58 protein-coding genes (1 of these 58 cut by a window edge) are annotated in these 56,251 nt (G+C 75.8%); 14 read left to right on the forward strand and 44 right to left on the reverse strand.

Annotated elements, in window-relative coordinates:
- Positions 1-107: 107 nt before the first annotated feature.
- The gene (gene rpsB, locus ACI79E_RS16920) at positions 108-1,034 is read right to left on the reverse strand and encodes a 30S ribosomal protein S2 (protein ID WP_456933733.1); all 927 of its coding nucleotides are present in this window, start codon (positions 1,032-1,034) and stop codon (positions 108-110) included.
- A gap of 306 nt (positions 1,035-1,340) precedes the next feature.
- On the opposite strand from rpsB, the gene ACI79E_RS16925 reads away from it, so the two are divergent.
- Entirely contained in the window at positions 1,341-1,835 is a 495-nt protein-coding gene (locus tag ACI79E_RS16925; RefSeq protein WP_456933734.1) for a M23 family metallopeptidase, read from the forward strand.
- A gap of 12 nt (positions 1,836-1,847) precedes the next feature.
- On the opposite strand, the gene whiG is transcribed toward ACI79E_RS16925, so the two are convergent.
- From whiG to ACI79E_RS17005, 16 genes are all read right to left on the reverse strand, one after another.
- Positions 1,848-2,648, reverse strand: coding sequence for an RNA polymerase sigma factor WhiG (gene whiG / locus ACI79E_RS16930; RefSeq protein WP_456933735.1), 801 nt, complete (start codon positions 2,646-2,648; stop codon positions 1,848-1,850).
- Between the two features lie 117 nt (positions 2,649-2,765).
- The gene (locus tag ACI79E_RS16935; protein WP_456933736.1) at positions 2,766-3,701 is read right to left on the reverse strand and encodes a tyrosine recombinase XerC; all 936 of its coding nucleotides are present in this window, start codon (positions 3,699-3,701) and stop codon (positions 2,766-2,768) included.
- Between the two features lie 76 nt (positions 3,702-3,777).
- Positions 3,778-5,037, reverse strand: a complete 1,260-nt coding sequence (dprA, locus tag ACI79E_RS16940; protein ID WP_456933737.1) for a DNA-processing protein DprA — start codon at positions 5,035-5,037, stop codon at positions 3,778-3,780.
- The gene (locus ACI79E_RS16945; RefSeq protein ID WP_456933738.1) at positions 5,034-6,554 is read right to left on the reverse strand and encodes a YifB family Mg chelatase-like AAA ATPase; all 1,521 of its coding nucleotides are present in this window, start codon (positions 6,552-6,554) and stop codon (positions 5,034-5,036) included. The genes dprA and ACI79E_RS16945 overlap by 4 nt, the downstream gene beginning before the upstream one ends.
- A complete protein-coding gene (locus ACI79E_RS16950) occupies positions 6,551-6,910 on the reverse strand; it encodes a YraN family protein (RefSeq protein ID WP_456933739.1) in 360 nt (119 codons plus the stop codon). The genes ACI79E_RS16945 and ACI79E_RS16950 overlap by 4 nt, the downstream gene beginning before the upstream one ends.
- Before the next feature lie 122 nt (positions 6,911-7,032).
- Positions 7,033-7,353, reverse strand: a complete 321-nt coding sequence (locus tag ACI79E_RS16955; protein ID WP_097208899.1) for a DUF2469 domain-containing protein — start codon at positions 7,351-7,353, stop codon at positions 7,033-7,035.
- Positions 7,350-8,117 (reverse strand): ribonuclease HII, encoded by a 768-nt coding sequence (locus ACI79E_RS16960; protein ID WP_456933740.1) that lies wholly within the window; start codon positions 8,115-8,117, stop codon positions 7,350-7,352. Before ACI79E_RS16960 ends, ACI79E_RS16955 begins: the two co-directional genes overlap by 4 nt.
- Before the next feature lie 380 nt (positions 8,118-8,497).
- Entirely contained in the window at positions 8,498-9,211 is a 714-nt protein-coding gene (locus ACI79E_RS16965) for a LuxR C-terminal-related transcriptional regulator (RefSeq protein ID WP_456933741.1), read from the reverse strand.
- Positions 9,212-9,511: 300 nt separating this feature from the next.
- Positions 9,512-10,489, reverse strand: coding sequence for a signal peptidase I (lepB, locus tag ACI79E_RS16970; RefSeq protein ID WP_456933742.1), 978 nt, complete (start codon positions 10,487-10,489; stop codon positions 9,512-9,514).
- 63 nt (positions 10,490-10,552) lie between these two features.
- On the reverse strand, positions 10,553-10,909 hold the full coding sequence (gene rplS / locus ACI79E_RS16975) for a 50S ribosomal protein L19 (RefSeq protein WP_456933743.1): 357 nt from the start codon (positions 10,907-10,909) through the stop codon (positions 10,553-10,555).
- A 145-nt stretch (positions 10,910-11,054) separates the two neighbouring features.
- A complete protein-coding gene (locus ACI79E_RS16980) occupies positions 11,055-11,555 on the reverse strand; it encodes an NUDIX hydrolase (RefSeq protein WP_456933744.1) in 501 nt (166 codons plus the stop codon).
- Positions 11,552-12,298 (reverse strand): tRNA (guanosine(37)-N1)-methyltransferase TrmD, encoded by a 747-nt coding sequence (gene trmD, locus ACI79E_RS16985; protein WP_456933745.1) that lies wholly within the window; start codon positions 12,296-12,298, stop codon positions 11,552-11,554. The genes ACI79E_RS16980 and trmD overlap by 4 nt, the downstream gene beginning before the upstream one ends.
- The gene (rimM, locus tag ACI79E_RS16990) at positions 12,295-12,843 is read right to left on the reverse strand and encodes a ribosome maturation factor RimM (RefSeq protein WP_456933746.1); all 549 of its coding nucleotides are present in this window, start codon (positions 12,841-12,843) and stop codon (positions 12,295-12,297) included. The genes trmD and rimM overlap by 4 nt, the downstream gene beginning before the upstream one ends.
- A gap of 37 nt (positions 12,844-12,880) precedes the next feature.
- A complete protein-coding gene (locus ACI79E_RS16995; RefSeq protein WP_012949998.1) occupies positions 12,881-13,117 on the reverse strand; it encodes an RNA-binding protein in 237 nt (78 codons plus the stop codon).
- A gap of 3 nt (positions 13,118-13,120) precedes the next feature.
- On the reverse strand, positions 13,121-13,555 hold the full coding sequence (rpsP, locus tag ACI79E_RS17000; RefSeq protein WP_456933747.1) for a 30S ribosomal protein S16: 435 nt from the start codon (positions 13,553-13,555) through the stop codon (positions 13,121-13,123).
- Between the two features lie 132 nt (positions 13,556-13,687).
- Positions 13,688-15,862 carry a molybdopterin-containing oxidoreductase family protein gene (locus ACI79E_RS17005; protein WP_456933748.1) on the reverse strand — a complete coding sequence of 725 codons (2,175 nt, stop codon included), beginning with the start codon at positions 15,860-15,862 and terminating at the stop codon, positions 13,688-13,690.
- Between the two features lie 233 nt (positions 15,863-16,095).
- Here ACI79E_RS17005 and ACI79E_RS17010 point away from each other — a divergent pair, with 233 nt between their 5' ends.
- Entirely contained in the window at positions 16,096-17,040 is a 945-nt protein-coding gene (locus ACI79E_RS17010; protein ID WP_456933749.1) for a helix-turn-helix domain-containing protein, read from the forward strand.
- Between the two features lie 4 nt (positions 17,041-17,044).
- Here the strand turns inward: ACI79E_RS17010 and ACI79E_RS17015 are convergent, their stop codons facing one another.
- Positions 17,045-18,793 (reverse strand): proline--tRNA ligase, encoded by a 1,749-nt coding sequence (locus ACI79E_RS17015; RefSeq protein ID WP_456933750.1) that lies wholly within the window; start codon positions 18,791-18,793, stop codon positions 17,045-17,047.
- A 277-nt stretch (positions 18,794-19,070) separates the two neighbouring features.
- A complete protein-coding gene (locus ACI79E_RS17020; RefSeq protein ID WP_456933751.1) occupies positions 19,071-19,679 on the reverse strand; it encodes a hypothetical protein in 609 nt (202 codons plus the stop codon).
- Between the two features lie 123 nt (positions 19,680-19,802).
- Here ACI79E_RS17020 and ACI79E_RS17025 point away from each other — a divergent pair, with 123 nt between their 5' ends.
- Complete coding sequence (locus ACI79E_RS17025) at positions 19,803-20,489, forward strand: response regulator transcription factor (RefSeq protein ID WP_456933752.1); 687 nt, start codon at positions 19,803-19,805, stop codon at positions 20,487-20,489.
- Complete coding sequence (locus ACI79E_RS17030; protein ID WP_456933753.1) at positions 20,486-21,739, forward strand: HAMP domain-containing sensor histidine kinase; 1,254 nt, start codon at positions 20,486-20,488, stop codon at positions 21,737-21,739. The genes ACI79E_RS17025 and ACI79E_RS17030 overlap by 4 nt, the downstream gene beginning before the upstream one ends.
- A gap of 25 nt (positions 21,740-21,764) precedes the next feature.
- On the opposite strand, the gene ACI79E_RS17035 is transcribed toward ACI79E_RS17030, so the two are convergent.
- The 6 genes from ACI79E_RS17035 to ACI79E_RS17060 form a co-directional block, all read right to left on the reverse strand.
- On the reverse strand, positions 21,765-22,847 hold the full coding sequence (locus ACI79E_RS17035) for an amidohydrolase family protein (protein WP_456933754.1): 1,083 nt from the start codon (positions 22,845-22,847) through the stop codon (positions 21,765-21,767).
- Between the two features lie 10 nt (positions 22,848-22,857).
- On the reverse strand, positions 22,858-24,444 hold the full coding sequence (gene ffh / locus ACI79E_RS17040) for a signal recognition particle protein (RefSeq protein ID WP_456933755.1): 1,587 nt from the start codon (positions 24,442-24,444) through the stop codon (positions 22,858-22,860).
- A 217-nt stretch (positions 24,445-24,661) separates the two neighbouring features.
- Complete coding sequence (locus tag ACI79E_RS17045; protein WP_456933756.1) at positions 24,662-24,880, reverse strand: hypothetical protein; 219 nt, start codon at positions 24,878-24,880, stop codon at positions 24,662-24,664.
- An 84-nt stretch (positions 24,881-24,964) separates the two neighbouring features.
- Positions 24,965-27,346 (reverse strand): [protein-PII] uridylyltransferase, encoded by a 2,382-nt coding sequence (locus tag ACI79E_RS17050; RefSeq protein ID WP_456933757.1) that lies wholly within the window; start codon positions 27,344-27,346, stop codon positions 24,965-24,967.
- A 95-nt stretch (positions 27,347-27,441) separates the two neighbouring features.
- Positions 27,442-27,780, reverse strand: coding sequence for a P-II family nitrogen regulator (locus tag ACI79E_RS17055; protein ID WP_097208882.1), 339 nt, complete (start codon positions 27,778-27,780; stop codon positions 27,442-27,444).
- Positions 27,777-29,111, reverse strand: coding sequence for an ammonium transporter (locus ACI79E_RS17060; RefSeq protein WP_456933758.1), 1,335 nt, complete (start codon positions 29,109-29,111; stop codon positions 27,777-27,779). The genes ACI79E_RS17055 and ACI79E_RS17060 overlap by 4 nt, the downstream gene beginning before the upstream one ends.
- 351 nt (positions 29,112-29,462) lie before the next feature.
- Between ACI79E_RS17060 and ACI79E_RS17065 the strand changes: the two genes are divergently transcribed.
- From ACI79E_RS17065 to ACI79E_RS17080, 4 genes are read left to right on the forward strand one after another with little or no spacing between them, the layout of a single operon-like run.
- Positions 29,463-30,164: an energy-coupling factor ABC transporter permease gene (locus tag ACI79E_RS17065; protein WP_456933759.1), complete on the forward strand. Its 702-nt coding sequence runs from the start codon at positions 29,463-29,465 to the stop codon at positions 30,162-30,164.
- Complete coding sequence (locus ACI79E_RS17070) at positions 30,161-30,487, forward strand: PDGLE domain-containing protein (protein ID WP_456933760.1); 327 nt, start codon at positions 30,161-30,163, stop codon at positions 30,485-30,487. Before ACI79E_RS17065 ends, ACI79E_RS17070 begins: the two co-directional genes overlap by 4 nt.
- A 1-nt stretch (position 30,488) precedes the next feature.
- A complete protein-coding gene (gene cbiQ, locus ACI79E_RS17075) occupies positions 30,489-31,271 on the forward strand; it encodes a cobalt ECF transporter T component CbiQ (protein WP_456933761.1) in 783 nt (260 codons plus the stop codon).
- Positions 31,268-32,044 carry an energy-coupling factor ABC transporter ATP-binding protein gene (locus ACI79E_RS17080; protein WP_456933762.1) on the forward strand — a complete coding sequence of 259 codons (777 nt, stop codon included), beginning with the start codon at positions 31,268-31,270 and terminating at the stop codon, positions 32,042-32,044. The genes cbiQ and ACI79E_RS17080 overlap by 4 nt, the downstream gene beginning before the upstream one ends.
- On the opposite strand, the gene ftsY is transcribed toward ACI79E_RS17080, so the two are convergent.
- Positions 32,045-33,256, reverse strand: coding sequence for a signal recognition particle-docking protein FtsY (ftsY, locus tag ACI79E_RS17085; protein ID WP_456933763.1), 1,212 nt, complete (start codon positions 33,254-33,256; stop codon positions 32,045-32,047).
- A gap of 71 nt (positions 33,257-33,327) precedes the next feature.
- Between ftsY and ACI79E_RS17090 the strand changes: the two genes are divergently transcribed.
- Together ACI79E_RS17090 and ACI79E_RS17095 are read left to right on the forward strand one after the other, a co-directional pair.
- The gene (locus ACI79E_RS17090; protein ID WP_456933764.1) at positions 33,328-35,007 is read left to right on the forward strand and encodes an alkaline phosphatase D family protein; all 1,680 of its coding nucleotides are present in this window, start codon (positions 33,328-33,330) and stop codon (positions 35,005-35,007) included.
- A 4-nt stretch (positions 35,008-35,011) separates the two neighbouring features.
- On the forward strand, positions 35,012-35,827 hold the full coding sequence (locus tag ACI79E_RS17095; RefSeq protein ID WP_456933765.1) for an endonuclease/exonuclease/phosphatase family protein: 816 nt from the start codon (positions 35,012-35,014) through the stop codon (positions 35,825-35,827).
- Between the two features lie 16 nt (positions 35,828-35,843).
- Here the strand turns inward: ACI79E_RS17095 and smc are convergent, their stop codons facing one another.
- From smc to ACI79E_RS17155, 12 genes are all read right to left on the reverse strand, one after another.
- Positions 35,844-39,410 (reverse strand): chromosome segregation protein SMC, encoded by a 3,567-nt coding sequence (gene smc, locus ACI79E_RS17100; RefSeq protein ID WP_456933766.1) that lies wholly within the window; start codon positions 39,408-39,410, stop codon positions 35,844-35,846.
- A 74-nt stretch (positions 39,411-39,484) separates the two neighbouring features.
- Entirely contained in the window at positions 39,485-39,676 is a 192-nt protein-coding gene (locus ACI79E_RS17105) for a hypothetical protein (RefSeq protein WP_456933767.1), read from the reverse strand.
- 149 nt (positions 39,677-39,825) lie between these two features.
- Positions 39,826-40,095: an acylphosphatase gene (locus ACI79E_RS17110; RefSeq protein ID WP_456933768.1), complete on the reverse strand. Its 270-nt coding sequence runs from the start codon at positions 40,093-40,095 to the stop codon at positions 39,826-39,828.
- The gene (gene mutM / locus ACI79E_RS17115) at positions 40,092-40,985 is read right to left on the reverse strand and encodes a bifunctional DNA-formamidopyrimidine glycosylase/DNA-(apurinic or apyrimidinic site) lyase (protein ID WP_456933769.1); all 894 of its coding nucleotides are present in this window, start codon (positions 40,983-40,985) and stop codon (positions 40,092-40,094) included. The genes ACI79E_RS17110 and mutM overlap by 4 nt, the downstream gene beginning before the upstream one ends.
- A gap of 5 nt (positions 40,986-40,990) precedes the next feature.
- Entirely contained in the window at positions 40,991-41,791 is an 801-nt protein-coding gene (gene rnc, locus ACI79E_RS17120) for a ribonuclease III (RefSeq protein ID WP_456933770.1), read from the reverse strand.
- 18 nt (positions 41,792-41,809) lie between these two features.
- A complete protein-coding gene (gene rpmF / locus ACI79E_RS17125) occupies positions 41,810-41,989 on the reverse strand; it encodes a 50S ribosomal protein L32 (RefSeq protein ID WP_456922146.1) in 180 nt (59 codons plus the stop codon).
- Positions 41,990-41,991: 2 nt separating this feature from the next.
- Positions 41,992-42,564: a YceD family protein gene (locus ACI79E_RS17130; RefSeq protein WP_456933771.1), complete on the reverse strand. Its 573-nt coding sequence runs from the start codon at positions 42,562-42,564 to the stop codon at positions 41,992-41,994.
- Positions 42,565-42,813: 249 nt separating this feature from the next.
- A complete protein-coding gene (locus tag ACI79E_RS17135) occupies positions 42,814-43,506 on the reverse strand; it encodes a hypothetical protein (RefSeq protein WP_456933772.1) in 693 nt (230 codons plus the stop codon).
- Positions 43,507-43,579: 73 nt separating this feature from the next.
- Positions 43,580-44,062, reverse strand: a complete 483-nt coding sequence (gene coaD, locus ACI79E_RS17140) for a pantetheine-phosphate adenylyltransferase (RefSeq protein WP_456933773.1) — start codon at positions 44,060-44,062, stop codon at positions 43,580-43,582.
- On the reverse strand, positions 44,059-44,613 hold the full coding sequence (gene rsmD, locus ACI79E_RS17145) for a 16S rRNA (guanine(966)-N(2))-methyltransferase RsmD (protein ID WP_456933774.1): 555 nt from the start codon (positions 44,611-44,613) through the stop codon (positions 44,059-44,061). The genes coaD and rsmD overlap by 4 nt, the downstream gene beginning before the upstream one ends.
- Positions 44,610-46,790, reverse strand: a complete 2,181-nt coding sequence (gene recG / locus ACI79E_RS17150; protein ID WP_456933775.1) for an ATP-dependent DNA helicase RecG — start codon at positions 46,788-46,790, stop codon at positions 44,610-44,612. Before recG ends, rsmD begins: the two co-directional genes overlap by 4 nt.
- Positions 46,790-48,391: a DAK2 domain-containing protein gene (locus ACI79E_RS17155; RefSeq protein WP_456933776.1), complete on the reverse strand. Its 1,602-nt coding sequence runs from the start codon at positions 48,389-48,391 to the stop codon at positions 46,790-46,792. Before ACI79E_RS17155 ends, recG begins: the two co-directional genes overlap by 1 nt.
- A gap of 195 nt (positions 48,392-48,586) precedes the next feature.
- Between ACI79E_RS17155 and rpmB the strand changes: the two genes are divergently transcribed.
- Positions 48,587-48,769 carry a 50S ribosomal protein L28 gene (gene rpmB, locus ACI79E_RS17160; RefSeq protein ID WP_425283681.1) on the forward strand — a complete coding sequence of 61 codons (183 nt, stop codon included), beginning with the start codon at positions 48,587-48,589 and terminating at the stop codon, positions 48,767-48,769.
- Between the two features lie 251 nt (positions 48,770-49,020).
- Here the strand turns inward: rpmB and ACI79E_RS17165 are convergent, their stop codons facing one another.
- Genes ACI79E_RS17165 through ACI79E_RS17175 form a run of 3 tightly spaced genes read right to left on the reverse strand, consistent with a single transcriptional unit; the run spans position 49,021 to position 51,171 of the window.
- The gene (locus ACI79E_RS17165) at positions 49,021-49,656 is read right to left on the reverse strand and encodes a cytidylate kinase-like family protein (RefSeq protein WP_456933777.1); all 636 of its coding nucleotides are present in this window, start codon (positions 49,654-49,656) and stop codon (positions 49,021-49,023) included.
- Entirely contained in the window at positions 49,629-50,147 is a 519-nt protein-coding gene (locus tag ACI79E_RS17170) for a GNAT family N-acetyltransferase (RefSeq protein WP_456933778.1), read from the reverse strand. The genes ACI79E_RS17165 and ACI79E_RS17170 overlap by 28 nt, the downstream gene beginning before the upstream one ends.
- Entirely contained in the window at positions 50,131-51,171 is a 1,041-nt protein-coding gene (locus ACI79E_RS17175; RefSeq protein WP_456933779.1) for a thiamine-phosphate kinase, read from the reverse strand. The genes ACI79E_RS17170 and ACI79E_RS17175 overlap by 17 nt, the downstream gene beginning before the upstream one ends.
- A 92-nt stretch (positions 51,172-51,263) precedes the next feature.
- Here ACI79E_RS17175 and ACI79E_RS17180 point away from each other — a divergent pair, with 92 nt between their 5' ends.
- Together ACI79E_RS17180 and ACI79E_RS17185 are read left to right on the forward strand one after the other, a co-directional pair.
- On the forward strand, positions 51,264-51,497 hold the full coding sequence (locus ACI79E_RS17180; protein WP_456850141.1) for an Lrp/AsnC ligand binding domain-containing protein: 234 nt from the start codon (positions 51,264-51,266) through the stop codon (positions 51,495-51,497).
- A 128-nt stretch (positions 51,498-51,625) separates the two neighbouring features.
- Entirely contained in the window at positions 51,626-52,135 is a 510-nt protein-coding gene (locus ACI79E_RS17185; protein ID WP_456933780.1) for a DUF3515 domain-containing protein, read from the forward strand.
- Positions 52,136-52,139: 4 nt separating this feature from the next.
- Here ACI79E_RS17185 and ACI79E_RS17190 read toward each other — a convergent pair whose 3' ends face one another.
- A complete protein-coding gene (locus ACI79E_RS17190) occupies positions 52,140-52,799 on the reverse strand; it encodes a hypothetical protein (protein WP_456933781.1) in 660 nt (219 codons plus the stop codon).
- Positions 52,796-53,944: a D-alanine--D-alanine ligase family protein gene (locus ACI79E_RS17195; protein WP_456933782.1), complete on the reverse strand. Its 1,149-nt coding sequence runs from the start codon at positions 53,942-53,944 to the stop codon at positions 52,796-52,798. The genes ACI79E_RS17190 and ACI79E_RS17195 overlap by 4 nt, the downstream gene beginning before the upstream one ends.
- A 103-nt stretch (positions 53,945-54,047) precedes the next feature.
- Between ACI79E_RS17195 and ACI79E_RS17200 the strand changes: the two genes are divergently transcribed.
- Complete coding sequence (locus tag ACI79E_RS17200) at positions 54,048-54,869, forward strand: CDP-alcohol phosphatidyltransferase family protein (protein WP_456933783.1); 822 nt, start codon at positions 54,048-54,050, stop codon at positions 54,867-54,869.
- Between the two features lies 1 nt (position 54,870).
- Here the strand turns inward: ACI79E_RS17200 and ACI79E_RS17205 are convergent, their stop codons facing one another.
- On the reverse strand, positions 54,871-56,251 hold the 3' portion of the coding sequence (locus ACI79E_RS17205; RefSeq protein WP_456933784.1) for a TIGR03767 family metallophosphoesterase. The gene runs 278 nt beyond the window's last position; 1,381 of the gene's 1,659 nt are visible here — the last part of the coding sequence; its start codon lies beyond the right edge, outside the window; its stop codon occupies positions 54,871-54,873.

A 56,251-nucleotide genomic window follows, 5' to 3' on the forward strand; every position in this document is an offset into this window, starting at 1 on the left:
GGGGGGGGGGGGGGGGGGGGGGGGGGGGGGGGGGGGGGGGGGGGGGGGGGGGGGGGGGGGGGGGGGGGGCCGGGGGGCGGGGGGGGGGGGCCCCCCCCCCCCGCGCCTCAGCCGTTCTGGGCGCCCTGGGTGCCGGTCGCGGTGTCGCCGGTGGCGGGGACGCCCTCGACCGGGGCGACCTCGTTCGCGGAGACCTGCGGCTGCTCGGCCGGGGTCTCCGGCAGCGGGGTGGCACCGGCGTCGGCCTGCTGGCCGGTGAGCAGCTCGCGCTCCCAGTCGGCCAGCGGCTCGTCGCCGCCGATGGCCGGCTGCTCGCCCTCCTCGCGGCCGGCGTTGGCCTGGGCGGCCGAGCGGGCCATGAGGCCCTCGGCGACCGCGTCGGCGATCACGCGGGTGAGCAGGGCGGCGCTGCGGATGGCGTCGTCGTTGCCCGGGATCTTGTAGTCGACCTCGTCGGGGTCGCAGTTGGTGTCGAGGATGGCGACGACCGGGATGCCCAGCTTGCGGGCCTCACCGACGGCGATGTGCTCCTTCTTGGTGTCCACGATCCAGACGGCGCTGGGCACCTTCTGCATGTCGCGGATGCCGCCGAGGCTGCGCTCGAGCTTGGCCTTCTCGCGGCTGAGGACCAGCTGCTCCTTCTTGGACAGGCTGACCAGCACGCCGGTCTGCTCCATGTCCTCGAGCTCCTTGAGCCGCTGGAGGCGCTTGTGCACGGTCTGGAAGTTGGTGAGCATGCCGCCCAGCCAGCGCTGGTTCACGTAGGGCATGCCGACCCGCTGCGCCTGCTCGGCGATGACCTCCTGCGCCTGGCGCTTGGTCCCGATGAACAGGATCGAGCCACCGTGGGCGACGGTCTGCTTGACGAACTCGTAGGCGTTGTCGATGTACCCGAGCGTCTGCTGCAGGTCGATGATGTAGATGCCGTTGCGCTCGGTGAAGATGAAGCGCTTCATCTTCGGGTTCCAGCGACGGGTCTGGTGCCCGAAGTGCACGCCGCTGTCGAGCAGCTGCTTCATGCTGACGACTGCCATGGCCGCAGCCTTCCTGTGTGCGCGCGGCCGCCGGGCGGCCGCGCTCCTCGGTTGTCGCGGGCACCGGGTGGTGCACCGCCCTGGCGTCCGGGCGCCACACCACCCCGCGGGAGGACCGTGGGGACCGAGGTGGCGACCGCCCCGCCGCCGTGCGGCAGGGATGAGGACGCGCGAAGTCGACCCGCACGAGACGGGTCGCACCGAGCAGCATACGCCCCGCCCGCGGAGGTCGTCCCGACGGCCGGGTCCGTCCACAGTCCCCGCGGATCGGGGCCGCCGGCTCCCCTCCCGGCGGAGGGTGGCCCGGTGCGCGCCCTCCCCGTCGTCCTGCTGGCCGCCGTCTGGCTGCTGGCGCCGGCACCCGCCGTCGCCGAACCCGTCGCGCCGGCCGCGGTCGCGCTGTGGGTGCGGCCGCTGGAGGGCGCGGTGACCCGGCCCTTCGACCCGCCACCGGACCGCTACGGCGCCGGGCACCGCGGCGTGGACCTGGCCGGCTCCCCCGGCGCGTCGGTGCTGGCCGCCGGGGACGGCGTCGTCGTCTTCGCCGGGATGGTGGCCGGGCGGCCGGTGGTGAGCGTCGACCACCCCGGCGGCCTGCGCACCACCTACGAACCGGTCACGCCGGGCGTCGGTGCCGGGCAGGTGGTGACACGTGGCTCCCCCATCGGCACGCTCGCCGATGGGCACGACGGCTGCCCGGTGGCGGCGTGCCTGCACTGGGGGCTGCGCCGCGGCGAGACCTACCTGGACCCGCTGACGCTGCTCCGCCCGCCGGAGGTGCGGCTGCTGCCGATGGGTTGAGGGGTCGGGCCCTCAGGCGATGTCGGCGAGCTTGGTACGCAGGTGCAGCACGGCCTTGGTGTGCAGCTGGCAGATCCGGCTCTCGGTCACGCCGAGGACGCGCCCGATGTCGGCGAGGGTGAGCCCCTCGAAGTAGTAGAGGCTCACGACGACCTTCTCCCGCTCGGGGAGCTGCTCCACCGCGCGGGCGAGGAGCTGGCGGGCCTCCCCGTGCTCGGCCATGGCCTGCGGGTCCAGCGCGCTGGTGTCCTGCAGGGTGTCCACCAGCCGGGGCGCGCCACCCTCGTCGTCGGATAGCAGCTCGTCGAGGGCGACCACGTTGACGAGGGACAGCTGACCGAGGAACTTGCGGACCTCCTCGACGTCCATGTCCATCTCCGCGGCCACCTCCTCGTCGGTGGGGCTGCGGCGCAGCCGGCTCTCGAGGGTCGCCACGGTCCGCTCGAACTGCCGGGCCTTCATCCGCACCGAGCGCGGGATCCAGTCGGTGCTGCGCAGCTCGTCGATGATCGCGCCACGGATGCGCGACATCGCGTAGCTCTCGAACTTCACCTCGCGTGAGGGCTGGTACCGGGTGATCGCGTCGATCAGCCCGAAGGTCCCGTAGGAGACGAGGTCGGCCTGCTCGACGTGCGCGGGCAGGCCGCTGCCCACCCGGCCGGCGACGTACTTCACCAGCGGGGCGTAGTGCAGGATCAGCCGGTCGCGGAGGCCGGGGTCGCGGCCGGCGACGTAGGTGGCCCACAGCTCGGCCAACGCTGCGTCGGCGTCGCCGTGGGTCTCGTCACGCCGGTGGATGGTGGCCTCGGGCACGGTCGCTCTCCCGACTGGTCGGAGGCCTGCCGTCGGCGGCCTCGGGGATGGGCACTGCGGTGTGGGGCGACTCGATCGAGCGCACTCCAACTGTGTCAGACGCGGGGAGCACTCCGCTCAGGCGCGCGGGTGCGCCTGGGCGTGCACGGCACGGAGGCGCTCAACCGTCACGTGCGTGTAGATCTGGGTGGTGGCCAGGCTCGCGTGGCCCAGCAGCTCCTGCACCGAGCGCAGGTCCGCCCCGCCCTCGAGCACATGCGTGGCGGCGGAGTGCCGCAGGCCGTGCGGCCCGATGTCGGGAGCGCCCGGTGCGGCGGCCACGGCGCTGTGCACGACCCGCCGCGCCTCGCGGGGGTCCAGCCGGCGGCCGCGACGCCCCAGCAGCAGGGCGGGACCGGAGTCGGGGGTGGCCAGGGCCGGCCGGCCCCGGGTGAGCCAGGCGTCGAGGGCGCGCTCGGCGGGGACGCCGTAGGGCACGCTGCGCTCCTTGCGGCCCTTGCCCAGCACCCGCAGCAGGCGGCGGCCCCGGTCGACGTCGTCCACGTCCAGCCCGACCAGCTCGCTGACCCGGATGCCGCTGGCGTAGAGCAGCTCGAGCACCAGGGCGTCGCGCAGCCCGACCGGCTCCTCGGCGTCCGCTGCGGACTCCAGCACGGTGCGCGCCTGGTCCGGTGCCAGCACGTCGGGCAGGGTGCGGTGGCTCTTGGGGCTGACCAGCCGCAGGCCGACGTCCTCGGGTGTCAGGCCCGCGCGCCGCAGCCAGCCGGTGAGGGACCGGGCGGCCGCGGCCCGCCGGGCGGTGGTGGCCCGGCCGGCGCCGCGGGTGCGCCCCTGGGCCAGCCAGCTGCGCAGCGTGGCCAGGTCGAGGTCGTCGACGCGGGTGCCGCCGCGGCGGGCGAGGTGGTCCAGCAGCCAGACGGCGTCACCGACGTAACCGCGGACGGTGTGCTCGGACAGGTCCCGCTGGGTGCGCAGGTGGTCCTCGTACCCCGACAGCGCCTCGCCGAGCGCCGGGGGCAGGGCGGCGCGCGCGTCGGCGGTCCGGGCGGTCACCCCGGAACCGTCCGTCGCCGCCCGCCGGGGGTCAAGCCGCCGCGCCGACCTCGTTCCCGCGCGCGGCACCCCCCGGTCACCGGCGCTCGCGGCCCTCCTCCGGTCGCGCGACGCGCCAGCCGGTGGCGGTCCGCTCCACCAGGTCGGCCAGCTCGAGGGCGGGCAGGACCCGGAGGACGTCGAGGACGTCGCACCCGGCCGTGGCGGCCAGGCGCTCCGGGCTGACGCCGTTGCGCACCGGGCAGGCGTCCAGGACCCGCACCGCGACGTCGGACAGCTCGTCGCGGGCGTCGGCCGGTCGCGGCGGGCGCTCGGCGAGGTCCTCCCCCAGCCGGCCGACCGCCTCGACGACGTGGGCGGCGTTGCCCACCAGCACCGCACCGAGCTCGGTGTCGCGCAGCAGCTCGTGGCACCCGACCGACATCGCCGACGTGACCGGCCCCGGCACCACCAGCACCGGCCGCCCCAGCCGGCCGGCCCGCCGCGCGGTGGCCTGCGCGCCCGACCGTGCGGCCGCCTCCACCACGACCGTGCCGCGGGTGAGCCCGGCGATGAGCCGGTTGCGGACCAGGAAGCGGTGCCGGTGCGGAGCCGCGCCCGGCGGCCACTCGCTGACCAGCAGCCCCTCCTCGGCGATGCGGTGGAGCAGGGCACCGTGCGCCGCGGGGTAGACGCGGTCGATCCCGCAGGCGAGGACGGCGATCGTCGGCGCTCCCGCGGCCAGCGCGCCCCGGTGCGCCGCCGCGTCGATGCCGAAGGCACCGCCGGAGACGACGGTCCATCCCCGCTCCCCCAGCTGGTGCCCGAGCTCCCCGGCCACGTGCTCGCCGTACGCGGTCGAGGCCCGGGACCCGACGACCGCCACCGAGCGCTCGGCCACCTGGTCGAGGCGGGCCGGCCCGCGGACCCACAGCGCCAGCGGCGGGACGGGCGCGGCGGTGCGCGGCGACTGGTGCCGGGCGTCGTCGGGCTCCTCGCTGGTCGCGACGGTGAGCGCGTGCAGCAGGAGGCCGGGCCACTCGTCGTCCTCGGGGACGACCAGCCGGGCTCCGCACCGGTCGGCCCGCAGCACGTCGGCCGCCGTGGCGTCCTGGTCCACCCGGGCGCCCACCAGCGCCCGGACGGCGTCGGGCGCGCGGCCGGCCCGCAGCCGCCGCACGGCCTCCACCGGTCCGGCGTCGTCGACGAACCGCCAGAAGCCGACGCTCCCCGGCTCGGCCGCCCGGCTGAGCCAGGCCCGTGCCCGGCGCACCGCCGGTGAGGCGCCCCCAGCGGGGCCCTCCGGCTCGACGAGCCCCTGTTCCATCTCCTCGTCCAGGCTCGGCAGCGCGCTCATGCCGCCACCCGCTGCAGCCGCATGCCCAGGGCCTCGGCGACGTCGTCGGGGCCGGGCACCGTGCGGCCACCCAGGTCGGCGAGGGTCCAGGCCACGCGCAGCACCCGGTCGTAGCCCCGGACCGACAGCGCGCCCCGTTCCAGGGCCCGCTCGACGAGGCGCAGCGCCGGCCGCGGCGGTGACCAGCGGTCGCGCAGCATCCGGCCGGGGACGGAGCTGTTGAGCGTCAGGCCGGTGCCGTCGAGCCGGGCCGCGGCCGCTGCCCGTGCCTCGTGCACCCGCCGGGCCACCACGGCGGTCGGCTCCGGCGCCGCGCCGGCCTCCAGCCAGGCCGCACGGGTGACCGCCGGGAGCTCCACGCGCAGGTCGATGCGGTCCAGCAGCGGACCCGACAGCCGGGACCGGTACCTCCGTCGCTCCAGGGCGCTGCACGTGCAGGCGGCGTCCCCGGCTGCGCTGGCGCACGGGCAGGGGTTGGCGGCCAGGACCAGCTGCGTACGGCACGGGAAGGTGGCCGCGCCGCCGGCCCGGGAGATGGTGACCTGCCCCCGCTCCAGGGGCTGGCGCAGCGTGTCGAGCACGGCTCTCGGGAACTCCGGCGCCTCGTCCAGGAAGAGGACGCCACGGTGGGCCCGGCACAGGGCGCCGGGACGGATCAGGCCGGAGCCGCCGCCCACCAGCGCGGCCATCGTCGCAGAGTGGTGCGGGGCCTCGAAGGGCGGACGCGTGACGAGCGGGGCGTCCGGCGGCAGCGTGACGGCCACCGAGTGGATCGCGGTGACCTCCAGGGCGGCCTGCTCGTCGAGCTCCGGCAGCAGACCGGGCAGCCGCTCGGCCAGCATCGTCTTCCCCGCGCCCGGTGGCCCGGTCAGGAACAGGTGGTGCCCGCCGGCCGCGGCCACCTCCACCGCGCGCCGCCCGACGGTCTGGCCGACGACGTCCCCCAGGTCCGCGCCCGGTGCAGGCGGGGGCAGGGGACGTCGGGCGTGCCGGGGCAGCGCGGCCACCCCCTTCGCGTGCGCGACGAGCTCGGCCAGCGTGCCGACCGCGAGCACGTCGACGCTGTCGACCAGGGCCGCCTCCTCGGCGTTGCCCGCCGGCACCACGACCGTCCGGTGGCCCGCCCGGGCGGCGGCGAGGACCGCCGGGAGGACGCCCCGGACCGCGCGCACCGAGCCGTCGAGGCCGAGCTCGCCGAGGAGGACCAGGCCACCCACCGACCCCGCCGGGACCGCGCCGTCCGCGGCGAGCAGGGCCATGGCCAGGGCGAGGTCGAAGCCGCTGCCCTGCTTGGGCATCGACGCCGGCGACAGCCCGATCGTGATGCGGCGCATCGGCCAGCGCCCTCCGGTGTTCACCACGGCGGCGCGCACGCGGTCGACCGACTGGCGCACCACGGCGTCGGGCAGGCCGACGAGGGCCACCCCGGGGACGCCGGCGGACATGTCGACCTCGACCTCGACCACGGCGCCGTGGACCCCGGCCAGCCCGACCGACCAGGTGCGGGCCAGCGTCACGAGAACGCCGCCCGCAGGTGGGTGACCTGGGCCGGCCCCGCAGGCCGGACGAGCACCCCGACGACGTCGAAACGCAGCTCGGGTGCGTGCTGGTCGTGGGCGGCCAGCCACCGCTGGGCGAGGGTCCGGAGCCGGCGTTGCTTGACCGGCCCCACCGCCTCCACGGGGTGACCGAAGCCCACCGCCCGGCGGGTCTTCACCTCGCAGAAGACGAGGGCGTCACCCTCGCGGGCGACGATGTCGAGCTCACCGTCCCGGCAGCGCCAGTTCCGGTCGAGGACGCGCAGCCCACGGTCGGTGAGGAAGGCGGCGGCGATGCGCTCGCCGTGGGCGCCGAGATCGGATGTCGTTCGCACCCGCCGACCGTCGGACGCGTGCGGGCCCCGCCGCCACCGACTCGGCCGACCTGTGGACGCCGCACACCCCTGTGGACACGCGGCGGCCCCCGGTCACCGGACTCGGGCAGCCTGCAGGGGTGTCAGGTGAGGCGGGGCCCCTCGGGCAGCTCGAGGTCGGGCTTGTCCAGTTCCTCGACGTTGACGTCCTTGAACGTCAGCACCCGCACGTTGCGCACGAACCGCGCCGGCCGGTACATGTCCCAGACCCAGGCGTCGGAGAGCTTCAGCTCGAAGTACACCTCGCCCCCCGCCTCCCGGACCTGGAGGTCGACGGCGTTGGCCAGGTAGAAGCGCCGCTCGGTCTCCACCACGTAGGTGAACTGCCGGACGATGTCCCGGTACTCGCGATAGAGCTGCAGCTCCATCTCGGTCTCGTACTTCTCCAGGTCCTCGGTGCTCATCGTGGCTCTCCGGACACATGGCGCATGGCCCCATCATCGACCATGGCGGCGGAGCCGGTCAGCTGGGATGCCCGTTCGGCGTGTGCGGCCCGGGCCCGGGCGACGTTGACGAAGCGCATGCGGTGCTCCGGGCAGGGGCCGTGACGGTCCAGGGCGGCGGTGTGCACGTCGGTGATGTAGCCCTTGTGGCCCGCGAAGTCGTACTCTGGCCAGCGCTCGTGCAGGTCGAGCATGATGCGGTCCCGGGTGACCTTCGCGAGCACCGAGGCCGCCGCCACACAGGCTGCCACCCGGTCGCCCTTCCAGACCGCGAGGGTGGGGCGGGCCAGCCCCGGGACAGGGAAGCCGTCGGTCAGCACGTAGTCCGCGCCCGGGTCGAGGTTCCACACGGCCCGCCGCAGCGCCTCGATGTTGGTGACGTGCATGCCCCGGGCGTCGAGGTCGGCGACCGGGATGACGACGACCGACCAGGCGACGGCCCGGTCCAGGATCTCGTCGTGCACCCGTTCCCGGGTGACCGGGGACAGCAGCTTGGAGTCGGCCAGTCCGGGCACGCGCCCGCGACGGCCGGGGGGCAGCACGCACGCGGCGGCCACGAGGGGCCCGGCACAGGCGCCGCGGCCGGCCTCGTCGGCCCCGGCGATGGCGGCGAAGCCGCGGCGGCGCAGCGACCGCTCCATCTCCCACAGGGCGTCGGGGCGGTCCTCGACCGGCGTCGCCTTCCGCGGGCGCGCGCCGGGAGCGGGGGTGGATCGCAGGACCATCGCGCTCCGACAGTACGACCCGGGGGCGACAGGACGGCGTCCTCCCCCGGCGGCGCCGGACGGGTCCGCCGGGCGGTACGGGCGGGGACGTCGGGCGGCGCCGGACGGGTCCGCCGGGCGGTACGGGCGGGGACGTCGGGCGGCGCCGGGCGGGTCCGCCGGGCGCTCGAGCGGCCGGGCGGCTCGGGGTCGCGGGCGGCCGGGCCGCGGTGGAGACGCCACGGGCCGGCCCCCGGGGTCAGAGGGGGCCGGCCCGTGGACCGTCGGGCCCGCAGGGCCCGGTCGTACCCGGCGGACCACCGAGGAGGCGGACGGTCCGGACGGGCGTCCCGGTGTCCCCACCGGCGGCGGCGCCGCCGGCGGGACCCGGAGTCGGGGGATCAGACCTCGGCGGGCGCGGCCGGCGCGAGGCTGTGGGCGCCGCAGGTGCAGCCGCCGTTGCGCGAGGAGAGCACCAGGGAGACCGCGTGCGCCCGGTCGCGGGCACCCAGCTTGCGCAGGATGGCCTTGACGTGGGACTTCACGGTGTCCTCGCTGATGAACAGGTTGCGGCCGATCTGCCGGTTCGACTGGCCCTGGATCAGCTCGTCGAGGACGTCGGACTCGCGACGGGTGAGCGGCACCTCCGGGGTGAACGGCTTGGCGGCCGGGGTGGCGGAGGGCTCGACGCGGCGGATCTGCGGGTCGACGACGGTGCGGCCGGCCCGCGCGGCCAGGATCGCCCACCCCAGCAGGGTCGGCGAGGTGTTGATCAGCAGGTAGCCGCGGACGCCGGCGGCCAGCGCCTCGTTCACCACGGCGGGGTCCTCGGAGGTGCCGACGGCGACGATCGTCACCCGCGGGTTCCGGCGGCGCAGGTCGCGGCAGGCGTTGAGCGTGGCGGCGCGACCGTGCCCGAGCTCGACGACGACGGCGTCCGGACGGGCGGTCTCGAAGAGGGTCAGCGCCCGGCGCAGCTCGCCCGGCGTCCCGACCGACTGCATGCCGGCGGTCTCGTTGATCATGCTCACCAGGCCCCGGCGCAGGACGGGGGCGTCGGCGAGGATGAGCACGCGGGTGACGCCGCGGGCGGTGCTACCCAGGGGTGCGGACACAACTGACTCCGTTTCACGCAATCGGGAACTCTCACAATGTCCATCGGACGGGTGAGACCGTTGCTTGAACGCTTTCCCAAGAATTCTCGGACGAATTATCGACGGCATCCGGGGAGGTCGATTCCCGTAGTCGTCGTCACACGGAAAACACCGGAAAGGTCATCGCCGAATGGATGTCGACATGACGACGCCATTCGTCCGTCCGCCATTGCCGGCCCGCCGGAGAGCACGAGACCCGCCCTCCCGGGACGGGAGGACGGGTCTCGGACGGGAGGACGGGTCTCGGACGGGGTGGACCGGTCAGGGTCGGCCGGCTCGCCGGCGGCGGCGACGTCGCCAGGCGGTCACCGGCACGGCGCCGACCAGGCCGAGCGCGTAGGGCGCGGCCAGCGCGGTCACACCGGACTCCGGCACGGCGCGCCCCGGAGCCGGCGCCGAGGCCTCCAGGCCCTGGATGTCGGGCGAGCCCAGGGTGTCGAAGCGCTCCAGGGGCCAGACGATGAGCGCGGCCTTGCCGATGACGTCGTCCACCCCGATCGTGCCGGCGTACTGGTCGCCCACGTGGACCCGGGAGTCCGCCGATGCCGACCGGTGGTCGCCCATGACCCACAGCCGGCCCTCGGGCACCGTGACGGGGCCGAACGCCCGGCTCTCCGGTGGGGAGTCCTGGTAGATGTAGGGCTCGTCCAAGGGCTCGCCGTCGACGGTCACCCGCCCCTCGGCGTCGCAGCACTGCACGGTCTGGCCCTCGGTGGCGATGACCCGCTTGACGAAGTCGTCCTCGCTCGGCGGGGCCACACCGATCGCCCGGCCGAGCCACAGCAGCGCACCGGAGAACCAGTTGCTCGGCTCGGCCACGTCGACCTCGGGCGACCAGGTGTCGGGCCCCTCGAAGACGACGATGTCACCGGGCTCGGGCTCGCCGAACCAGTAGGGCACCTTGTTGACCAGCACCCGGTCACCGGTGCACCCCGGACAGCCGTGCAGCGTCTGCTCCATCGACCCCGAGGGGATGAAGAAGGCCTGCACCAGGAAGGTCTTCACCAGCAGGGCGAGGACGAACGCCACGAGCAGCAGCACGGGCAGCTCCCGCAGCAGCGAGCCCTTCTTCTGCGTCTGCTGACGCTCCCGCCGTCGCTGCCGGCGCGAGACGGGGCCGACGGGCCCGGTGTCGTCGCCGACGGAGCCGCCACTGGCGGACTGGGCGGCTGCGGCCCCGCGGGGCTCCTCGCCCTCCGGAACGACGTCGGCGGGCCTCCCGGGCCGGTCACTGCTCATCGAGAGCCAGCGTACGGCCGCGGGAGACCCGCCGCGGTCAGGCCGGGTACGGCCCGGTGCGTGTCAGCGAGAGACGGTCTCGCGCTTCTCCTTGATCTTGGCGGCCTTGCCGCGCAGCTCGCGGAGGTAGTACAGCTTGGCGCGACGCACGTCACCGCGGGTGACGACCTCGAGCTTCTCGACGACCGGGGTGTGCACCGGGAAGGTGCGCTCCACGCCGACGCCGAAGCTGACCTTGCGGACGGTGAAGGTCTCGCGGATGCCACCGCCCTGACGGCGGATGACCACACCCTGGAAGACCTGGATGCGCGAGCGGTTGCCCTCGATGACGCGCACGTGCACCTTGACGGTGTCGCCCGGGCGGAACTCGGGGATGTCGTCGCGCAGCGAATCGGCGTCGAGTACGTCCAGGGTGTTCATCTCGGCAGTCCTGTCCTAGCGGTTGCGTCTTCTGCGGTGCGGACAGCGAGCGGCCCCGGCTGTCCGATCCGGGGAGCTGCGCTCCGTGAGGAGGCCGGAGTCGAGGGGCCGACGGTCCGCAGCAGCTCTCTACTGTGCCACATCTTCAGGCGACGAAGCGCGGCGGCCCCGTCCACGGGCCGGCGACGAGCTCCGGGAGCAGGGCGGCGAGCTCGCGCGGCGCGAACTCGGCGGCCTCGTCGGCGATCTCGGCCGCGCTCCACCACCGGTGCGGCTCCTCCCCCAGCAGCTCCAGCTCCGTGCGGCCGCGCGGGTCGACCTCGTGGACGACGTCCCGCAGGACGAAGAAGGTCTCCCGCGAGTCGATCTGCACACCGGCGAACGGCCCGACGTGTCGCCGGAACCACACCGGGCCCTCCAGGTCACCGGGTGCCACGACGAGCCCGATCTCCTCGGCCAGCTCCCGGACCGCGGCCTCGCGGACGCTCTCGCCGTCCTCCACACCGCCGCCGGGGGTGTACCAGAACAGCACGTCGCCGGGCGGGACGGCGGGGTCGGTCAGCCGGGCGCCGAGCAGGAGCACCCGCCCGGCGGGGTCGAGGACCACGACCCGCGCGGTCGGGCGCACCCACGGCCGGTCGGTCACAGCTCGTCCAGCACCGCCCGGTCGCCGGGCGCCAGGGCCTCCTCGGGCAGGGCGGCCAGCAGGTCGGGACGCCGGGCCGCGGTCCGGCGCAGGGACTCCGCCCGCCGCCACCGGGCGATCGCGGCGTGGTCCCCGGAGAGGAGGACCGGGGGGACGTCGTGCCCCCGCCAGGAGGCCGGGCGGGTGTAGGACGGCCCCTCCAGGAGGCCGTCGGCGTGCGAGTCGTACTCGACGGACTCCCGGTTGCCGACGACGCCGGGCAGCAGGCGGGTGACCGCCTCGACCATGACCAGCACGGCGGACTCACCGCCGGCGAGCACGTAGTCGCCGATCGAGACCTCCGACACGGGGCCGGCGTCGGCCGCCCAGTCGGCGACCCGCTGGTCGATGCCCTCGTAGCGACCGCAGGCGAACACCAGCCCCGGCTCGGTGGCCCACTGGGCCGCCGTGGCCTGGGTGAAGGGCCGCCCGGCGGGGGTCGGCACGACCAGGCGGGTGCCCGGCGGACGGACCGCCTCCAGCGCCCGGCCCCACGGCTCGGGGCGCATCACCATGCCGGGACCGCCGCCGTACGGCGAGTCGTCGACCGTGCGGTGGACGTCGTCGGTCCACTGCCGCAGGTCGTGCACGCCGATGCTGACCAGACCGCGCTCGGCGGCCTTGCCCAGCAGGGACTGGCGCAGCGGCGCCAGGTACTCGGGGAAGATCGTGACGACGTCGACGCGGAAGGGCTCCCGGGTCACAGGTCCAGCAGCCCCTCGGGTGGGTCGACGACGGCGACGCCACCGGCCAGGTCGACGGTGGGCACGATCGCCGTCACGAAGGGCACCAGCAGCTGGCCGCCCTCGACCCGGCGGACGACGAGCAGGTCGGCGCCCTCGTGCCGCACGGCGACGACCTCGCCGAGCACGGTGCCGTCGGGGAGGCGGGCGGTCAGGCCGACCAGCTGGTGGTCGTAGAAGGAGTCCGGGTCCTCGAGCTCGGGGAGGTCGGTGACCGGGACGTGCAGCTCGGTGTTGCGGTACTCCTCGGCGACCTCGCGGCTGTCGACCACCCGGCCGCCGGGTCCCTCGAACTGCAGGAGGAGCACGTCGCGGTGCCAGCGCCGTCCCGTGACGGTCAGCGGCCCACGGTCGGCCGGGTCGGTCATCAGCACCGTGCCCGGTTCGAACCGGAGGTCGGGGTCGTCGGTGCGGACCTCGACGGTCACCTCACCACGGACACCGTGGGGCCGGCCGATGCGGCCGACCACCACGGTGTCGGTGGGGTTGCTGGCGTCTGCGCTCAACGTCGCTGGCGGCTGCGCTGGACGGCGCGGAGAGGGCTCAGCGCCCGTCGGTGTCGACGACGTCGACCCGCAGGCCGCGCCCCCCGACGCCGGTCATCACGGTGCGCAGCGCCTTGGCGGTGCGGCCGCCACGGCCGATGACCTTGCCGAGGTCGTCGGGGTGCACCCGGACCTCGAGGGTCTTGCCGCGGCGGTTGCTGAGCAGGTCGACCGTCACGTCCTCGGGGTGGTCGACGATGCCCTTGACCAGGTGCTCGAGCGCCTCTTCGAGCACGTCTTACTCGGCGGGCGTCTCGGCGGCGGGAGCCGCGTCGTCGGCCTTGGGAGCGGCCTTCTTCTTCGGCGTGGTGGCACCGGCGGCCGGCTCCTCACCACCGGAGTTGCGGACGGCCTCCTCGTAGAGGGCCTTCTTGTCCGGCTTCGGGGCGGCGACCTTCATGGGCGGCGGGGCCGGCTCGCCCTTGAACTTCTGCCAGTCACCGGTGACCCGGAAGATGGCGGCGACGGCCTCGGTCGGCTGCGCGCCGACACCCAGCCAGTACTGCGCCCGCTCGGAGTCGACCTCGATGTAGGAGGGGTCCTCCTTCGGGTGGTACTTGCCGATCGTCTCGATCGAGCGGCCGTCCCGCTTGGTGCGGGCGTCGGCGACGACGATGCGGTAGTACGGCGCGCGCATCTTGCCCAGGCGCATGAGCTTGATCTTGGTGGCCACGGTGTGTGGTGTTCTCCTCGAACGCAGGTCGTGTGCCCGCCCGTGCGGCGCGTGGGGGTACGCCGGGGGCGGTGCGGCTGGACACGGCCGGCAACGGTGAGAGGGCCGCCCACCGCCGTGTTCGACCCACCATCATGCCAGATCCCGCCCGGCGGGCTCCCCGGCCGGTTCCGCCGGTGCCGGCTGCACCTCGACGAGGTTGTCGGAGAAGGTCGGCGCCCGGCCCAGGTCGGCGAACACCGACGGGCTCAGCGCGTTCACCGTGGCGCCGCCGGCGTGCTTGCGCCAGCCACCCATCGGCGACACCACGACGCCCGGCGCGACGTCGTCGGTGACCTGCAGCCGGGCGGTGAACCGGCCCCGGTCGTTGACGACGCAGACCCGGGCGCCGTCGTCCAGGTGCCGGGCCGCGGCGTCGGCCGGGTGCACGTGGACGACGGTGTCCCCGCCCTGCACGCGCTGCTGCCCCGGCCGGTCGGCGAAGCTGGAGTTGAGGTAGGCGTGCGACTTCGGTGACAGCAGCGTGAGCGGGTAGGGCCCGGAGCCGGGCGCCTCGCGGGGCGGCACGTAGTGCGGCAGCGGGTCGACCGGTTCACCGGGCTGGTGCTCGTTGGAGCCCTGACGGAACAGCGGCAGCACGAAGTTCCCGCCGGCGGCGGCCGAGGAGAGGAACTCCACCTTCCCCGACGGCGTCGGGAAGCCGCCCTCGGCGTGCGGGGCGTACTCGTCCGGCCCGGGCAGGCGCAGCCGCGCCCAGCCGTCGCGCTCGAGGGACTCCGGGGTGATGCCCTCCATGACGGGGGCGGACCAGTCGAACGCCGCGGCGACCATCTCCTCGTCGGTGCGGGTGAAGACGGGCTCGGTGAACCCCATCCGGGCGGCCAGCCGCCGGAACAGCTCGGTGTTCGACACCGCCTCACCGAGGGGCTCGATCGCCGGGGTGTTCATGGTCACGTAGAGGTGCCCCCACGAGAACATCAGGTCCCGCTGTTCGAGCTGGGTGGTCGCCGGCAGCAGGATGTCGGCGAAGTCCGCGGTGTCGGTCGCGAAGTGCTCGCTGACGACGGTGAAGAGGTCCTCCCGCGCGAGCCCGGCCACCAGCTCGTCCTGGTCGGGGCACACCACCAGCGGGTTGCTGTTGTAGACCATCAGCCCCCGGATCGGCGGGTCCAGTCCCAGCTGCCCGGTGAGCGCGCGGCCGAGCAGCCACTGGTTGACCACGCGGGTGCCGGGGCGGATGAACTCCGCGCCGAGGAAGGCCGGCCAGTTGACCGGGAACGCCCACAGCGGCAGCTGCAGCAGACCGCCGCCGGGCCGGCGCCACGCGCCGGTGAGCGCCGGCAGGCAGGAGATCGCCCGAACCGTCTGCCCGCCGCCGGCGTGCCGCTCGATCGCCACGCCGATGCGGATGACCGACGGGCTGGCCGCCGCGTACTCGCGGGCCAGGGTCCGGATGTCCTCGGCCGGGATGCCGGTCTCGCCGCTGGCCCACTCGGGCGTGTACTGCCGCACCCGCTCGGCGAGCTCGTCGAAGCCCACGGTGTACCGGGCCACGTAGTCCTCGTCGGTGAGCCCCTCCCCGATGATCACGTGCATCATCGCCAGCGCCAGCGCGCCGTCCGTGCCAGGACGGATGGGGATGTACCAGTCCGCGTGTCGCGCCGTCCGGTGCCGGACGGGGTCGATGACGACGACCTTGGCGCCGCGACGCTGCGCCTCGGCCACGAACGGCCACAGGTGCAGGTTGGTGCTGAGCATGTTGTTCGCCCAGATGACGATGTAGCGCGCGTGCACGAAGGACTCCGGGTCGACCCCGGCCGTCGCGCCCACCGTCATGGCGTACGCCGTGCACGAGCCGGAGTCGCAGTAGGTGCGCTCGCTGATGGTGGCGCCCAGCCGGTTGAAGAACGGGTCGCCGACGTTGAGCCCGTTGAGGATGCCCTGGGTGCCCAGGTAGCTGACCGGCATGATCGCCTCCGGGCCGGAGGTCTGCGCGATCTCGGTGAAGCGGGCGGCGATCTCGTCCAGGGCGGCGTCCCAGGAGATCCGCTCGAACCGGCCGCTGCCCTTGGGCCCGGTCCGCCGCATCGGGTACAGCACGCGGTCGGGGCTGTAGACGGTGCGCTCGTAGTCGTTCATCTTCACGCAGAGCCCGCCGCGGGTGAACGGGTGCGACCGGTCGCCCCGCACCCGGGTGGCGACGCCGTCCTCGACGGTCACCTCGAGGGCGCAGGTGTCGGGGCAGTCGCACGGGCAGGCGCCGTGCACCGTGGTGGTCCCGGGCATCGGCAGGTCGGTCAGCGTCATGGTGGCCTCCTCGCTCGGGGCGGTGCCCGCCGGCGTCGGGGCCGATCGTGGCGCGCCGGCAGGCCGCGGACTCGACGTCGCGTGCCGGGTGCTCGTCGTCCAGCGCCGGACCCCGGGTCCGGCCGCGCCTTCCGCGGGGGCGCGCCGCGTGGCAGCCTCCCCCTCGGACCGTCGTCCGCCTGGTCAGGACCGGTGCCGCGCGGGCGCGCGCGGCCGACCGTCAGCGAGGCCCCATGCCGACATCGACGACCGCCCGCTCCACCGGGGTCCGGTCCTGGCGGGAGCTGCTCGGCGAGCACTTCGTGGACCTCGACGTCTCCCCCGCCACCGACGGCCTCCTCGCCGGCGAGGTGGCCAGCCGGGCGGTGGGGTCGCTGCAGCTGTCCCGGGTGCGGTCGGTGGACCAGCTGGCCAGCCGCACGGCGGGGCTGGCGCGGTCCGACCCCCGGCACTTCGTGCAGGTCGGGCTCCTCGAGCAGGGCGCGGCGCGGCTGCAGCAGGACGGGCGCGACTGCCGGCTGGACCCCGGTGACTACGCCGTCTACGTGACCGGCCGCCCGTTCTCCTGGGAGCTGCGGGCCGCGCCGGGCCGGTCGTCCTGGTCGCTGCTCGTGCTCACGTGGTGCCGGCCCGACCCGGCGGCGCCCGCGCACGAGCTCACCGCCCGCCGGATGGACGGCCGGACGGGCTTCACCGGCGTGCTGGGCCGCATGCTCACCGACCTGGTGCACAGCGACGACGCCGGAGGGGCCGACCCCGGGGACCGGCTCGCCGGGGAGCTGCTCGAGCTGGTCACGACCGCCGCCGGCGCCGGGGCGGTCCCGTCCGGGACGGCCCGCTCGGACCGTGACCTGCTGGCAGCGGTGCGGGCGCACGTGGAGGAGCACCTGGCCGACCCCGGACTGGACCCCCGGTCGATCGCGGCCGCCCACTTCGTCTCGGTGCGCCAGCTGCACCGGCTGTTCGCCGGCGAGGAGGACACCGTGGCCCGCTACGTCCGGCGCCGTCGCCTGGAGCGGGCGCGGGAGGAGCTGGCCCGCAGCGGTGCGCGGGAGCTGTCGCTCGGCGCCGTCGCGCACCGCTGCGGGTTCGCCGACCCGTCGGTGTTCGGCCGGGCCTTCCGGGCCGCCTACGGCGTGACGCCGTCGGCCTACCGGGCGCTGAGCCGGGGCGGCTGACCGGTCAGCCGCGGACCGCGGCCAGCACGCGGGCCGCGGCTTCGGCCACCGGGACCTCCTCGCGCTCGCCGGTGGCCCGGTCGCGCAGCTCCACCACGCCACCGGCCAGGCCGCGGCCGACGGTGACGATCGTCGGCATCCCGAGCAGCTCGGCGTCCTTGAACTTCACACCCGGCGACACCTTGGGGCGGTCGTCGAGGAGCACGGTGAGCCCCGCCCCCACCAGCTGGCCGGCCAGCGCCTCGGCGGCCTCGAACACCGCGGCGTCCTTGCCGGTGGCCACCACGTGCACGTCGGCCGGCGCGATCTCCCGCGGCCACACCAGCCCGAGCTCGTCGTGCGTGGACTCGGCGATCGCCGCCACGGCGCGGGAGACCCCGATGCCGTAGGAGCCCATCGTCACCGTGACCAGCTTGCCGTTCTCGTCGAGCACCTCCAGGCCCAGGGCGGCGGCGTACTTGCGGCCGAGCTGGAAGATGTGGCCGATCTCCACGCCGCGGGCCAGCTCCAGCGGCCCGGAGCCGTCGGGCGCGGGGTCCCCGGGCAGCACCTCCGCGGCCTCGACCACGCCGTCCCAGGTGAAGTCGCGGCCGGCGACGAGGTCGAACACGTGCTTGCCGGCCTCGTTGGCGCCGGTGATCCAGCGGGTGCCCGTCACGACGCGCGGGTCGACGAGGTAGCGGATGCCCGACGGGCTGTCGGCCCCCAGCACCTGCGGGCCGATGTAGCCCTTGACCAGCTCCGGGTGCCGGTCGAACTCGGTGAACGGCTCCACCTCGGCCGGGGCGACCTGCGCCTCCAGGCGCTTGGCGTCGACCTCCCGGTCACCGGGGATGCCGATGACCAGCGGCTCGCGCGTGCCGTCGGGGTGCACCAGGGTGACGACGACGTTCTTCAGCGTCGAGGCGGCCGTGTACCCGGCGTCCGGGAACAGCTGCTGCGCCACCGCCACCAGCGTCTCGATGGTCGGGGTGTCCGGGGTGTCCTCGACGTGCGCCGCCGGCAGGCCGTCCAGCGGGACCTCGTCGGGGACGACGGTGGAGACCGCCTCCACGTTCGCGGCGTAGCCACCGGCCGAGCGGACGAAGGTGTCCTCGCCGATCTCGGTCGGGTGGAGGAACTCCTCGCTCTTCGAGCCGCCCATCGCGCCCGACATGGCCGAGACGATGACGTACTCCAGGCCCAGCCGGTCGAAGATCCTGATGTAGGCGTCGCGGTGCGCGGCGTAGGACTTGTCCAGGCCGGCGTCGTCGACGTCGAAGGAGTAGCTGTCCTTCATCGTGAACTCGCGGCCGCGCAGCAGGCCCGCCCGGGGCCGCGCCTCGTCCCGGTACTTGGTCTGGATCTGGTACAGCGACAGCGGGAGGTCCTTGTAGGACGAGTACAGGTCCTTCACCAGGAGCGTGAACATCTCCTCGTGCGTGGGGCCGAGCAGGTGGTCGACGCCGCGACGGTCGGTCAGCCGGAACAGGTTGTCGCCGTACTCGGTCCAGCGGCCGGTCGCCTCGTAGGGCTCGCGCGGCAGCAGCGCCGGGAAGTGCACCTCCTGCGCGCCCATCGCGTCCATCTCCTCGCGGACGACGCGCTCGACGTTGCGGAAGACCCGGTAGCCCAGCGGCAGCCAGGTGAAGCCACCGGGAGCCGCGCGCCGGATGTAGCCGGCCCGCACCAGCAGGCGGTGGCTCGGCACCTCCGCGTCGGCCGGGTCGTCACGCAGGGTCCGCAGGAACAGGGTCGACATCCGCAGCAGCACGACCACATTGTCGGCCTACCGGCCGACACCGCGACCACGTGCCCTCCCGCAGCGCCGCGGAGCCCCCACCGCCCGTTCCTGCTCGGGGAGCCTCCGGCCCCCGCTCCCAGGAACCCACACCGCGACCACGGCCCTCCCGCAGCGCCGCTGAGCCCTCCCCGTGGACCCGCGAGGTCCTGCCCTCCCGCGCCGCGCAGCGCGTCGTGCTGCGGACCGACGAGCCGCCGGGCCCGGCCCGCAGTGGCCGGACCCGGCGGAGCTGACGGGTCCCGTGGTGTCAGTCGTCGCTGCCGCGACCGCGACCGCGGTCGTCACCGGGGCCGTCGTCGGACCCGTGGCCACCGCCGACGCGGCCGTCGGAGTCGTCCACCGCCACACCGGGAGAGCCCGGAGCGGGGACCCCGGGGGTGACCGACGCCCGCGACGACGAGCTGGAGTCCTCCCGCTCGTTGTCGTCGGAGCGCACGCCCTCGTCGAAGAACGACGGGGAGCCGTCGGTGCAGGCGACGTGCACCTCCACCTTCTGGGTCGGGCTCTCGAACTCGACCTCCCCGCCGGCGTCCTGGTCGTCCAGCCACCAGCCCACCGCCGGTGCCGCGGCCACCTGCAGCACGCCGCCGTCGCACGAGGCGTAGATGGTGCCGCCGACGGTGGCGTACTCCCCGGACGCCGGCGCCGCGACGGGCGGCTCCGGCGTGGGGACGGTCGTGGTGGGGTCCGCCGCGCTCGGCAGCGACGGGGTGGCCGCCGTCGACCCGGTGGCGGCGGCCGGCTGGGTGAGCGGCGTCCGGTCGGCGTCCACGAAGGAGACGGCGAGGAATCCCAGTCCGACGGCCGCAGCCGCCGACGCGGTCCAGAGGGCTCCGAAGGCCACGGTTCGCTTCATGGCGCGGACTCTGTCGCCGGGACGGTTAAGGCCACCTCAAGAGCGTGACAAGGGCAGGGACCGATCTCATCCCCCTGGGTGGGGGGCCGTCGCGACCGGCCGGATCGGCGCTAGCGTCCCGGCGTGGCCCAGCTCCTGGTCGTGGAGGACGACGAGCGGATCCGCACCGCCCTGATCCGGGCGCTGCGAGAGCGCGGGCACGCCGTCACCTCGGCCGGCACCGCGCTCACGGGCCTGCAGCTGGCGGTCGAGGAGCGGCCGGACCTCGTCGTCCTCGACCTCGGCCTGCCCGACCTCGACGGCGGTGAGCTGCTGCGCATGCTGCGCGCGGTGTCGGCGGTCCCGGTCATCGTCGCCACCGCCCGGGACGACGACGGCAGCGTGGTGGCCGCCCTGGACGCGGGCGCCGACGACTACGTGGTCAAGCCGTTCTCCGCGGGCCAGCTCGAGGCCCGCATCCGCGCGGTGCTGCGCCGGGCCTCCGGCGCCGAGGGCGGGCCGGAGCCGGTGACCGTCGGCGACCTCACCGTCGACCCGCGCAGCCGCCGGGTCACCCACGCCGGGGTACCGGTCGACCTCTCGCCCAAGGAGTTCGACCTGCTCGCCTACCTGGCCGCCCGCCCCGGCACGGTGGTGTCCAAGCGGGAGCTGCTCACCGAGGTGTGGCAGCTGCCCTACGGCGGGTCGGACAAGACCGTCGACGTCCACCTGTCGTGGCTGCGCCGCAAGCTCGGCGAGTCCGCCGCCGAGCCCCGGCTGCTGCAGACCGTCCGGGGCGTGGGCGTCCGGCTGGCCGAGCCCGAACGGTGAGGCGCCGGATCACCCTGCTGGTGGCGGCGACCACGTCGGTCGTGCTGCTGGCGTTCCTCCTGCCCGCGGCGTACCTGGTGGCCCAGGTGGCGGAGTCGCGCGCCCTCGACGCGGCCCAGGTGCAGCTGCAGTTCCTCGTGCCCACCGTGGGCCTCGACGAGCTCGAGGACGTGACCGCCGTCGTCGGCGCCTCCGACGGGCGCACCGTGACGGTGCGCTGGACCGACGGCCGGTGGCTGGGCGGGCAGGGGGTGCTCGGCGCCGACGCCGCCCCGGCCGGCGCGGAGCAGCGCGGGACCGACGACGGGGTGCACCTGTTGCAGCCGGTCCGGCGGGGCGACACCGGGACGGCGGTCATCGACGTGTTCGTCCCCGAGGAGCAGCTGCGCGCGGGCGTGGGCCGCACGTGGGGGGTCCTCGCCGGGCTGGGGATCGTGCTGCTCGTGCTCGCCCTCCTGGTCGCCGACCTGCTGGCCCGCTCGCTCACCCGCCCCGTCACCGACCTGGCGACGACGGCGCACCGGCTGGGCAGCGGAGACCTGTCGGCCCGCGTGACCCCGGCCGGGCCGGACGAGGTGCGGGAGGTGGGCCTCGCGGTGAACCGGCTGGCCGGCCGGATCGGCGAGCTGCTGGCCGCGGAGCGGGAGGCCGCCGCCGACCTCGCGCACCGGCTGCGCACCCCCCTCACCGCGCTGCGGCTGGACGTCGAGGCCCTGCCACCCGCCGACCGCGACCGGCTCGCCGGCGACGTCGACGCGCTGACCCGCGGGATCGACGAGGTGATCTCCGAGGCCCGGCGCCCGGTGCGGGAGGGGCTCGGCGCCGGGTGCGACGCGGTCGCCGTCGTGGGCGAGCGGGCGCGGTTCTGGTCGGTGCTCGCCGAGGAGGAGGCCCGCGCGCTCACCGTGGCGCTCCCGGAGGAGCCCCTGCCCGTGCGGGTGGCGCCCGCGGACCTCGGTGCCGCCGTCGACGCGCTGCTCGGCAACGTCTTCGCGCACACCCCCGACGGCACCGGCCTGCGGGTCGCCGTCCGCCCGCGGGACGGCGGCGGCGCGGAGGTGACGGTCGCCGACGACGGCCCGGGCCTGCCGGTGTCCGCGGTCGCGCGGGGGCACAGCGGCGCGGGCTCCACCGGGCTCGGGCTGGACATCGCCCGCCGGACCGCCGAGGGCTCGGGCGGCACGATGCGGGTGAGCTCCTCCCCCGCCGGCACGACGGTCACCCTCGACCTGGGCCCGCCCCCCGCGTGATCCGCCGGCCGGTCGCCCGGCCCGCTCAGACCAGGCGCCCGCGGAGGACCGTCAGCTGCGGGCGGGCGAGGGTGTCGAGGTCGGCCCGCGGGTCGGTCTCGTACACGACCAGGTCGGCCGGGACGCCCTCCTCGATGCAGGGCAGCCCCAGCCAGTCGCGTGCCGCCCACGACGCGGCGGCCAGCGCCGCCTCCGGCGGGAGCCCGGCCGCTGCCAGCGCGCGGACCTCGTCGGCGATCCGGCCGTGCGCGATGCCGCCCCCGGCGTCGGTGCCGGCGAACACCGGCACGCCGGCCTCGAACGCCGCGCGCACGACCGCGCCCGAGGACGCGTACAGGCGCCGGATCGTGCTCGCGTACGCGGGGAACCGGGCCTCGCCCGCGCTGGCGAACTGGGGGAAGTTCTCGACGTTGACCAGCGTCGGGACGACGGCGGTGCCGCGGGCGGCCATCTCCCCGATGAGCTCCTCGGTCAGCCCGGTGCCGTGCTCGATGCAGTCGATGCCGGCCCGGATGAGGTCGGGCAGCGCGTCGGTGCCGAAGGTGTGCGCGGTGACCCGCGCGCCCTCCTCGTGAGCCGCGGTGATCGCGGCGGCGACGGCGTCGGCGGGCCACTCGGGGGCGAGGTCGCCGATCCCGCGGTCGATCCAGTCGCCGACCAGCTTCACCCAGCCGTCGCCGCGGCGGGCCTGCACGCGCACCGCGGCGGCGAGGTCGTCCGGCGCGAGCTCGACCGCCAGGCCGGGGATGTAACGGCGCGGTGCGGCCAGGTGCCGGCCGGCGCGGACGATGTGCGGCAGGTCGGGCTCGCCGTCCAGGACCCGGGTGTCGACCGGGGAGCCGCAGTCGCGCAACGCCAGCACGCCCGCGGCCCGCTCGGCCAGTGCCTGCTCCCGCAGGCCGGCGAGGTCCTCGACGGGCACCCCGCCGGGACCGATGCCGACGTGGCAGTGCGCGTCGACCAGCCCCGGCACCAGCCAGCCGCCGCGGCTGACCGTCTCGGCGCCGGGCACCGGCTCGGAGGTGATCCGGCCGTCGCGGACCCACAGGTCGCGGTGCTCCCCCTCCGGGAGCACCACCCCCGAGAGGTGCAGCGCCGGCGAGCTCATCGAGCCGGTGTCACCGCCGCTCGTCCCCGGGCTTGTCGAAGTTCAGCTTGGTGAGGTCGGGCAGGCCCTGGCCGTTGGCCAGGCCGGGCGGCAGCGACGGCATCCCGCCGGGGAACCCACCCGGCAGGCCGCCGGGCAGGCCGGCACCGGGCGGCAGGCCCGGCGCGCCCGCGGGCCGGCGGGCCGGACCGCCCTTCCCCTTGCCCTTGCCCTTCTTGCCCTTGCCCCGGGTCTGGGCCTGCATCTGCCGCCCGCGGGCCTTCTTCGACATGGGACCCATGCCGGGCAGGCCCATGCTGCCGGCCATCTGTCCCATCATCTTCTGGGCCTGGGCGAAGCGCTCCAGCAGCTGGTTGACCTCGGTGACGGTGACGCCCGAGCCGTTGGCGATGCGCACCCGTCGCGAGGCGTTGATGATCTTGGAGTTGACCCGCTCCTCGGGCGTCATCGAGCGGATGATCGCCGCGGTGCGGTCCAGGTCGCGGTCGTCGACCTGCTTGAGCTGCTCCTTCATCGCCCCGGCGCCGGGCAGCATGCCCAGCAGGTTGGCGATCGGGCCCATCTTGCGGATGGCCATCATCTGCTCGAGGAAGTCCTCGAGGGTGAAGCCCTCCCGCGAGGCGAGCTTGCCGGCCATCCGCTCGGCCTGCTCGGCGTCGAAGGCCTGCTCGGCCTGCTCGATGAGGGTCAGCACGTCGCCCATGCCGAGGATGCGCGAGGCCATCCGCTCGGGGTGGAAGACGTCGAAGTCGGTGAGCTTCTCGCCGGTGGAGGCGAACATGATCGGCTGGCCGGTGACGTACCGGACCGACAGCGCCGCACCACCGCGGGCGTCACCGTCGAGCTTGGTCAGGACGACGCCGCTGAAGCCCACGCCGTCGCGGAACGCCTCGGCCGTGGTGACGGCGTCCTGACCGATCATCGCGTCGACGACGAACAGCGTCTCGTCCGGCTGGACGGCGTCGCGGATGCCGGCGGCCTGCGCCATGAGCTCCGCGTCGATGCCCAGCCGGCCGGCGGTGTCGACGACGACGACGTCGTGCATGGTGCGGCGGGCGTGCTCGACGGAGTCCGCCGCCACCCGGATCGGGTCGCCGATGCCGTTGCCGGGCTCGGGCGCGAAGACGTCCACCCCGGCCTGGCCGGCGACGATCGACAGCTGGTTGACCGCGTTGGGCCGCTGCAGGTCGGCGGCGACCAGCAGCGGGGTGTGGCCCTGGGACTTCAGCCAGCGGCCGAGCTTGCCGGCCAGCGTGGTCTTACCGGAGCCCTGCAGACCGGCCAGCATGATGACCGTCGGCGACTGCTTGGCGAAGCGCAGCCGCCGGGTCTCCCCGCCGAGGATCTGGATGAGCTCCTCGTTGACGATCTTGATGACCTGCTGCGCCGGGTTGAGCGCCTGGGAGACGTCGGCGCCGCGCGCCCGCTCCTTGACGGCGTTGATGAACGCCCGCACGACCGGCAGGGCGACATCGGCCTCCAGCAGCGCGATGCGGATCTCGCGCGCGGTCGCGTCGATGTCGGCATCGGTGAGCCGACCCTTGCCGCGCAGGCCGCTGAAGACCTTGTCCAGGCGGTCGGAGAGGGTCTCGAACACAGCACGTCCTCGGGTACGTCGCGGGCGCGGCCGGCCGGTCGGACCGACCGGCTGCTCGGCTCCGGCACCTGGGGGACCCCGGCACCGTCGCGCCACCTCCGGACCAGCCTAACGAGCGCCGCGCGCGGAACGGTGGCGCGCGCGGCGGCCGGCCCTCGGGACGGCCCGTCCCGGGCCCGGTCGCGAGCTCGCGGGGGTGGGGAGGACGGGCCCCCGCTCAGGCCGCCCGGGCGGCGGACGCGGCCACGACGGCGGCACCGGAGCCGGAGACCACCGCGGCCCCGCAGTCGGCGCAGGCCCACTCCGGGCACTCCCCGCCGTCCTCGGTGTGGCCGTCGACGCACGGTGGCTGCACGAACTCCCGGTCGTCGCCGCAGGCCGGGCAGCGCCACACGCGCCCCTCGGCCGTCGCGATCTCGAAGGACCGGTGGTCCATGAGCTGGCTCCCTCCCCGTCGGTGGGACCGTTCCGTCCCACTCGCCCGCGACGGTGGCACGGGGTACCGACAGAACCGCGGACCTCAGCCCGGCGTGTCCCCGCGGTCCGGCACCGGGTCGGCCACCCGACCGCGGACGGCGGCGGTGAGGGCGGCCTCCACGCGGGTCCGCTGCCCGTCGTCGATCGGCACCCCCGACGGGTTGCTGACGTAGAAGTGGTCGGCCGCGTCGGCGCCGAGGGTCTCGATCCGGGCCGACGTCACGTCCAGCCCCTCGCCGGCGAGGGCCGCGGTGAGCCGGTAGAGCAGGCCGGCCCGGTCGCCGGCCCGCACCTCGACGATGCCGGTGGCGTCCCCGGTCACCTCGCCGTTGTGCCACGAGATCCGCGGCGGGGCCGACCGCACGCCGTCCTGCCGGTAGTCGGCCTCCCGCTGCCGCAGCCGGTCGGCCAGCGGCAGCGTCCCCTCCAGGGCCGCGCGCACGGCGTCGGCCAGGATCGAGGGCACCGGCACCCGCCCGAACCGCGGCCGGACGGCGAACACGGCGGTGGCCCGACCGTCGACGACGTTGACCTTCGCCGCGCGCACGTCGAGCTGGTTGAGCGCCAGCACCCCGGCCAGGGAGCTGAACAGACCGGGCCGGTCGGGGGCGCCGATGGTGACCTGCTGGCCGTCGGCGACGTCCTCCACCCCCACGGTGACGCCGGCCGCACCCCCGGGCAGGTCCACCGGGGCCGAGCTCACCTGGGGCTCGACCGGGTGCAGCACGGGCTCCTGCTCCCGCGGCGGGGTGCCGCTGAGCCGCCCCTGCACGCGGGCGACGAGCGCCGCGACGAGGTGGGCCTTCCAGGGGCTCCACGCCGAGGAGCTGGTCGCGGCGCCGTCGGCCTGCGCCAGGGCGTGCAGCAGCTGCAGCAGCGCGGGGTCGGAGCCGATCGTCGCCGCCACCCGGTCGATGGTCGAGGGGTCGTCGATGTCGCGGCGGGTGGCGGTGTCGGGCAGGAGCAGGTGGTGGCGCACCATCGCGGCCAGCGTGGCGACGTCGGCGTCGGCGAAGCCCATCCGGGTGGCCACCGCCGCCGCGATCGGCTCCCCGACGACGCTGTGGTCACCGGGCCAGCCCTTGCCGATGTCGTGCAGCAGCGCACCGACGAGCAGCAGGTCGGGGCGGTCGACGTCGTGGGTCAGCTCCGCGGCCGCCGCGGCGGCCTCCACCAGGTGCCGGTCGACGGTGAACCGGTGCCAGGGGTGACGCTGCGGCAGGGAGCGGACCCGGTCCCACTCCGGCAGGAGCCGCGACAGCAGCCCCTCCTGGTCCAGCTGCTCGAGCACCGGCACCGCCGACCGGCCGCTGGCCAGCAGCCGCAGGAACGACCAGCGCACCTCGGCCGGCCACGGCTCGGGCACCGGCGGGGAGTGCACCGCGAGCACCTTGAGGGTGTAGGGCGACAGGAGCAGGTCGGCCCGGGCCGCGGCGGCGGCACCGCGCAGCACCAGCCCGGGATCGGCGGCGGGACGGGCGTCCCGGGCCAGCACGACCTCGTCGCCCTGCCGGACCACGCCCTCGGCCAGTGGCTCCCGGCGCACCCGCCGGTAGCGGCCGCGGGGACGGCGCACCAGGGCCGCCTCCACCCGCCGCCAGGTCTCGTCGGCGACGAAGGCCAGCCGCCGGCCGGCCAGGCTCACCTCGCGCAGCAGGGCGTCCTCGTCGGACAGCCCGAGGGCCACGGCCACCGGCCGCTGCTCCTGGCGCACCAGGACGTCGGTCGCCCGCCCGGAGCGCCGGCGCAGCTCGTCGCGGACGTCGAGCAGGAAGGCGTAGGCGGCCTCCGCCTCGGCGGTGGGCTCGTCGGCCAGCTGGGCCGCGGCCACCGCGCGCAGCACCTGGCCCTCGCGCAGCCCGCCGTAGGCCTCCTTCAGGTCGGGCTCGAGCAGGAACGCCAGCTCCCCCACCTGCCGGGCGCGGCCGCGGCGCAGGTCGCGCAGCTGCGGGAGCAGCCGGGACGCCGACTGGCGCCAGCTGGCCAGGGTGGCGGTGCGCAGGGCCGCGGCGAGGTCGGCGTCACCGGCGACCAGCCGGGCGTCGAGGAGCCCGAGCCCGGCCTTGACGTCGGTGGAGGCGACCCCGACCGCCTCGGTGACGGTGCGCACGGAGTGGTCCAGCCGCAGGCCGGCGTCCCAGATCGGGTACCAGACGGCGTCGGCCAGGGCGGCGATCTCCGGCCGGCCGTCGTGCACGAGCACGAGGTCGAGGTCCCCGTGCGGCGGGAGCTCGCGCCGGCCCAGGCTGCCGACCGCGACCAGCGCGATCCCCTCGGTGCCCGTCCGGGCCGGCGGCGCCCCCCGCTTCAGGCGCGGGGGCGGCGTGCCGGCGACGGCCTCGTCCAGCAGTCCGGCCAGCCAGGAGTCCAGCTCCTCGCCCCGCCGTGCCCGTGGCAGTGCGGGCAGCGACCCGGTGTCCAGCACGTCTCCCCCTCCGCTCGTTCCTGACCCAGAGACGACGGCGGCCGGGGTGGCGGGCCCTCCCACCACCCCGGCCGGCGCGTCGCGTCGCCCTGCGACTAGAGGGCGTCGGCGCCGCGCTCACCGGTGCGGACCCGGACGATCTCGTCGATCGTCGTCACCCACACCTTCCCGTCGCCGATCTGGCCGGTGGAGGCCGCCTCCACGATGGCGTCGACCACCCGGGCCGCGTCGATCTCGCCGACGACGACCTCGATGCGGACCTTCGGCACGAAGTCCACCTGGTACTCCGCGCCCCGGTAGACCTCGGTGTGGCCCCGCTGGCGGCCGAAGCCCTGGACCTCGCTGACGGTCAGCCCGGCGATGCCGATCAGCTCGAGGGCGTTCTTGACGTCGTCCAGCTTGAACGGCTTGACGATGGCGGTGACGAGCTTCATGCCCGGACCCCTTCCGTGTTACGGGCCTCGGCGCGCGCCTGGCCGGTCAGTGGTGCGGTGGAGCCACCGCCGCTGGTGAGGGAGGTGAAGTCGTACCCGGACTCGGCGTGCACGACCGTGTCGATGCCGGTCACCTCGTCCTCCTCGGTGATGCGGAAGCCCATGGTCTTCTGGATGGCGGTCCCGATGATCCAGGTGACCACGAACGACACGGCCAGGACCACCACGGCCCCGACGACCTGCCGCCACAACTGGTCGACGCCGCCGCCGTAGAAGAGGCCGTCGACACCGGCCGGGGCCTCCGCGGTGGCGAGGAAGCCGACCGCGATGGTGCCCCACAGGCCGCCGACGAGGTGCACGCCGACGACGTCCAGGGAGTCGTCGTAGCCCAGGCGGTACTTCAGCCCCACGGCCAGGGCGCACAGGGCGCCGGCGACCAGGCCCAGGACGATCGCGCCCATCGGCGAGACCGACGAGCAGGCCGGCGTGATGGCGACCAGGCCCGCGACCGCACCGGAGGCGGCGCCCAGCGAGGTGGCGTGCCCGTCCCGCAGCTTCTCGGTGGCCAGCCACCCGAGGATCGCGGCACTGGTGGCGACCAGGGTGTTCACCCAGACGACGGCCGCGGAGTTGTTGGCCGCCAGCGCCGAGCCGGCGTTGAAGCCGAACCAGCCGAACCACAGCAGGCCGGCACCGAGCATGACCAGCGGGAGGTTGTGCGGGCGCATCGCCTCGCGGCCGAAGCCGCGGCGCCTGCCGAGCACCAGCGCCAGCGCCAGGGCCGCGGCACCGGCGTTGATGTGCACCGCCGTGCCGCCGGCGAAGTCGATCGCCAGCAGGTCGTTGGCGATCCAGCCGCCGACGTGGCCCTCGGCGTCGAAGTCGAACACCCAGTGGGCGATCGGGAAGTAGACGACCGTGGCCCAGATGCCGGCGAAGACCATCCAGGCACCGAACTTGGCGCGGTCGGCGATGGCGCCGGAGATGAGGGCCACGGTGAGGATGGCGAACACGGCCTGGAAGCCGACGAAGGCCATCGTGGGCAGCCCGCCGGACTCCGAGGTGAGGTCCTCCATCAGCCCGTTGAGCCCGAGGAACTCGGTCGGGCTGCCCAGCAGGCCACCGCCGACGTCGTTGCCGAAGGCGAGGGAGTAGCCGTAGAGCACCCAGAGGACGCCGATCAGCGCGAGCGCTCCGAAGCTCATCATCATCATGTTGAGCACGCTCTTCGCGCGGACCATGCCGCCGTAGAAGAGGGCCAGGCCTGGGGTCATCAGCAGCACGAGCGCCGCGCTGGTGAGGATCCAGGCGGTGTCGCCGGTGTTGACCACGGCAACCTCCTGAGGTGGGTTCGGGCCGGACGGCCGCGGGTGGCGGGCCGGCGCACCGGGGTGCACCGGGTGGGGCTGCGCTCCCCGACCGGTGTCCCGGCCGGTGGCGACGTGGCGTTCACGGTGCCGTCCACCTGTTTCCGATGAGGACGTGTCGCTGTTTCCGGACGGTGAACTCCGGGCCGCGTGTCCGGCCGGTGTGTTCCAGCCGTGTTGCGGCGGTCCCTGGAGGAGCGGCGGCCCCGGACCGGCGGCCCTTGTTGCGACCCGTGTGCAACTGCGAAGGAGGTGCAATAGGGTCGCGACGGCGCAGGCCCTGCCCGCGCCGACGACCGATCCCGAGGAGGCAGCGTGCACGTTCCCGACGGGTTCCTGGACGCCCCGACGTCCGTGGCCACCGGGGCCGTGGCCGCCGGCATGGTCGCGGTGGCCCTGCGCGGCGCACGCCGCGAGCTCGACGAGCGCACCGCTCCCCTGGCCGGCCTCACGGCCGCCTTCGTCTTCGCGGTGCAGATGATGAACTTCCCCGTCGGCGCCGGCACCAGCGGCCACCTGATCGGCGGCGCGCTCACCGCGGTCCTGGTCGGACCGTGGACGGCGGTGCTCTGCATGACCGTGGTCCTCCTGGTCCAGGCGGTGCTGTTCGCCGACGGCGGGCTCACCGCGCTCGGCACGAACGTCACGCTCATGGGCCTGGTCGCCGTGGGGGTGGGCTACGGCGTCTTCCGGCTGCTGTCGGCCGTGCTGCCGCGCACCCGCACCGGCGTGCTGACCGCGGCCGGCGTGGGCGCCTTCCTCTCGGTGCCCGCCTCCGCGCTGGCCTTCGTCGGCCTGTTCGCCGTCGGCGGCGTCGCCGACGTCCCGCTCGGCACCGTGGCCACCGCCATGGGCGGCATCCACCTGCTCATCGGTCTGGGCGAGGCGGCGATCAGCGTCGCCGTCCTCGGTGCGGTCCTCGCCGTCCGGCCCGACCTCGTGCACGGCGCCGCGGCCCTGCGCCGCCCCGCCGACCTCGCCCGCAGGTCCGCACCGGCCGAGGCCGGCGCCCGATGAGCGCGCCCCGTCGCACCCGCGGCCTCTGGATCGCGGGGTTGCTGGTCGCGCTGCTGGTCGCCGGGGTGGGCAGCTGGTACGCCAGCGGCTCCCCCGACGGGCTGGAGTGGGCCGCGGAGGAGACCGGGTTCTCCCACACCGCCGAGGACAGCGCCGCGGCCGACTCCCCCCTCGCCGACTACGCGGTGGCCGGCGTGGACTCCGAGCGGCTCTCCGGTGGGCTGGCCGGCGTCGTCGGCGTCGCCGCGACCCTGGTGCTGGCCGGCGGCCTCACCCTCCTCGTCCGCCGGCGCGGCCGGGAACCCGCCGGCACCGGCGACTGACGTGGGGGCCGGGCACGGCGGCGCCCTCGGCGCCGCCTACCTCCCCGGGACGAGCCCGGTGCACCGGCTGGAGCCGCACCTGAAGCTCGTCGCCGTCCTCGGCTTCGCCCTCGTCGTGGTCGCCACCCCGGTGCACGCGCCGTGGGCCTGGGCCGCCTACGCCGGCCACCTCGCGCTCGTGCTGGGCGCCGCGGCGCTGGCCGGTCTGGGCCCGCGCCGGCTGGCCCGGGGCCTGGTCGTCGAGGTGCCCTTCCTGCTCTTCGCCCTGCTCCTGCCGGTGGTCGCGCGGGGCCCGCGGGTCGACGTCCTGGGTCTGTCGCTGTCCGAGAGCGGGCTGGTCGCCGCCGGCGGGCTGCTGGCCAAGGCGACCCTCTCGGTGCTCGCCGCCACCGTGCTCGCGGCCACCACCGAACCCCGCGCGCTGGTGCGCGGGCTGGAGCGGCTGCGGCTGCCCTCGGTGCTGGTGCAGATCCTGATGTTCATGTTCCGCTACGCCGACGTCGTCGCTGGGGAGCTGCGCCGCATGCGGGTGGCCCGGGAGTCCCGCGGTTTCCGCGGCCGCCACCTGGGCGCGCTGCGGGTGCTCGGCCCCGCGGCCGGCTCGCTGTTCATCCGCTCCTACGAGCGCGGCGAGCGGGTGCACCTGGCGATGCTGTCGCGCGGCTACACCGGTCGGATGCCCAGCGGTCCCGCCGCCGCGGTGCCGGTGCAGGCCTGGCTGGGCGCCCTCGCCCTGCCGCTGGCCGCGGGCGCCGTCCTGGCGTCTGGTCTCCTCCTGGGGTGAACGCCGCCCCCTCGCCGCCGGACAGCCCCCGGTCCGAGCCCTCCCTGCTCGTCGAGGACCTCGCCTTCGCCTACCCCGACGGGCACCAGGCCCTGTTCGGGGTCGACCTGCGGATCGAGGCCGGTGAGCGCGTGGCGCTGCTCGGGCCCAACGGCGCGGGCAAGACCACCCTGGTGCTGCACCTCAACGGCATCCTGCGCGGCGGCCGCGGATCGGTCACCGTGGCCGGCCTGCCGGTCGACCAGCGCCACCTGCAGGAGATCCGGCGGCGGGTCGGCATCGTCTTCCAGGACCCCGACGACCAGCTGTTCATGCCCACCGTCGGCGAGGACGTCGCCTTCGGTCCCCGCAACCTCGGCCTGCCCGAGGGTGAGGTCGCCGCCCGCGTCGCCGCCGCGCTGGACCAGGTCGGCATGGCCGGCGCCGCCGACCGCCCGCCGCACCACCTGTCCTTCGGGCAACGCCGGCGGGTCGCGGTGGCCACCGTCCTGTCGATGCACCCGGAGGTCCTGGTGCTGGACGAGCCGTCGTCCAACCTCGACCCGGCCGGACGCCGGGAGCTGGCCGAGGTGCTCACGAGCCTGCCGGTGACCATGCTGATGGTCACCCACGACCTGCCCTACGCCCTGCAGCTGTGCCCGCGGTCGGTGGTCCTGGACGGCGGGATCGTGGTCGCCGACGGGCCGACCCGTGAGCTGCTGGCCGACACCGCGCTGCTGGCGCGGCACCGGCTGGAGCTGCCCTACGGGTTCGACCCGGCCAACGTCCCCTGATCAGTCCGCGCCACCCACGAGGGCCTCGGCGAAGGCCTCCGGCTCGAACGGCGCGAGGTCGTCGGCGCCCTCCCCCAGCCCGACCAGCTTCACCGGGATGCCGAGCTCGCGCTGCACCGACACGACGATCCCGCCCTTGGCGGTGCCGTCGAGCTTGGTGAGGACGACGCCGGTGACGTCGACGGCCTCGGTGAACACCCGCGCCTGGACGACGCCGTTCTGGCCGGTCGTCGCGTCGAGGACCAGCAGCACCTCGGTGACCGCCGAGACCTTCTCCACGACCCGCTTGATCTTGCCGAGCTCGTCCATGAGGCCGCCCTTGGTGTGCAGCCGGCCGGCGGTGTCGACGACGACGGTGTCCACCTCGGCCTCCACGCCGGTGCGGACCGCCTCGAAGGCGACCGACGCCGGGTCGGCCCCCTCGCGCCCGCGCACGGTGAGGACGCCGACCCGCTCGCCCCACGTCTCCAGCTGGTCGGCGGCGGCGGCGCGGAAGGTGTCGGCCGCGCCCAGCACCACGCTCTTGCCGTCCCCGACGAGCACGCGGGCGATCTTGCCGACCGTCGTCGTCTTGCCGGCGCCGTTGACGCCCACCACCAGCACCACGCCCGGCCGGCCCTCCCGGCGGTCGACGGCGAGGGTGCGGTCCAGGTCGGGCCCCAGGACGGCGGTGAGCTCCCGGACCAGCAGCTGCCGCAGCTGCGGCCCCGAGGCGGTGGCCAGCACCATCGACTGCGTGCGCAGCCGCTCGACGATCTGCGTGGTGGCCGCGACGCCGACGTCGGCGGCCAGGAGGGTCTCCTCGACCTCCTCCCAGTCGTCCTCGGTGAGCCGCTCGCGGGCCAGCACGGTGAGCAGGCCGCGGCCCAGGGAGGACTGCGACCGGGCCAGCCGGGAGCGCAGCCGCACCAGCCGGCCCGCCGAGGGCGGCGGGGTCTCGAAGACCAGGCCCGGCTCCGGCTCGGCCGGCGGCAGCGGCACCTCCGGCGCCGGCGGTGCCTCCGTCTCCGGGGGCAGCCCGAGGCCACTGGCGGTGGAACCGGTCGGCCGTGGCTCCGCCGTGGGCGCGGGCGGGCGCGGGCGGGTCAGCGTCGTGCCGGCGACGGCATCGTCGTCCAGGCGGGTGGTGCGGCGGCCACGGCCGACGAGCAGGCTGACCCCGAGGACCAGCGCGACGACGAGGATCGCGACCGCGATCAGCACGAACTCCATGTGGTCAGTCTCCCAGCCCGCGTTCGGCCAGGTCTGGGCGGAATCCAGCTCCGTGGGCCACGCTGGTCGGCATGCCGCTGCCCGGCCGGGAGTCCCCGGTCCTCCTGCTCGGACCGCTCCTGCGGCACGTCGACCCCGTCTCGGCCACCGTGTGGGTGGAGACCGACCGGCCGTGCGAGGTGACGGTGCTCGACCGCAGTGCCCGGACCTTCACCGTCGCCGGGCACCACTTCGCCCTCGTCGTCGTCGAGGGGCTGGAACCGGGGAGCGCCACGCCCTACGACGTCCGGCTCGACGGTGACCGGGTGTGGCCGGAGGCCGCCTCGCCGTTCCCCGAGAGCCGCATCCGGACGCCTGGCCGCCCGGGGCCCTTCCGGATCGCGTTCGGGTCCTGCCGCTACGCCACCCCCAGCACCGTCGACGTCAGCGAGGGCATCCCGCCGGACGCGCTGGACACCTACGCCGCCCGGCTCGCCCGGCGGCCGGAGACGGAGTGGCCCGACGCGCTGGTGCTGCTGGGCGACCAGGTCTACGCCGACGAGCTGACCGGGGCGACCCGCCGGTGGCTGGCGCTGCGCCGCGGCGAGCACACGCCGTCCGGGAGCCAGGTCGCGGACTTCGAGGAGTACACCCGCCTCTACGCGGAGTCCTGGAGCGATCCGCAGGTGCGCTGGCTGCTGTCGACGATCCCGTCCTCGATGATCTTCGACGACCACGAGATGATCGACGACTGGAACACCTCGGCCGCCTGGCGGCGCACGGTCACCGGCCAGGAGTGGTGGGAGCACCGGATCAGCGGCGGGCTGGTCAGCTACTGGGTGTACCAGCACCTGGGCAACCTCAGCCCGCAGGAGCTGGCGGAGAACGCGACGTGGCAGGCGGTGCGCGCGCACCCCGACGACGCCGAGCCGGTGCTGCGGGCCATGGCCGACGCCGCCGACAACGACCCGCGGTCGGTCCGGTGGAGCTTCGTGCGGCACTGGGGCGACGCGCGGATGGTCATGATCGACAGCCGCGCGGGGCGGGTCCTCGACGAGCAGCGCCGGCGGATGCTCGACGACGAGGAGTTCGCCTGGGTGGAGGCGGCGCTGCGCCGCGCCGTCGACGAGGGGGTCGAGCACCTCGTCCTCGGGACGTCGCTGCCGTGGCTGCTGCCGCACGCCATCCACGAGCTGGAGCGGTGGAACGAGACGCTCAACGGCCGCCACCTCGGCCGGCCGGTGGGCTGGCTGTCGGAGAGGCTGCGGCAGGCCGCGGACCTGGAGCACTGGGCCGCGTTCGGTGACTCCTTCGAGCGGCTGGGCCGGGCCCTGGTCGCGGTGGCCCGCGGGGAGCACGGCCGGGCGCCGGTGACCGCGCTGGTGCTCTCCGGCGACGTCCACCACGCCTACGCCGCCGAGCTGGTCTCCCCCGGCGGGCTCACCACCCGGGTGCACCAGCTGACCGTCTCGCCGCTGCACAACCAGGCGCCGCACCCGATCAAGGTCGGCTTCCGGATGGGCTGGAGCCGCTGGGCACGCCGGCTGACCACCGGCATGGCGCGGCTGGCCCGCGTGCGCCGCTCGGAGCTGGACTGGGCGAAGGTGGCCGGCCCCTACTTCGGCAACCAGCTGGGCGAGCTGGTCCTCGAGGGCCGCGAGGCGCGCTTCCGGTTGTTCGTCTGCGACCGCTCGCAGGACGGCGGGGACTCCCTGCGCGAGGTCGCCGACCTGCCGCTGTCCGACCCCGTGGCCGCGGAGGTGACAGGCTGAGACGGTGACCGACGCGACCGGGACGAAGCCCGCACCGGGCCCCGACCAGCCGCCCATCCCCGTCCGGCTGGTCACCTTCAACACCCACCACGGGGTCGGCGACGACGGCCGCCACGACCTGCCGCGGCTGGCGAAGGTGCTGGCCGCCGCCGACGCCGACGTCATCTGCCTGCAGGAGGTCGACCGCCACTTCGGCGACCGCAGCGAGGACGTCGACCAGGCGCTGCTGCTGTCGCGGGCCCTGGACATGCAGCTGGCCTGGGGCCCGGCGATCGACGAGCCCCGCCGCGACGAGCGCGAGCGCCGCCAGTACGGCAACGCGCTGCTCTCCCGGCTGCCGATCCTGGTCAGCGACGTCCACCCGCTGCCGGCCAGCGGCGAGCCGCGCAGCGCGCTGCGCACCATGGTGGAGCTGGACGGCGGCACGCTGTGGGTGACGACCACCCACCTGTCCACCCGCACGGCCGGGGAGCGGTCCGCGCAGGCCGCCCGGCTGGCCTCGCTGCACACCGAGCCGATGGCGGCCGGCGTCCTCGTCGGCGACTTCAACACCGCGCCGGACGCGCCGGAGCTGGCGGCGCTGCGCGAGCGGTTCACCGACGCCTGGGAACTCGCCCGCGACCGCGACGACCAGGCGGGCTGGCGGTTCTGGCAGCAGGACGAGGGCCTGACCCACCCCGCGCGGCGGCCGCACCGGCGGATCGACCACGTGTGGGTGACGCCGGGGGTGGCGGTCGCCGGGGCGCGCGTGCTCGACGGCGCCGGGGCCTCGGACCACCTGCCGGTCGTCGTCGACCTCGAGGTCCCCTCCGGCGTGTAGGAGGACCCGTCCTCCCTCAGGCCGGCTCGGCCTCGCGCAGGCGCTGGCTGATGACGCCGGTGATGCCGTCGCCGCGCATGCTCACCCCGTACAGGGCGTCGGCGATCTCCATCGTCCGCTTCTGGTGGGTGATGATGATCAGCTGCGACGTCGACCGCAGCTGCTCGACCAGGGTGAGCAGCCGGCCGAGGTTCACGTCGTCCAGGGCCGCCTCGACCTCGTCGAGCACGTAGAACGGCGAGGGCCGGGCCCGGAAGATCGCGACCAGCAGTGCGACGGCGGTCAGCGAACGCTCGCCACCGGACAGCAGCGACAGCCGCTTGACCTTCTTGCCCGGCGGGCGGGCCTCCACCTCGACGCCGGTGGTGAGCATGTCCTCCGGGTCGGTCAGGGTCAGCCGGCCCGAGCCGCCGGGGAACAGCGTCGCGAACACCTGCTCGAACTCCCGCTGCACGTCGGCGAAGGCCGAGGCGAAGACCGAGTGGATGCGCTCGTCGACCTCGCGGACGACGGTGAGCAGGTCGCGCCGGGTGGCCTTGAGGTCCTCGAGCTGGGTGGCGAGGAAGGAGTGCCGCTCCTCCAGGGCCGCGAACTCCTCCAGCGCGAGCGGGTTGACCTTCCCCAGCGTGGCGAGGTCGCGCTCGGCCCTGGCGGCCCGGCGCTCCTGTGCGGCCCGGTCGTAGGGCTCCGGCTCCGGCTCGGCCTCCCCCGCCGCCTGCGCCGCGGCGACCCGGGCGGGCGTGGGCGGCACGGGCGCGGCGGGGCCGTACTCGGCCAGCAGCGTGGGCAGGTCGACGCCGTACTCCTCGGCGGCGCGGGCCTCCAGCGCCTCGATGCGGTACCGCTGCTCGGTGCGGGCCACCTCGTCGCGGTGCACCTCGTCGGTGAGCCGCTCCAGCTCCGCGGTGGCCGTGCGGACCGCCGTCCGGACCTCGAGCAGCTCGGCCTCCCGCGCGGTGCGCACGCGGGCCAGCTCGTCGCGCTCGGTGGCCGCACGGGCCAGCGACGCGGCCAGGGCGGTCAGCGCCGCCTCCGCGCCGGCGCGCACCCGGGCGGCGACCTGGGCACCCCGCTCCCGGGCGACCCGGGCGGCGGCCGCCCGCTCCCGGGCGGCGCGCTCCTGGCGGGCCTGCCGGCGCAGCGACTCGGCGCGGCCGGACAGCGCCCGGGCCCGCTCCTCGGCGGTGCGCACCGCCAGCCGCGCCTCGGTCTCGGCCTGGCGGGCGGCGGCGGTCTCCAGCCGCAGCCGGTCGCGGACGGCGGGGTCGGGCTCCTCCTCCACCGGCGCGGCCTCCGCCTCCGCCAGCCGCTGCTCCAGGCCGGCCAGGGCGGTCTGCGCCTGCTCCAGGGCCTGCTCGGCGCGGACGCGGGCAGCCGCGGAGCGCTCGGCCTCGGCGGCGGCGGAGCGGGCGGCGGCGCCCAGCTCGGCCAGCTGCGCGGCGGCCGCCGAGCGGGTGCGGTCGGCGGCCTGGCGGGCGGCGAGGGCGGCCTCGACGTCGGCGGAGCGGTCCCGGGCGGTGGAGCGGGCGGCGGCCAGCCGGTCGGCGAGCTCGGCGGCCCGCGCCGCGGCGGCGGTGAGCTCGCGGTCGGCCTCGTCGACCCGGGCGCGCACCTCCAGGCCGGAGGGGGCGTTGGCCGACCCGCCGACCGACCAGTCGGCCCCGACGACGTCGCCGTCGGCGGTGACCGCCCGCACCCGCGGGTGGGTGCGCACGAGGGCGACGGCGTCGTCGAGCCCCTGCACGACCGCGACCCGGTCCAGCGTGCGGGCCAGGGCGGGGCGCAGCTCCTCGGGAGCGGTGACCAGGTCCAGCGCCCAGCGGGCGGCGCCGGCCAGCTCGGGCCAGCCCTCCCGGGGCAGGGGCGGCAGACCGCCGGTGACCAGCAGCCCCGCCCGGCCGCCGTCGACCTCGCGGAGGTGGGCGAGCACGCCCGCGGCGCCGGCGACCCCGTCGACGACCAGCGCGTCGGCCAGGCCGGCCAGCGCCGCGGCCAGCGGCACCTCCGCGCCGGACTCGACGGTGATCCGCTCCGCCACGGGACCGAGGACGCCGGGCAGGCCGGCGGCCAGCGCGGCGGCGGTGCCGTCGGCGGGGGCCAGGCCGAGGGCCAGGGCGTCCCGCCGGGCCTGCCAGGAGGCGCGGTCGCGCTCGGCGGCCCGCTCGGCGGCGGCCAGCTCCGTGACGACGGCGGCCGCGGCGGTGTGTGCGGCGACGGCGTCCTGGTGCGCGGTGACCAGCGCGACGTCGGTGTCCTCCTGGTCGGAGACCTCGTCGCGGCGCTCGGCCAGCCGCTCGGCGGCGACCTCGGCGCGGTCGGCGGCCTCGCCCGCGGCCAGCGCGAGCCGCTCGAGCTCCGACTCCCCCGCCACGACCCGCGAGCGGGCGGCGGCCACCTGACCGGACAGCCGGGCCAGCCCCTCCCGGCGGTCGGCCAGCGCCCGGGCCGCGGCGACCCAGGCCCGCTCGGCCTCGGCGAGCGCGGTCTCGAGCTCCCCGCGGGCGGCGACGGCGGCGGCCAGCCGGCCCCGCTCGGCCTCCAGCCCGGCGGCGAGCTCGGCCTCGGTGGCCGCGACCCGGTCGGCCTCGGCGTCCAGCTGGTCGGGGTCGCGCCCGCCGGCCGCAGCGGGTGGGGCGGCGGAGAGGTGCCGGTGCCGCTCGGCGGCCAGCTGGGCGACACCGCGGAAGCGCTCGGTGAGCGCCGACAACCGGTACCAGGTGTCCTGCGCCCCGCCCAGGAGGGGCGCGTTGGCGGCCAGCTCGGCCTCCAGGGCCGCCTCGCGGGTCGAGGTGCGCGCCAGCTCGGCCTCGACGGCGGTGCGGCGCTGCCGGGCGGCGGTCTCGTCGGCGACGTCCTTCTCCAGGGCGTCACGCAGCTGCACCAGGTCGTCGGCGAGCAGCCGCAGGCGGGCGTCGCGGAGGTCGGCCTGGACCCCGGCGGCGCGGCGGGCCACCTCGGCCTGCCGGCCCAGCGGCTTGAGCTGGCGGCGCAGCTCGGCGGTGAGGTCCCCGAGGCGGTCCAGGTTGGCCTGCATCGCGTCGAGCTTGCGGAGCGCCTTCTCCTTGCGCTTGCGGTGCTTGAGGACGCCGGCGGCCTCCTCCACGAAGGCGCGGCGGTCCTCGGGACGCCCGGACAGGACCGCGTCGAGCTGGCCCTGACCGACGATGACGTGCATCTCCCGGCCGATGCCGGAGTCGCTGAGCAGCTCCTGGACGTCGAGCAGGCGCACCTTGTCGCCGTTGATCTCGTACTCGCTCTCCCCGGAGCGGTACATGCGGCGGGTGATCGAGACCTCGGTGTACTCGATCGGGAGGGCGCCGTCGGCGTTGTCGATCGTGAGCGTCACCTCGGCGCGGCCCAGGGCCGGGCGGCCGGCGGTGCCGGCGAAGATGACGTCCTCCATCTTGCCGCCGCGCAGGCTCTTGGCGCCCTGCTCACCCAGGACCCAGGCGATGGCGTCGACGACGTTGGACTTCCCGGAGCCGTTGGGGCCGACGACGGCGGTGATCCCCGGCTCGAGGCGCAGGGTCGTCGCGGACGCGAAGGACTTGAAGCCCTTCAGCGTCAGGCTCGACAGGTGCACGGTAGAAGGACCCCGTCCCTCTCACCCCTCGCGAGCTCGGGGCGAGCCTCCGGACGGGGCCGGCGGTTCTACGGTTACGCCAGCGCCGGCTCGGCGCGGTCGCCGGCGATGCTCAGCAGCTCGTGGGCGATGGCGGCGTCCCGCTGGGCGCGCAGTTCCTGCAGTTCCTGCTCCAGCCGGCGCACCTTGGCCCGCAGGACGGCGTTCTCCTCGACTACTCGGAGCTCCGCGGACGGGACGACGTGACCGAACAGGGCCTTGGCCATGGTGGATGCGGCCTTTCGACTGCGTGAGTGAGTGACCTGCGCCCCGTACGACGGTCGGCGCGGTTGGTGTGTTCCCAGGGTGACAGGCTCAGACACGCAGGTCAACGTGCACACTGCACCCCGGGGGTGTCGTCCGGGTGTCGCGTTCGTCACGCCGTGGTGAACCCGGTCCCCCCCTGCACCGCGTCGTCCCGGACGTCGACCCGGGACACCTGCCCGGGTGCGTCGGCACCGTCGAGCGCGGCCAGGACGGCGGCCACCGCGTCGTCCTCCCCCTCGAGCACGACCTCGACCCGGCCGTCGGCGAGGTTGGTCGCCGACCCGGCCAGCCCGGCGTCGGCCGCGCGGGTCCGGACGAACCAGCGGTAGCCGACGCCCTGCACGGCGCCGGAGACGAGGGCGACCACCCGGCGGGTCATGTGCGGCGGGACCGGCCGGCCGACGAGCGGGGCCGCGGCTGGCAGTGCGGGCAGCTGTAGCTCGACCGGTTCATGAACGACTCCCGGACGATCGCCGTCCCGCACCGGGGGCAGGGCCGGTCGGCCTGGCCGTAGACGGCGAGGAACCGGGAGAAGTAGCCACTCTGGCCGTTGACGTCGACGTACAGCGAGTCGAACGAGGTGCCGCCCTGGGCCAGGGCCTCCCCCAGCACGTCGCGGACGCCGTCGAGCAGGTCGGCCACCTGGGCACGGGTGAGCCGGTCGGTGGGGCGGTTGCCGTGCAGCCGTGCCCGCCACAGCGCCTCGTCGGCGTAGATGTTGCCGACCCCGCCGATCAGCGTCTGGTCCAGCAGCGCGCGCTTGACCTCGGTGCGCCGGCGGCGCAGGGCGGCGCTGAACGCGTCGGCGTCGAAGGAGTCGTCGAGCGGGTCGATGGCGATGTGCGCCAGGCGCGGCGGCAGCCCGCCGTCCTCCCCGCCCTCCTCGACGGCCAGGCCACCGAAGGTGCGCTGGTCGACGAAGCGCAGCTCACGGCCACCGTCGGTGAACGTGAAGCGGGCCCGCAGGTGGGTCTCGTCCGGCGCGGACGGCTTCTCCACCAGCAGCTGGCCGCTCATGCCCAGGTGGGCGACGAGGGCGCGCCCGGACGGGACGCCGTCGGGCTCGGCGAGCGGCAGCCACAGGTACTTGCCGCGGCGGCGGGCGGCGGTGAGCGTGCGTCCGGTGATGGCGGCGACGAAGTGGGCGGTGCCCTCCAGGTGCCGGCGGACCGCGCGCGGGTGGCGCACCTCGACCGCCGCCACCGTGCGGCCGGCGACCCACTGCTCCAGGCCGCGCCGGACCACCTCGACCTCGGGCAGCTCGGGCACGGCCGTCAGCTCCCGTCGGCGGCCGTGGACGCCGCGGTCTCCGTCTCCGACAGGGTCCGCCAGGCGGTCTCGGCGGCCTCCTGCTCGGCGGCCTTCTTCGTGCGGCCGACGCCCCGGCCGTAGACGGTGCCGGCGAGGACGACGGCGGCGGTGAAGGTCTTGGCGTGGTCGGGCCCCTCGTCCTCGACCAGGTAGGTCGGGGCGCCCAGGCCGATCGCGGCGCCCAGCTCCTGCAGGCTGGTCTTCCAGTCCAGGCCGGCGCCGCGGGTGGCGGCCTGGTCCAGCAGCGGGTCGAACAACCGGTGCACGATCCGCGACGCGGCGTCCAGGCCCAGCCCGACGTGCACCGCCCCGATCAGCGCCTCCAGCGCGTCGGCGAGGATCGAGTCCTTCTCGCGGCCGCCGGTGGTCTCCTCACCGCGGCCCAGCAGCAGGTGCGGCCCCAGCCCGCCGGCACCCAGCCGCCGCGCCACCCCGGCCAGCGAGGTCATGTTGACCACCGAGGCGCGCAGCTTCGCCAGCCGGCCCTCGGGCAGGTCGGGGTGACGGCGGTAGAGCTCGTCGGTGACGACCAGCCCGAGGACCGAGTCGCCGAGGAACTCCAGGCGCTCGTTGGTGGGCAGCCCGCCGTGCTCGTAGGCGTAGGAGCGGTGGGTCAGCGCCAACGCCAGCAGGCCGCCGGGCAGCTCGACGCCGAGGGCGTCGAGGAGCCAGGCGGCCGAGCGCTCGGCGTGGGCGACGCCGGCCGGGGAACGGCCGGCGGTCCCGCCCACCGCGGGCTGGGTGCCGGTGGCCGGGGTCGCCACGGCTGGTCTACCCGAGGATCAGACCGAGAGGACCTGACGGCCCTCGTACTGGCCGCAGTTCGGGCACGCCTGGTGCGGCGGCTTGAGCTCGCCACAGGCCCGGTTGGGGCACGGCGACAGCGTGGGAGCGGACGCCTTCCACTGCGAGCGACGCATGCGGGTGTTGGCGCGGGACATCTTCCGCTTCGGGACGGCCACGGTCAGTTCTCCTCTGGGTTGTCCGGACCGGGGGTGCCCGGTTCGGAAGCGGATCGGTCGGGCTGCGAGGTCCCGAAGCGCTGGGCCAGCCCGGCCCAGCGGGGGTCGAGCACCTCGTGGCTGTGGTCGGCCGGCAGGTCGTCCAGACGCTGCCCGCAGTCGACGCACAGCCCCGCGCAGTCCTCGGTGCAGGTCGGCGCGAGCGGCAGGCTGAGGACGACGAGGTCGCGGACCATCGGCTCGAGGTCGAGCTGCTCGCCCTCCACGCGCCGGACCTCGTCCTCCTCGCTGGTCGCCTCGGTGGTGCTGCCCTCGTAGGCGAACAGCTCCTGGACGTCGAGCTCGAGGGTGTCCTCGATCGGCTCCAGGCAGCGCGCGCACGAGCCGGCGACGGGCACCTCGACCTCCCCCGAGACCAGCACGCCCTCCATCACCGACTCCAGCCGCAGCCGGAGCTGGACCGGGGCGCCCTCGGGGACGCCGATCAGCTCGACCCGCCAGTCGGCGGGCGCGGGCACCGTGCGTTCGAGCTCCTGCAGGGAGCCCGCGCGACGGCCGAGCTCCCGCAGCTCCACGCGCCAGGGGTTGGCGGCAGGACGCCGGGCGTCGGAGGACGCGGCGCCTGAGCGGTGCGGCTGAGCGGCAGACATGTGGGTACTCGCAGTAGGCAGCGGGGAAGGGTGGCCGGCCGGGGTGCGGGACCTCCGGCGGTCGGACCGGTTGCCCAGACTACCCGATGGCCCGGCGGCGGCGTCCGGACCGGAGGGGACCCCCTGCTGCGTCCCGGCGTGAGCCTGCGCACGGCGGGGTGGGAAGGCCCCCTCTCAGGGCTCCCGGAGCGTGGAACGCGCCTTCTCGACCGAGCGGAGCATCCGCTCCAGCGTGGTGCCGAAGTCGGCCAGCCGGCTGTCGACGTACTCGTCGACCTCGGCCCGCATGCGGTTGACGTCGGCGACGGTCTGGGCACCCAGCTCGTCGGCGCGGGTGACCGCGCCCCGGTAGACCTCGGTCTCGCTGATCAGCCGCTCGTGCTCGGCCTGCGCGGCGGCGAGGATCTCGGCGTGCTGGGCCTGGGCGTCGGCCAGCACCGCCTCGTGGTGGCCGCGGGCCTCCTCGACGATCCGCTCGGCCTCCTCCTCGGCCCGTGCCAGCAGGTCCTCGGCCTCGGCCTGCGCCTGGGTCAGCAGCTCGTCACGCTGTCGACGGGCGGTGCCCAGGATCTCCTCCCGCTGACGCCGCGCGGCGCCCACGACCTGCTCGCTCTCGCTGCGGGTGCGCCCGGTCAGCCGCTCGGCCTCGGCCTGGGCCTGCTGGAGGATCTCGGTGCGCTGCTCGACGATCGCGCCGGCCTTGTGGACGTCCTCCGGGAGGTTCTCCCGCAGGTCGTCGAGCAGGTCCAGCAGCAGGTCGCGGGGCACCATGCAGGAGCCGCCGGACATCGGCACGTTGCGCGCGTTCTCGATGACGCGGGCCAGCTCGTCGACGGTCTCGTAGAGCCGGTACACGACCTCGGTCACAGGGCCTCCTCGCGGGCGCTCGTCGGACCTGCGACCGGAGGTGCTGTGTCCGTGCGTGACCTCGCGAGCTCGGTCACGAACCCTGCTCCCGGTGCGCGACCAGCCGCTCGTGGACGGCCTTGGGCACGAGGCTGGAGACGTCCCCGCCGAAGGTGGCGATCTGCTTGACCAGGCTGGAGGACAGGTGCCCCACCTGCGGGGCGGTCGGCACGAACAGCGTCTCGACGCCGGCCAGCTCCCGGTTCATCTGCGCCATCTGCAGCTCGTACTCGAAGTCACTGACCGCACGCAGGCCCTTCACGATGACCGGGACGTCGTTCCTGCGGCAGTAGTCGACCAGCAGCCCCTGGAAGCTGTCGACGGTGACGTTCGACAGTTCCGAGACCGCGTCGCGGAGCAGCTCCATGCGCTCCTCGACGGGGAACAGCCCGGCCTTGCCGGGGTTGACCAGGACGGCGACGACCAGCTCGTCGTACAGCGCCGCCGCACGGGTGATGACGTCGACGTGGCCGTTGGTGACCGGGTCGAACGAACCGGGGCAGACCGCTCGCCTCACGGACAGCGACCGTACCGGAGCACGGCCTCGCCGTAGCGGCGGTCGCGCACTCCGGTCAGGGGTGTCGGCCACTCCCAGGGCTCCTCGCGGCTGGAACGCTCGACGACGACCACGGCTCCCTCGGCCAGCCAGCCGCCCCCGACCAGGGACCCCAGCACGCCGAGGACCTCGGCCACCGGCGTGGCGTAGGGCGGGTCGGCCAGGACGAGGTCGAACCGGGTCGGCGGCGGGCCGGCCACGACCGTGGGCACCGAGCCGGCGACCACCCGCCCGCCGGACAGGCCGACGGTGGCCAGGTTGGCGCGCAGCACGGGCAGCACCCGGGGGCCGGACTCGACGAGGACGACGGTGCGCGCCCCGCGGCTGAGCGCCTCCAGGCCGAGGGCGCCGGAGCCGGCGTAGAGGTCGAGGACGGCGGCGCCCTCGAGGTCCATCAGCGTGGAGAGGCTGTTGAACAACCCCTCCCGCGCCCTGTCCCCGGTCGGTCGGACGCCGGACGGCGGCACCTTGAGCCGCCGCCCACCGGCGACGCCGGAGATGAGCCGCGTCATGCCTTCTCGAGGTACTCGGCGCGCTCGTCGGTGGCCAGCGCCGCGACCTCCATCGCCAGGCCGGGGTGGTCGGCCAGGCCGCGCTCGGTGGCGAGCAGGGCGGTGGCCTCGGCCCGGGCCTCGGCGATGAGCTCCTCGTCCTCGAGCAGGGAGAGCAGCTTGATCGTCGACCGCCGGCCGGACTGCGCGGCGCCGAGCACGTCGCCCTCGCGGCGCGTCTCCAGGTCCAGGCGGGCCAGCTCGAAGCCGTCGGAGGTGGAGGCGACCGCGGCCAGCCGCTGACCCGTGGCCGACGACGTGGACGCCTCGCTCACCAGCAGGCACAGGCCCTGGTGCCTGCCGCGGGCCACCCGGCCGCGCAGCTGGTGCAGCTGGCTGACGCCGAACCGGTCGGCGTCCATGACGACCATCACCGTGGCGTTGGGCACGTCGACGCCCACCTCGACGACCGTGGTCGCGACCAGGACGTCGACGTCGCCGGCCGCGAAGGCCCGCATCCGGGCCTCCTTGTCCTCCGGCGTCATCCGGCCGTGCAGCACCTCCAGGCGCAGCCCGGCCAGCGGCCCGGCCGCCAGCGCCTCGGCGACGTCGAGCACGGCCAGCGGCGGACGGCGGTCGGAGGCGTCGTCGGCGGGCGCGCCGTCGGCGTCGTCGGGCTCCTCCTCGGCGCCGGCGTCCTCGCCGATGCGCGGGCAGACGACGTAGGCCTGCCGCCCGGCGGCCACCTCCTCGCGCAGCCGCTCCCAGGCGCGGTCGACCCAGCTGGGCTTCTCCCGCGCCGGCACCACGGAGCTGGCCACCCCGCCGCGGCCGCTGGGCAGCTGACGCAGCGTGGAGGTCTCCAGGTCGCCGTAGACGGTCATCGCGACCGTGCGCGGGATCGGCGTGGCGGTCATGACCAGCACGTGCGGCGGCCGGTTGCCCTTGGCCCGCAGCGCGTCGCGCTGCTCGACACCGAAGCGGTGCTGCTCGTCGACCACGACCAGCCCCAGGTCGGCGAAGTCGACGCCCTCCTGCAGCAGGGCGTGGGTGCCGACGACGATGCCCGCGCTGCCGTCGGCGACCGCGGCGCGGGCCTCCCGCCGCGCCGCGGCCTTCTGCGAGCCGGTGAGCAGCACGACCCGGGTGCCCTCGAGGGCGCCGTCCAGCTCCCCGGCGCGGCCCAGGGGCCCGAGCAGCGCGCGGATGCTCCGGGCGTGCTGGGCGGCCAGCACCTCGGTGGGGGCCAGCAGCGCGGCCTGGCCGCCGGCGTCGACCACCTGGGCCATGGCCCGCAGCGCGACGACGGTCTTGCCGGAGCCGACCTCGCCCTGCAGCAGCCGGTGCATCGGCTGCTCGCGGGCCAGCTCCGCCGACAGCTCCTCCCCCACCTCGCGCTGCCCGTCGGTGAGCGCGAACGGCAGCGCGGCGTCGACGGCGTCGAGCAGGCCGCCGGGTCGCGGCGGCCGCGCGATGCCCGGCTCGAGCGCGGCGGCCCTCCGGCGGGCGGCGAGGGTGAGCTGCAGCGTGAGCGCCTCGTCCCACTTGAGCCGGCGCTCGGCGTGCTCGACGTCCTCGGCCGAGGTGGGGCGGTGGATGTCGAGCAGCGCCGCCGCGAGGCTCGGCAGGCCGTGGCGCGCCCGCATCTCCTCGGGCAGCGGGTCGTCGACGAAGCCGAACCCGCCGGCCGCGTCGAGCAGCAGCTTCACCGACCGCTGGACCACCCAGCTGGAGACGTCCTTGGTGGCCGGGTACAGCGGGATGAGCGCGCGGGCCCAGTCCTCGTCGTCGTCCCCGGTCATGAGGTGGCAGTCGGGGTGGGCGAACTGCTTGCTGTTGCGCCACTCGCCGACGGTGCCGGCGAACAGGCCCCAGACGCCCTCCTGCAGGTTGGCGTGCTTGCGGTTGAAGAAGACCAGCTGCATGGAGTTGGCGCCGTCGCCGACGGTCACCTCGGTGAGCGTGCCGGGCCGGTTGCGCATCCTGCGCGTGGAGACCTTGCGCACCTGGGCGAGGACGGTGACGCGGTCGCCGACCTGGAGGTCCTCGAGCTTGGTCATCTCCCCGCGGCGGGCGTACCTGCGGGGGTAGTGCCGCAGCAGGTCGCGGACGGTGTGCAGGGAGAGCTGCTCGGCCATGGCCTTGGCCGTCTTCGCGCCGAGGACGCGGTCGAGCCGGGTGGTCATGTCCACCGCCATCACTCCACCCCCACCTGGAGCGGGACGCCCTCCGGCCCGTCGTCGTAGCGGGTGACCTCGACCATCGGGTGCGCCGCGGCGAGGTGCCCGCACACCGCGTCGCCGAGCGCGGCGTCGGGACCGACGACGAGCGTGACCAGCTCACCCCCGGCCGAGAGCATGCGGTCCAGCAGCTCGCAGGAGACCCCGGCGAGGTCGGCCCCGACCAGCACGACGTCCCCCTCCGCCGAGCCGAGGACGTCGCCCGGACGGCACGGCCCGGCGCTGGTCAGCGCCGCCTGCTCGGCGCGGGTCACCTCCGCCCAGCGGGTGGCCGCGGCGGCCTCGGCCATGGTGATGACGTCGTCGTGGAAGCGCCGGCCGGGGTCGGCGACGGCCAGCGCGGCCAGCCCCTGCACCGGGGACCGCGTCGGCACCACGGCGACGTCGCGGTCCGCCTCGCGGGCGCGGTCGGCGGCGCGGGCGGCCACGGCCGTGAGCGCGGGGTCGTTGGGCAGGACGACGACCGACGCGGCGCCCGACGCGATCACCTCGGCGACCACGTCGTCCTCGGTGACGCCGTCCGGGCCGCCGGTGAGCACCCGGGCGCCCTCCCCGGCGAACAGGCCGGCCAGGCCGTCGCCGGGGACGATCGCGACGACCGCCCGCGTGCCCGCGGCCGGCGCCGGGGGTCGCACCGGGGCCAGCGGCGTCACCGAGATGCGGTACGGGCGCCCGGCCTCGATGCCGGCCTCGATGGCGGCACCGACGTCGGAGGTGTGCACGTGCACGTTCCACTCCCGGCCGCCGGGCGTGTCGACGCCCACCACGACCAGGCTGTCGCCCAGCGCGGCCAGCCGGTCGCGCAGCCGGGCCACGGCGGCGTCGTCGCTGCCGGCCAGCAGGTACTGCACCTCGCTGCCGGGCCCGGCCGGCGGCTGGTGCGGCCGGTCGGCGGGGTGCTCGTGGGGCCGCCCGCCGCGGCGGACCAGCGGCGGGCGGGCCGGCTCGACGCCGGTCACGGTGGTGACCAGCGCGTCGAGGACCAGGCACAGACCCGCTCCCCCGGCGTCGACCACCCCGGCGTCCCGCAGCGCGGCCAGCTGCCCCGGCGTGGCCTCCAGCGCCTCCCGCGCGCCGTCGGCCGCCGCCCGGACGACGTCGGGCAGGTCGGTGCGCCCGGCGGCCACCGCCGCCACCGCCGCCTCGCCTCCTGCCCGGGCGACCGTGAGGAACGTGCCCTCCTCGGGGTCGGCGACCGCGGCGTAGGCGGCGTCCGCGGCCTTCTGCAGCGCGGCGGCGAACGAGGGGCCGTCGGCGGGGGCGGCCCCGGCCAGCTGGTCGGCCAGGCCGCGGAGCAGCTGGGCGAGGATCGTGCCGGAGTTGCCGCGGGCACCGAGCACCGCGCCGCGGGCCAGGGCCGTCCACGCGGACTCCCCGGACCCCGCCTCCTCCAGCGCCGCCTGCGCCGCCTCGGCGGTGAACAGCAGGTTGGTGCCGGTGTCCCCGTCGGGGACGGGGAAGACGTTGAGGTCGTCGAGCCGACCCCGGGAGTCGGACAGGGCCGTGACCGCGGCCCGGCACCACTGTCCGACCGCGGCGTCGTCGAGCGCCGGCAGCACGGGCGGAGGGTACCCACGGACGGCGACGGGACAGGGGACGGCGACCGGCCGCGGGCGGCGTCGACGACGTCACTCCCGGGCCCTCGGACGGGAACGCCGAGGAGCGGCTAGACTGTCGGACGGTCTGTATGCGGTCGCACCTGCGCACCGCCGTCTGTGAACGATTCTTTCTGGGAGTGATCCGCCGTGGCTGCCGTGTGCGATGTCTGTGGCAAGGGGCCCGGTTTCGGTATGTCGGTGTCGCACTCGCACCGCCGCACGCCGCGCCGTTGGAACCCGAACATCCAGTCCGTGCGGGCGCTCGTCGCCCCCGGCAACCGTCGCCGGATCAACGCCTGCACCTCGTGCATCCGTGCCGGCAAGGTCGTCCGCGCCTGATCCGCGCGGGCTGGTCCCACCTCCCGGCTCCGGCCGGGTGAGAACCCCGGAGGTCACCGACCTCCGGGGTTCTCTGTCATCGCCGTCCTCCGGACGGCACCGCGGTGACACTGCCGTCCTCCGGACAGCACCGCGGCCAGGTGCCGTCCCGGCCGCCGCCGAGCCGCTGCCCGTGTCCCGATGGCCACGTGCCGTCCCCGGTCGACCGACCGGGGACGCCACCTGACAGCCGGTCCCGACGTGCCCGCCGGTCAGATGCCGCGGGCGTGGGCGGCGAGGACGACCAGGTCGACCACCGTGTCCATCGACAGGGCCGTGGAGTCGACGACCAGGTGGTAGTGGCGGGCCGCGGCCGGGTCGCTGCGGTAGAAGTGCCGCACGTACCCCTCCCGGGCGGCGTCGTTGGCCTCGAGCTCCCGCCGCACCTCCTCGACCGGGCGCCCGGTGCGCGCGACGGCGGCGGCCAGCCGGCGCTCGGGCGGGCCGTCCAGTCGCACGTGCAGCGCCCGCGGCCGGTCCCGGAGCACCAGGGCCGCCGCCCGGCCGAGCACCACCCCGCCGGGACCGTCGGCGATCTCGCACACGACCCGCTCGGTCTGCTGCCGGAACGCCCGCTCGTCCGGCTGCGGCGTCATCGGCACGATCCCGCCGACCGGGTCGGGCATCGTGCCCAGCGAGGCAACGATCCGCCACAGCCCCCGCGCGACCTTCTCGTCGTTGGCCTCCGCGTCGCTCAGCGGCACACCGAGCCGCCCGGCGACCTGCACCGGGATGGCCCGGTCGTGGAACACCAGCCCCAGGCGCTCGGCGACCGCCGGGCCGACCTCCGCTCCCCCGGCCCCGTACGAGGCCGAGATCGTCACGATCCCCGCGTTGCCGTCGCCCATGCCGGTTCCTCCCCGTCCGCTCGCGTGAGCCCCTTGCCCAGGAACACCGCGCCGGGTGCGTCGGCGTAGACGCCGTACCCGGCCACGGGGGTGTACCCCAGCGTGGCGTAGAGGGCCAGTGCCTCGGGCTGCCGGTTGCCCGAGTTGAGCACGACCGCGCGGTGGCCGGCGGCCGCGGCGCTGCGCTCCAGCTCGGCCATCAGCGCCTGCGCCAGTCCACGGCGCCGGAACGCCGGCTCGACGTAGACGCGCTTGACCTCCACGACGCCGTCGGCGTGCACCCGCCACGCGCCGCAGCCCGCCGGGACGCCGTCCACCTCGGCGACGAGGAACAGCCCGGCGGGCGGCTCGAACTCGGCCGGGTCGACCGGCGCCTCGTCCGGCCCGCCGTACCGGGCGACGTACTCCTGCTGGACGCGCCCGACCAGCGCCCGGGCGACGGGGTCGTCGTAGCCCACCGCGCGCAACCGGAGCTCAGCGGAAGTGGACATGCCCGACCCCCTCCGCACCGAGGGCCTCGGCCACGGCCGCCGCCGGCTCGCCGCCGACCAGGACGGCGGGGCCGTCGGTCGCCGCCCGCACCGTGCCGATCGGCGTCCACCCGCCGGGCAGTACCGCGCCGGCGGGGAACGTGGCGACCAGGGCGTGGTCCTCACCGCCGGTCAGCACCCACGCCAGGGGGTCGCCGCCGAGCGCCGCGGCGACCTGCTGCAACGGCCCCGCCGGCTCCAGCGTGGCCCGGACCAGCGCCGCGCGGTCCAGGTCGACCACGACGCCGCTGTCGTGCGCCAGGTGCCCGGCGTCGGCCAGCAGACCGTCACTGACGTCACACATCGCCGTCGCCCCTGCCTCGGCGGCGGCCGGTCCGGCCGCGTACGGCGGCGCCGGGCGGCGGTGCGCGGCCACCGCCGCCGCCGGGCTGGTGAAGCCCCGCCGGAGCACGGCCAGCCCGCACGCCGACCACCCCAGCCGCCCGGCGAGGGCCAGGACGTCGCCGGGACGCGCCCCCGAGCGCAGCACGGGCGCCCGTCCGCCCAGGTCGCCCAGGGCGGTCACCGACAGGACGACGGCACCGCTGTCCGGTGCGGCCGAGACGGTGTCACCGCCGACGACGGCCGCACCGAGCGGGGCGCACTCCTCGGCCAGCCCGGCGGCGACCCCCTCCAGCCACGCCGTCGAGGTGTCCGGCGGACAGGCCAGCCCGACCAGCAGCGCGGTGGCCACGCCCCCCATCGCCGCGACGTCGGCCAGGTTGGCCGCCGCCGCCTTGTGGCCGACGTCCTCGGCCGAGGACCAGTCCCGCCGGAAGTGGCGGCCCTCCACGAGCACGTCGGTGGTCGCCACGACCCGCCCGTCGGGGGCCCGCAGCACCGCCGCGTCGTCGCCCGGGCCGACCTCGGCGACCCGCGCGGCCCCGGCGCGGGCGAGGACCCGGGCGATGACGCCGAACTCGCCGACCACCCGCACGCTGTCGGCGGGGTCCTCCCGGGGCACCAGTGGACGAGGGCGAGTCACCGGTCACCCTCCACCGCTGAGGTAGGTTGCCCAACTGTCCGCCCACCGGCGCGGACGCCGCACCGGCAGCGCTGCCCGAGGAAAGGTCTCCCGTGGTCCACGCCTACATCCTCATCCAGACCGAAGTCGGCAAGGCCGCCCAGGTCGCCACGACGATCAGCCAGATCTCCGGCGTGACCAAGGCCGAGGACGTCACGGGCCCCTACGACGTGATCGTGCGTGCCGAGGCCGAGACCGTCGACGAGCTCGGCCGCCTCGTGGTCGCCCGCGTGCAGTCGGTCGACGGCATCACCCGCACCCTCACCTGTCCCGTCGTCAACATCTGAGCGCCCTGACCGAGAACCCCCCGCCTCGCGAGGCCGCCCCGGACGGGGCGGCCGCCGAGGAGACCCCGGCTCCGGGGCGCGCCCGCCCCGACGACCCGCTGCGGCGGATCGCGCTGCTGGTCACCGCCGTGGTGGTGCCGCTGGTCCTCGTGGTGGCGGTGCTGACCCGCGTCCTCGACGACGGCACCGACGGCGACGGCCAGGACGTCGCCGAGGTCGAGGGCACCCCGGCCCCGGGCCGGGCGACCCTCCCGCCGCTGCCGGTGGAGGTGCCGCCGGTGACCCCGGAGGCCGACGCGTCCTGCCCCGCGCTCATGGCCGCGCTGCCGCTGGAGCTCGCCGGGGAGCCGTCCCGCGCCGTGCAGTCGGACACCCCGTACGCCTACGCCTGGGGCGAGCCGCCGATCGTGCTGGTGTGCGGTGTCGACCGCCCCGCGACGCTGGAGCCGACGTCCCCGCTGATCCAGATCAACGGCGTGAACTGGCTCGTCGACACCAGCGACCCGGACTCGGTCGTCTGGACCGCCGTCGACCGCCCCGTCTACGTGCAGGTGACCGTCAGCGCCGACACCGACAGCGCGCCGGTCACGGCGCTCGGCCCGGTCATCGGCGACACCCTCCCGATCCGCCGGCCCTAGCCGCTCAGGGCGGCGGCAGGCGGTCCAGCTGGTCGGCCAGCACGGCGTGCACCTCCGCCGAGGCGTCGCTGACCGACCCGGCGACCGCGCTCGCCCCGACGCTGAACACCCCGTGTCCGCACCAGGCGAACGCCGCCGGCCCGGACAGGCCCCGGGCCGGGTCGGCCTCCTCGACCGTCAGGAGCCGGCAACCGCCGGGCAGGTGGGGCGGGTCCTCCCGCAGCACGCTGTCGTAGAGCTCCGCCTCGTTCTCCGCGAGGTCGCGGGCGTAGGCCCCGGCGCCGGCGCGGGTGTCGAACTGGTCGACGAACACGCTGGTCACCGGCCCCTCCCCGGCGCTCCAGAAGCGCTCCCAGCCGTAGCGGTAGCCGTACTCCTGGAGCACCTCGGTCTCCCGGCCCGGGTCGAGGGAGTAGGCGGCGACGTCGCGGGCCGACTTCTCCCCCGCGGGTGGGGAGAGGTCCTCGTCGGGCACCCGGGGCAGCCCCGAGGGCACCGTCGGCACGACCAGCGCCTCCAGCTCCTCCGGGGTGGCCGGGGTGGGGTCCGCGGGGGCGGCGGTGGCCGCCCCGTCGACGGTGGTGGTGCAGCCGCAGAGGGCCGCGGGCAGCAGCCCGACCAGCAGCGCCGTCCCGCCCAGACGGGCCGGCACCGGGAGGGTCACGCCCGTGCGCCGCCGTCCAGCGCCGGAGCCGCCGGGCGGGACGCCGCCAGCGCCGCCTGCACGAGGCGGTCCACCAGCCGGGCGAAGTCGACGCCGGTGGCCGCCCACATCCGCGGGAACATCGAGATGGGCGTGAACCCCGGCATCGTGTTCACCTCGTTGACCACCAGCCGCTCGGCGCCGTCCGGGCCGGCGCCGAGGAAGAAGTCGACCCGGGCCAGGCCCTGGCAGTCCATGGCCAGGTAGGCCCGGCAGGCGGCCTCCCGCACGGCGCGGGTCTGCTCCGGGGTGAGGTCGGCCGGGACGTCGAACTCGGCGGCGTCGGCCAGGTACTTGGCCGTGAAGTCGTACCAGTCGGTGCCCGGGCGCAGCCGGATCTCGGCCGGCAGGCTGGCCTCGGGCGGGCCGCCGTCGGGGCCGGCCAGGACCCCGCACTCGATCTCCCGGCCGGGGACGGCGGCCTCGACGACCACCTTCGAGTCGACGGCGGCCGCGGTGGCCACGGCGTCGGGGAACTGCGCCCAGTCGGTGACCCGGCTGATGCCGATGCTCGAGCCCGCCCGGGACGGCTTGACGAAGACCGGCAGGCCCAGCCGCTCGCGGGTGGCCTCGTCGAGCAGCGCCGGGTCCGCCGACAGCGCGCCGGCGGCGTCGCGGAGCACGACGTGGTCGCCCTGCGGCAGGCCGGCGGCGGCCAGCAGCTTCTTGGTGAACTCCTTGTCCATCGACGCGGCGCTGGCGAAGACGCCCGAGCCGACGTACGGGATGCCGCTCATCTCCAGCAGGCCCTGGATCGTGCCGTCCTCGCCGTAGGCGCCGTGCAGCACCGGGAAGACGACGTCCAGCTCGATGCGCGAGCCCCCGCCGTCCAGCCGCACCAGGCCGCGGCCCGCGGGGTCGCCCACGAGGGTCACCGCCGTCCCGCCGGTCACCTCCGGCAGCTCGCCGTCCACGATCGCCAGCCGCAGCGCGGGGTCGGGCAGCACCCACCCGCCGTCGCGCGTGATGCCGACGGGGACCACGTCGTACCGCTCGCGGTCCAGCGCTGCGAGGACGCTCCCGGCGGAGACGCAGGAGATGGAGTGTTCCGCGCTGCGGCCGCCGAAGACGACCCCGACGCGCAGCTTGCCGGCCTGTCCGCTCATCGCGGCCGACACTAGTGGAGCCCCCGGCGCCCGCCCCGCCGACCGGCGGGTGACCGCCCTCCACGGCGCTGGCGGGCGGGCGGTGTGGGAGCCTCGACACACGATGCGCGAGAACCTGGCTGCCGCCTCCGGCGGAGACCCGACCGGGACGACGGCCGGCGGGCTCGGGCCGTCGCGGACCCACCCGCGGGCACTGCGCCTGGCCGGTGCCGCGGTGCACCTCTACACCGCCAGCGGCACCGTGCTGGCGCTGCTCATCGTGCTGGCCGCCTTCGACGGCGACGCGGTCACGGCGCTGTGGCTGGGCCTGGCCGCCCTCGTCATCGACGGCACCGACGGGATGCTGGCCCGCCGGATGCGGGTCAAGGAGACGATCCCCTGGTTCGACGGGGCGCGGCTGGACGACATCGTCGACTACCTGACCTACGTGTTCGCGCCGGTGGTGCTGCTGTGGACGACCGGCTCGCTGCCCGGCGGCGCGCTCGGCTGGGTCGTCGCCGCCCTGCCGCTGCTGGCCTCGAGCTACCAGTTCTGCCGGGTCGACGCGAAGACCGACGACCACACCTTCCTGGGCTTCCCCAGCTACTGGAACGTGGTGGCCTTCTACGCGATCGTGCTGGACCTCGGCCCGGGCGCGATCGCCGCGGTCCTGGTGGTGTGCTCGGTGCTCGTCTTCGTCCCGGTGCGCTACCTGTACCCGTCGCGGACCCTCGCCCTGCAGGGGCTGAGCCTGCTGCTGACCGCCGTCTGGCTGGCCACCTACGCGATCCTCCTGCTGCAGGTGCCCGACCCGCACCCGGTGGTCGTCGCCCTCTCGCTGGCCTACCTCGTCTACTACGTGGCCGTCAGCGGCTGGCTGACCGCGCGCGCCGCCCACCGCCGGCGTCGCGACGAGCGGACCACGGGCCTGTCGCCCGTCGGCTGACTCAGCGCAGCAGCGGCGAGCGCAGCACCAGCTCCACGTTGCGGTCCTGCGGCCGGCCGGCCAGGCCCGAGGACAGCCCCGCCCACGGCACGTTGGCCGACAGCTCGCGGTGCAGGGACGCGAGTGCGGCCGGTTCCCGCGCCGCCGGGTCCAGCGGGTCCGGCGGCCGCGCGGGGCTGTCGTGGTCGACCATCGTGCAGACCAGCGACAGGGTGCCGTCGCCGTTGTCGACGAACTCGACCAGGCGGGCCTGGCCCGGCCAGTCCACGACGGCGCAGGTGGTGACCTCCCAGAACCCGCGGCCGGCCTCCTCCGGGTGCGCCCACGGCCGCACCTCGCTGACGTGGGTGTGCCCGTTGAGCCACAGGACGACGTTCGGGAACCGGTGCAGCAGCGCGACCAGCTCCGGGCCGCCGAGGACGTCGGCCCCCGGGCCCGGCCGCGGGTGCAGCGGGTCCTCGCGCATGAGCGTGGAGGAGCCGTGGTGGGAGATCACCACGATAAGCCGGTCGGCGTTCCCGGTGGCCACCCGCGTGCCGTCGGGCTCGACGACCACCGAGGAGACCTCCCGCAGCCGCTCGGCCAGCCAGCGCCCCTGGACGGCGTCGATCGTGCCGTCCCCGCCACCGGTGACCCGCGTGGTGTCCAGGCAGACCACCCGGATCCCGGGCAGGCCGTCCCAGGCGTAGTAGGCCGTCCCGTCGCGGAGGTTGGCCTCGGTGAACCCGTGACCGGCCGGCTCCCCGCCGTCGGCCAGGTGCGCGGCGACGAAGTCCCCGCGGTCGATGAACCGGCGCGCGGCCAGCGGGGTGACGGTGCGGGCCCCGGCGGTGGTGAACACCTCCGAGGCGTGCGTGAACAGCCGCAGCGCGTCGTCCAGCGGCACGTCGGGGGCGAGCTCGACGGGCTTGCGGTCGGCGAGCAGGAGGTCCTGCAGCGCCGGGGTGGGCACCCCCACGCCCTGGATGAGCGCCTCGTGGTTGCCGTGGCAGCCCAGCCACGGCAACCGCAGCCCCTCCGCCCGGAACGACGCGAACGCCGCGGCGAGCAGGCCGGGCCGGTCGGGGAAGCCGTGCCGCGACCGGTAGAGGTCCGGCTCGCCGCCGCCGTCGCACTCGGGTCGCCAGAACAGGTCGTGCGGCCAGCCGGAGGCCTGCACCCCGTCGTAGGCGGTCAGCCCCGCGCCCGGGGACACCGGCCCGCCGTTGAGGACGTCCAGGAGCAGCGAGAGCTCGTTCCACTGGGCGTTGTCGATGGCGTCGCCGGTGGTGACCACCACCTGCACCGGGTGCCCGGTCCGCGGACCGCCCGACAGCCCGTTGAGGGTGCGCACGAGCGCGTCGATCGCGTGCGCGGTGATCGCCTCCTGGGGCCGGTGCATC

The organism is Geodermatophilus sp. SYSU D00079 (assembly GCF_054050635.1).

What these genes read in the sequence shown, in the direction of transcription:
- rpsB (WP_456933733.1), bottom strand. Translation starts at nt 1,034, where the DNA reads ATGGCAGTCGTCAGCATGAAGCAGCTGCTCGACAGCGGCGTGCACTTC.
- dprA (WP_456933737.1), bottom strand. Translation starts at nt 5,037, where the DNA reads ATGAGCGCGCTGCCGAGCCTGGACGAGGAGATGGAACAGGGGCTCGTC.
- ACI79E_RS16955 (WP_097208899.1), bottom strand. Translation starts at nt 7,353, where the DNA reads ATGAGCACCGAGGACCTGGAGAAGTACGAGACCGAGATGGAGCTGCAG.
- ACI79E_RS16960 (WP_456933740.1), bottom strand. Translation starts at nt 8,117, where the DNA reads ATGGTCCTGCGATCCACCCCCGCTCCCGGCGCGCGCCCGCGGAAGGCG.
- lepB (WP_456933742.1), bottom strand. Translation starts at nt 10,489, where the DNA reads ATGAGCAGTGACCGGCCCGGGAGGCCCGCCGACGTCGTTCCGGAGGGC.
- rplS (WP_456933743.1), bottom strand. Translation starts at nt 10,909, where the DNA reads ATGAACACCCTGGACGTACTCGACGCCGATTCGCTGCGCGACGACATC.
- ACI79E_RS17005 (WP_456933748.1), bottom strand. Translation starts at nt 15,862, where the DNA reads ATGACGCTGACCGACCTGCCGATGCCCGGGACCACCACGGTGCACGGC.
- ACI79E_RS17010 (WP_456933749.1), top strand. Translation starts at nt 16,096, where the DNA reads ATGCCGACATCGACGACCGCCCGCTCCACCGGGGTCCGGTCCTGGCGG.
- ACI79E_RS17020 (WP_456933751.1), bottom strand. Translation starts at nt 19,679, where the DNA reads ATGAAGCGAACCGTGGCCTTCGGAGCCCTCTGGACCGCGTCGGCGGCT.
- ACI79E_RS17035 (WP_456933754.1), bottom strand. Translation starts at nt 22,847, where the DNA reads ATGAGCTCGCCGGCGCTGCACCTCTCGGGGGTGGTGCTCCCGGAGGGG.
- ACI79E_RS17045 (WP_456933756.1), bottom strand. Translation starts at nt 24,880, where the DNA reads ATGGACCACCGGTCCTTCGAGATCGCGACGGCCGAGGGGCGCGTGTGG.
- ACI79E_RS17055 (WP_097208882.1), bottom strand. Translation starts at nt 27,780, where the DNA reads ATGAAGCTCGTCACCGCCATCGTCAAGCCGTTCAAGCTGGACGACGTC.
- ACI79E_RS17070 (WP_456933760.1), top strand. Translation starts at nt 30,161, where the DNA reads ATGAGCGCGCCCCGTCGCACCCGCGGCCTCTGGATCGCGGGGTTGCTG.
- ftsY (WP_456933763.1), bottom strand. Translation starts at nt 33,256, where the DNA reads ATGGAGTTCGTGCTGATCGCGGTCGCGATCCTCGTCGTCGCGCTGGTC.
- ACI79E_RS17090 (WP_456933764.1), top strand. Translation starts at nt 33,328, where the DNA reads ATGCCGCTGCCCGGCCGGGAGTCCCCGGTCCTCCTGCTCGGACCGCTC.
- ACI79E_RS17105 (WP_456933767.1), bottom strand. Translation starts at nt 39,676, where the DNA reads ATGGCCAAGGCCCTGTTCGGTCACGTCGTCCCGTCCGCGGAGCTCCGA.
- ACI79E_RS17110 (WP_456933768.1), bottom strand. Translation starts at nt 40,095, where the DNA reads ATGACCCGCCGGGTGGTCGCCCTCGTCTCCGGCGCCGTGCAGGGCGTC.
- rsmD (WP_456933774.1), bottom strand. Translation starts at nt 44,613, where the DNA reads ATGACGCGGCTCATCTCCGGCGTCGCCGGTGGGCGGCGGCTCAAGGTG.
- recG (WP_456933775.1), bottom strand. Translation starts at nt 46,790, where the DNA reads ATGGCGGTGGACATGACCACCCGGCTCGACCGCGTCCTCGGCGCGAAG.
- ACI79E_RS17165 (WP_456933777.1), bottom strand. Translation starts at nt 49,656, where the DNA reads ATGGGCGACGGCAACGCGGGGATCGTGACGATCTCGGCCTCGTACGGG.
- ACI79E_RS17170 (WP_456933778.1), bottom strand. Translation starts at nt 50,147, where the DNA reads ATGTCCACTTCCGCTGAGCTCCGGTTGCGCGCGGTGGGCTACGACGAC.
- ACI79E_RS17195 (WP_456933782.1), bottom strand. Translation starts at nt 53,944, where the DNA reads ATGAGCGGACAGGCCGGCAAGCTGCGCGTCGGGGTCGTCTTCGGCGGC.
- ACI79E_RS17200 (WP_456933783.1), top strand. Translation starts at nt 54,048, where the DNA reads ATGCGCGAGAACCTGGCTGCCGCCTCCGGCGGAGACCCGACCGGGACG.